Below are 57168 nucleotides of genomic sequence, written 5' to 3' on the forward strand. Positions count from 1 at the left end.
AAACTGGCCCGCTTTGCTCAGCGCGTTGAGCTCCGACTTGGTCGCTGCGATCACCCGGCAATCCACCGCCACGCTCTGGTTTGAACCCAGTCGCTCCAGCGTGCGCTCCTGCAATACCCGCAGCAGTTTGATCTGCAGGTTGATCGGCATGCTTTCCACTTCATCGAGAAACAGCGTACCGTCGTGGGCGTGTTCGATCTTGCCGATGCGGCGTTTGCCGGCGCCGGTGAACGCGTTGGCCTCATGACCGAAGATTTCGCTCTCGAACAGGCTTTCCGGCAGGCCGCCGCAGTTCAGTGCAACGAACTGATGGTCGTGGCGGCGGCTGAAGTCATGGAGGCAACGGGCAACCAGTTCCTTCCCGGTGCCGGTCTCGCCTTCGATCAGCACGTTGGCCGAGGTGTCCGCGACGTTGGCGATCAGTGCGCGCAGGGTTTGCATCGCCTGGGAGCGGCCAATGATCTTGCCTTCCAGAGAATCGCGCTCGGCCAGTTGCCGACGCAATGACCAGACTTCCCGGGCCAGCCCGCGTTGCTCCAGCGCGCGGCGGGCGACCTCGACCAGCCGCTCGGGGGAGAAGGGCTTTTCCATGAAGTCGTAGGCGCCATCGCGCATCGCACCGACGGCCATCGACACGTCGCCGTGACCGGTGATCAGCACCACGGGCAGGGTTCGATCGCGCTCTTTCAGGCGCTTGAGCAGCTCAAGCCCGTCGATGCCCGGCAGTCGAATGTCACTGATGACGATGCCGGCGAAATTCTCACTGATCAACGCCAGCGCTTCTTCGGCGCTGCCCACGCCCTGGCTGTGAATGTCTTCCAGCGCCAGCGCCTGTTGGCAGCCGAGCAGGACATGCGGGTCGTCTTCGACAATGAGGACCGTCAGATCAGTGTTCATGGTGTATTCCAGTGCTGGCCCGCGAAGCGGTGTGTCAGGTTTTCGAACAGGGTCACTGCCCCGGTGCTTTCGCGAGCCGACTCGCTTTCATCAAACATCACCACACCGCTGAATCTTCAGCGGCTGGGATGCCGTCTTCGTGAGCAAGCTCACTCCCACATGAACTGTCACACCGAGACTGGGGATGCACTGATCTCTCATACACCCGCCGCCCCGGGGTCAACCAGCGGCAACACCAGCACAAACATCGTGCCGCCCTCGGCCGGGTGCTCAGCGTTAAGCGTGCCGCCTGCCGCCGTGGCAAGGCTGGCGGACAGCGTCAAACCCAACCCGAGGCCCTGCTCACCAGGCTTGGTGGTAAAGAAGGGTTCGAACAAATGCTTGCGCGCTTCGGCGTCGATGCCGTGGCCGTTGTCCCGCACACGCAACCGATAGCGGCCCTCGAACACGTCACCGTCCAGCCATAGAGCCGGCAGCGGCTGCGCTTGCATGGCGTCCAGCGCGTTGCCGATCAGGTTGACCAGAATCTGCTCAAGCCGGGTCTGATCAATCGCCAGTTCGACATCGTCGATCTGCTGATGCAGCGCCAGTGACGCATTGTCCAGACGCGCCGCGAGCAATTGCAATGCAGCCTCGACTGCCTTGCCCAGGGACGCCTGACCTTTATCTTCCCCGCGCCGGGCGAAGGCGCGCAGGCTGGCGGTGATACGGCCCATGCGGTCCACCAGATCGTTGATGGTGCGCAGGTTCGCACTCGCCGTGTCCAGCGCGCCCCGTTCGAGGAACCGAACGGTGTTGCCCGACAACGTGCGCAGCGCCGCCAGTGGCTGATTCAGTTCATGGGCGATGCTGGTGGACATCTGGCCGATGGCCGCGAGTTTGCCGGCCTGGATCAATTCATCCTGGGCCTGGCGCAGGGTCTCTTCGGCCTGGCGACGTTCACGGATCTGGCCCTTGAGGCGTTCGTTGCTGGCGCGCAGGTCAGCGGTGCGGTCGGTAATGCGCCGTTCCAGCTCGTTGTTCGCCTGCTCCAGCGCTTCTCGGGCGGCGAGGCGGGTGGAAATCACCTTGCGCCGCTCGTTCCAGGCAATCAGCAGAAACGCCACCAGCGCGCAGGCGACGGCGACCAGCATTCCCTGATTGGCGGCTTCCCGGCGCAAGTCTTCCAGTGGTGTCAGCAGGGTCAGGTGCCAAGGCGTGTCAGCCAGTTCGCGGGTCTGCGCCAGATAACTCACCACCGTGTGCTCATGATCGACGCTGGTGTTGGCGGGAAAGGTCAGCTTCTCGACGCCGTCGGCAATCGATTCACGTTCCAGCGGCACCAGCTCGTTGAGCGGCCACCAGTAATATTGCAGGCTGCGCGCCAGCCGCTCCTTGATCTCGGCGGTCAGCGGGCGGACTGATTTCAGCCGTCGCGCCGGATCGCTGGAGAGGATGATGATGCCGTTCTCGTCGCTGACAAACGCTTCCAGGCGCGCGCGCTGCCAGCGCTCTTCCAGCGCTTCAAGCCGGACCTTGATCACCGCGACGCCGATGATTTTGCCTTTCTCTTCCAGCCCGTGGGCCAGGTAATAACCGGGCTCGCCGGTGGTGCTGCCGATGCCGTAGAAGCGCCCCGGCAAACCGCGAATCGCGTCCTGATAATAGGCGCGGAAAGACAAGTCCTCGCCGAGGTAACTGTCGGCGTCGCGCCAGTTGCTGGTCGCCAGCACCCGGCCGGTGGTGTCCAGCACATAGATGGCCCGACTGCGGCTGCGCCGGTTCAGGCCTTCGAGGTAATCGTTGACCTTGGAACGCAACTCCGCAGACGGATGGTTGAGCAGGTCGGAAACATTGGATTCCAGCTCCAGCACGCTGGGCAGGTAATTGTACTTGTTGATCTCGCTCTCGACGGTGCGCGCGTGCAGCTCCAGCTGACGCTGACCGTTTTCACCCAGCGCCTTGATGGCGTTCTTCTCGCTGTACAAATACGTGACGTAACCCAGCGCAATCATCAGCAGGATGATCAGCGGTGGCACGAACAGATGGCGAATCAGTCGGGGTTTCACGGCGAGTGATGGCGGCGCGGCGCGGTAGAGAGGGGGGTCGCATTTCATCACAGTCGTCCTGGACCGGCCAGCCGCCCGTTTCATCAGGGATGAACGGGCGGCCGGCGGTTTTTACGCCCTCGAAGGGCTAATGCTTTTTAGTGCTGCAGGATTTTGTTGAGGAATTGCTGAGCCCGCTCGGAGCGCGCGTTGACGTCGCCGAAGAACTCTTCCTTCTCGCAGTCTTCGACGATCTGGCCCTTGTCCATGAAGATCACCCGATCCGCCACTTTGCGGGCGAAGCCCATTTCGTGGGTCACGCACATCATGGTCATGCCTTCATGGGCCAGTTGCACCATCACGTCGAGCACTTCGTTGACCATCTCCGGGTCGAGCGCGGAGGTCGGTTCGTCGAACAGCATCACCACCGGGTCCATGGCCAGCGCGCGGGCAATTGCCACACGTTGTTGCTGGCCGCCCGACAGTTGCCCCGGATGTTTGTGGGCATGGTCCGACAGGCCGACACGTTCGAGCAGTTGCAGGCCTTTTTTGGTGGCCTCTTCCTTGCTGCGACCCAGCACCTTGATCTGCGCGATGGTCAGGTTTTCGGTGATGGTCAGGTGCGGAAACAGCTCGAAATGCTGGAACACCATGCCGACGCGCGAACGCAGTTTCGGCAGATTGGTTTTCGGGTCGGCGATCGAGGTGCCATCGACCACGATGTCGCCTTTCTGAAACGGCTCCAGCGCATTGACGCATTTGATCAGCGTGGACTTGCCCGAGCCCGACGGGCCGCAGACCACAATCACTTCACCTTTTTTGACCTCCGTGCTGCAATCGGTCAGCACCTGGAAGTCCCCATACCACTTGTTGATATTTTTGATGGAAATCATACGGCTAACCTTTTTTGCATGAACTTGACCAGGCGCGACGCGGCGAAGCTGATCGTGAAGTACACCAGACCGGCGACAATCAGGAACTCGTTGGAGCGCCCGATGATGTCGCCGCTGGAGCGTGCCGAGTTGAGGAAGTCGACCAGGCCGACCGTGTAGACCAGCGAGGTGTCCTGAAACAGGATGATGCTCTGCTGCAACAGCAGCGGGGTCATCTTGCGGAACGCCTGGGGCAGGATGATCAGGCGCATCATCTGGCCGTAGGTCATGCCCAGCGCCTGAGCGGCGCCCATCTGGCCGCGGGAAATCGACTGCACGCCGGCCCGCACGATTTCACAGAAGTAGGCCGCCTCGAACATCATGAATGCCACGACGCAGGAGGTGAACGCGCCGATCGGCGTGTCTTCGCCGGTGATCCAGCGCAGCACGAACGGCACCGCCAGGTAGAACCAGGTGATGACCAGCAGCAGTGGGATCGAGCGGAAGTAGTTGACGTAGGCGCCGGCAAGACGTGACGCCAGCTTGTTCGACGACAACCGCATCAGCGCCAGAATCGTGCCGATGATGATGCCGCCCACGATGCCCATGACCATCAACTGCAAGGTCATGAGCATGCCGTTCCACATGCCCGGAATCGCAGGAATCACTCCAGAGAAGTCCATTATTTACCTCCCACGGAGATCAGGCCTGGCACCGCCACTTTCTTCTCGACCAGGCGCATGAGCAGCATCAGGCTCATGTTCAGGGTGAAGTAGATCAGCGTCGCCAGGGTGAAGGCTTCGAACAGGTTCGCGGAAAACTCGGCGGTCTGTTTGGTCTGCGCGAGCAACTCCATCAGGCCGATCAGCGACGCCACGGACGAGTTCTTGAACACGTTGAGGAATTCGGAGGTGAGCGGCGGAATGATGATCCGGTACGCCTGAGGCAGCAGCACGTTCCAGTAGATCTGCGGCAGCTTGAAACCCATAGCGCGCGCAGCGGATTCCTGCCCCACCGGCAGCGCCTGAATACCGGTGCGCACTTGCTCGCACACACGTGCAGCGGTGAACAGGCCCAGGCACACGACAACACTCAGGAACGCTGAAGTCGTCGGGTTAAGGTCTTGCTTGTACCACTCCTGCAGGTTCTCAGGCAGCAGATCCGGCACCAGGAAGTACCAGATGAACAGCTGCACCAGCAGTGGCACGTTACGGAAGATTTCCACGTAAATCGCGGCAATTGAAGAAACGATGCGGTTGGGCACCGTGCGCATCACCCCGAGCACCGAGCCCAGCAGCAACGCAATGATCCAGGCAGCAACGGCAATGGCGATGGTCCAGCCCAGCCCGGTGATGTACCAGTCCAGATAGGTCTCGCTGCCGACGCCCGTGGACTTGAAGAACACGCCCCAGTCCCAGTTGTAGTTCATCAGGGTCTCCCCTCTTATCGATCGTTATGCACGCACGCGCCAGGTAGCGGCTTCCGGAAACGCAGGGCGTCTCCGGAAGTCAGGCTTTTCACGTTGTCAGAATGGCGGAGCGAAGGACTCAGGCCTTCTTGTCCGGCGCCGGCTTGTCGTTCGGGTTGGCGATCAGCGCTTTGAGCTGTTCGCTCATCGGGAACATCAGGTTCAGGTCTTTTGGCGGAATCGGCTGGGTGAACCACTTGTCGTAGATCTTGTTGATCTCGCCCGATTTGTAGGTCGCAACGATGGCGTCGTCGACGGCTTTCTTGAACGCAGGGTCTTCCTTGCGAACCATGCAACCGTAGATTTCGTAGGACTGAGGGGTGCCGGTAACGGCCCAGTCGGTCGGCTTCTTGGCCTTGGCCATTTCGCCTGCGAGCAGGGCGTCGTCCATCATGAAGGCAACGGCGCGGCCCGATTCCAGCATCTGGAACGACTCGCCGTGGTCCTTGGCCGAAATCACGTTCATGCCCATCTGTTTGTCGGCGTTCATCGCCTTGAGGAGGCGCTCGGACGTGGTGCCCGCCGTGGTCACGACGTTCTTGCCCTTGAGGTCATCGAAGTCTTTGTAGGACGAGTCAGCTTTGCTCAGCAGACGCGTGCCGATTTCGAAAATGCCGACGGAGAAGTCGACTTGCTGGGCGCGCTCGGCGTTGTTGGTGGTGGAACCACATTCGACGTCGACGGTGCCGTTCTGGACCAGCGGGATGCGGGTCTGGGAAGTGACCAGGTTGTACTTGACCTTCAGATCAGGCATGTCCAGGTCTTTCTTGATCGCTTCGACGATCTTCAGCTGGATGTCAGCGGAGTAACCCACTGGCACGCCGGAAGCATCAGCGATATAGGAAAAAGGAATGGAGGAGTCGCGGTGACCGAGGGTGATGGTGCCGGACTCTTTGATTTTTTTAAGCGTGCCGGTGAGTTCGGCGGCGAAAACGGGGGTGGTGATCAGAGCGGCAGCAATGGCTGCGCCCAGGAGTTGGGGAACGATGCGCATCTGTTTTTCCTCGACATTGTTTTTTTTATTGGGCCGGTGTTGGACGGCCCTATCGTTTCAGAGCGCTTCAACGGCGGCCCAGTCAGGCGACACGCTACATCGAAGCAATCGTGCAAGAGTGTAGAGCATGAGTCATGCCAGAGAGGTGACCGAAGCTAAGGGTATGAAAGTGTTGGCTATTTATGGAGGAGGGAAGTGGGCGAGGCGGATCGGCCGTCCGGGAATCCGAATCGGGTGGGGCGAGATGTTCGGGAATCCGAATGATAGCGGCGGGGTGGGGCGTGTTGAGGCAGATGGTTTTGCGGTGTGCTGTCTGACGCTTTCCCGGCTAAAGCCGGTCCTACAGGATTGCGGTGATTCCGCTGTACCGGTTCAAGCCGGCCCGCAGGATCGCGGTGCTTCCGCTGGACCGGCTCTAGCCGATCCCCGGGGTCGCGGTGCTTCCGCTGGACCGGCTCTAGCCGATCCCCGGGATCGCGGTGCTTCCGTGGGACCGGCTTCAGCCGGGAATTGGATCTGGCAGATTATGCGTGAATCTTTGGCGCCGACACGGGCCATTCAATACGCTCAACGGCCCCGTTGCTGCGTGCCGCGCTGTCCAGGTACGCCTGAACCTTCTGATGCTCTTCGTCGGTGGTGAACAGACCCAGCTTGGTCCGGCGCCACAGAATGTCCTGGGCCTTGGTCGCCCATTCCTCACTGCACAGGTAGTCCACTTCGCGGCTGTACAGACCGCCGCCCAAGTGTTCGCCCATTTCGCCCAGCGTCTGAACGCCCTCCACGATGCGCCAGCTGCGTGAGCCATAGGTAATGGCCCAGCGCTTGGCGATTTCGGCCGGCAGCCATGCACAACGCTGCTGCAGCTCGGCGGCCAGTGCCTGAGGCGTGGTCATGCTCTCACCGCCCGGGAGGCTGGCTTTCGCGGTCCAGCTTGGCTTCATCTGCGGGAAGAACGGCGCCAGTTGCTGCATCGCCGACTCCGCCAGTTTGCGGTAGGTCGTCAGCTTGCCGCCGAACACGGACAGGATCGGCGCCTCTTGGGCGCTGCCCGACAGCGACAACGTGTAGTCACGGGTGATCGCCGACGGGTTGTCCGACTCGTCATTGCACAGCGGCCGCACGCCTGACCACGTGCTCAGAATGTCGGCGCGGCTGAGTTGCTTCTTGAAGTGATCATTCACGATCTTCAGCAGGTAATCGGTCTCGCCTTCGGTGATCGCTACTTTGCCCGGGTCGTCAGAATATTCGCGGTCGGTCGTACCGATGATGGTGAAGCGTTCCAGGTAAGGAATGGCGAACACGATGCGCTGATCTTCGTTCTGCAGAATGAAGGCGTTTTCACCTTCGTACAGTTTCGGCACGATCAAGTGGCTGCCCTGAATCAGGCGAATGCCGTACTGCGATTCGAGCTTGAGATCTTCACGAATGAACTTGGCAACCCATGGACCCGCCGCATTCACCAAGGCTTTGGCGCGAATGGAAAACTGACTGCCATCCGCACGCTCCATGTTCATGTGCCACACGCCGCCGCTGCGATGGGCGCCCAGGCAGCAGGTCTGGGTATGGATGTGCGCGCCTTTTTCACGGGCGGCCATGGCGTTGAGGACGACCAGACGTGCATCGTCAACCCAGCAATCTGAGTATTCGAAGCCTTTGGTAATCGAGCTGTTCAACGGGCTGTTGGCGCCAAAGCGAATGCTTTTCGAGCCTGCCAGCTTCTCGCGTTTGCCAAGGTGGTCATACAGGAACAGCCCGGCGCGGATCATCCACGCGGGGCGCAGGTGCGGACGGTGGGGCAATACGAAGCGCATCGGCTTGACGATGTGCGGTGCTTTTTCCAGGAGCACTTCACGTTCGGCCAGCGCTTCGCGAACCAGACGGAATTCGTAATGCTCAAGGTAACGTAGGCCACCGTGGATCAGCTTGCTGCTGGCCGAAGAGGTGTGGCTGGCGAGGTCGTCCTTCTCGCAGAGAAAGACTGAAAGGCCCCGGCCCGATGCGTCTGCCGCGATGCCGACACCATTGATGCCACCACCGATCACGGCAACGTCGTAGACCTCGGAAAGGGGTGGGGTCGGCAAGCTGGACTGGGCCATCGGGGCCTCCTGAGTGTTCAATCGCGTTCGAATGTTGCGCTACTGGGAAGGCGAATTCGAACATTTATGTTCATTTCCGAAAATAGTAGCGCAATAAGGTGAACACAGCCACTCAGTATTCATTGAAAATACTGATCAGAGAAAAGGGAAAGGAACAAAAGCGAACATCGGAGGTGGGGCGAGCGCCGGAATCGCGCTCGCTCATGGATCGGGGTTAAACCACTTCCAGCCGAATCTTGTTCTGGGTCAGCAGTTGCGACAGCGCTGGCACGGGCGTCTGGTCCGTCACCAGGCAGTCGATCAACGTGATCGGTCCCAGTCGAACCATCGCGTTGCGGCCGAACTTGCTGGAGTCCGCAGCCAGAATCACCTGACGCGCGTTGGCGATGATCGCCTGGGAAACGCGCACTTCCTGATAATCGAAATCCAGCAGGCTGCCGTCCTCGTCGATTCCGCTGATGCCCACCAGGGCGAAATCGACCTTGAACTGGGTGATGAAGTCCACGCTCGCTTGACCGACCACGCCGCCATCGCGGCGCACATTGCCGCCGGCCAGCAGCACTTCGAAGTCGTCCTTGCCGCTGAGAATCGACGCCACGTGCAGGTTGTTGGTGATGATCTTCAGGTGGTTATGGTTGAGCAGCGCGCGGGCAATGGATTCGGTGGTGGTGCCGATGTTGATGAACAGCGACGCGTGATCCGGGATCTGTGCGGCGATGGCCTCGGCGATGCGCTGCTTCTCATCGCGCATCTGATCGGCACGCATGGCGTAAGCAGTGTTTTCGATGCTGGAATCGTAGGCCGCGCCGCCGTGGTAGCGACGCAGGAGATTCATTTCCGCGAGCTGATTGATGTCGCGGCGGATGGTTTGCGGGGTCACGACGAACAGCTGCGCCATTTCCTCAATGCTGACGTAGCCGCGCTCACGGACCAGCTCGAGGATCTGCTGTTGACGGGGTGGCAGATTCATTTTTTATCCTTCGGGCACGGGCGCCCATGATGCCGCAGGCAGCCATTACCTGTCAGCCGGAAAAAATGCCCCTGACGCCCCGTCCGGGATCGCGCTTATTCGACCTCTTCGTGGGGTTCCCAGTCGCGCGTGCGGTCCACCGCCTTGCGCCAGCCGGCGTAGAGTTTTTCCTTCTCGGCGTCATCGCATTGCGGCTCGAACTTGCGCTCGATGACCGCTTTGCCCCTCAGCTCGTCGAGCCCGCTCCAGAACCCGATCGCGAGACCTGCCAGATAGGCCGCGCCCAACGCGGTGGTTTCGCGCATTTTCGGGCGCTCTACCGGCGTGCCGAGAATGTCGGCCTGGAACTGCATGAGGAAGTTGTTCGCCACTGCGCCGCCGTCAACGCGAAGGGCCTTGAGCGGCTCGCCGGCATCCTGTTGCATGGCGTCGAGCACATCGCGGGTCTGGTAGGCGATGGACTCCAGCGCGGCCCGAATGATGTGATCGACCTTCACGCCACGGGTCAGGCCGAACAAGGCGCCCCGTGCATACGGGTCCCAGTAGGGCGCGCCCAGACCGGTGAACGCAGGCACCAGATAGACGCCATTGCTGTTCTTCACTTTGGTGGCGAAGTATTCGGTGTCCATGGAGTCGTTGACGATTTTCAGCTCGTCGCGCAGCCACTGCACGGTGGAGCCGCCGTTGAACACCGCGCCCTCCAGTGCGTACGCCACTTCACCGCGCGGACCGCAGCCGATGGTGGTCAACAGACCGTGATTGGATTTGACGGCTTTCTTGCCCGTGTTCATCAGCAGGAAGCAGCCGGTGCCGTAGGTGTTCTTCGCCTGACCCGGCTCGACGCACATCTGGCCGAACAACGCCGATTGCTGATCCCCGGCGATCCCGGCGATGGGGATGCCGCTTTTGCTGTGGCCATAGACTTCGGATGACGACTTGACCTCCGGCAACATTTCCCGGGGCACGTCGAGCACGTCGAGCATGCGCTGATCCCATTCCAGCGTATGGATGTTGAACATCATCGTGCGCGAGGCGTTGGTGTAGTCAGTGACGTGCACCTTGCCGCCGGTAAATTTCCAGATCAGCCAGCTGTCGACGGTGCCGAACAGCAACTCGCCACGGCGGGCGCGCTCACGGCTGCCCTCAACGTGATCGAGAATCCACTTCAGTTTGCTGCCGGAAAAGTAGGGATCGATGACCAGACCGGTGGTGTCGCGGATGTAGTCTTCCAGACCGTCACGCTTGAGTTGCTGGCAGATCTCGGTGCTGCGGCGGCATTGCCAGACCACGGCGTTGTAGATCGGCCGGCCGGTGTCCTTTTCCCAGACCACCGTGGTTTCGCGCTGGTTGGTGATACCGATCGCGGCGATCTGGTTGTGATGCAGATTCGCCTGGGCCAGGACCTTGGTCATGCACGCGGTCTGGGTCGCGAAGATCTCCATCGGATCGTGCTCGACCCAGCCAGGCTGGGGGTAATGCTGAACGAACTCACTCTGGGCGCTGCTGACCACATTGGCGTCGCGGTCAAAAATGATGGCGCGGGAGCTGGTGGTGCCTTGATCCAGAGCGATGATGTAATTCTTATTTTCGGTGTCGGTCATGGTGAATGCCTGGTGATGTAGCGAGTTTCCGGAAACGGCCGTCCGTTGTGTTGCCAGTGCTCAGTGCCTTTGCGCACTGAATACCGGGATGGCGTCAAGGAAGCAAGCGAGATATTCGTATTCGAAAAAATATAGACGTAAACGAACCTTGTCAAAGGTCGAAAGCGAACCTTATCGATGAATGTTCCAAGACGCCGATATTAGTGGATAAGTCCTTCTCGAATGCAGGCATTTCGATAACCAATGGCCTAAAGTATCGGCAGCAAACAACAAAGTGTCTGGTTGTCTGGAGCACTGCATGACCCCTGCATTGGATTTACTGAAAAAGGTTCGCGCCGAACATCGCGTCCACAGTTACGAGCATGATCCCAAGGCCGCATCGTATGGCCTGGAAGCGGCAGAAAAGCTCGATCTGGCCCCCGTTCAGGTGTTCAAGACGCTGCTGGCCAGCACCGAAAAAGGAGAGCTGCTGGTGGCGGTCGTTCCGGTGGTGGGCTCGCTGGACCTGAAGGCCCTGGCCCATGCCGCCGGCGCCAAGAAGGCCGAAATGGCTGACCCGGCCGCCGCCCAGCGTGCCACCGGCTATCTACTGGGTGGGATCAGCCCGCTGGGGCAGAAGAAAAGGCTGCGCACCTTCATTGATGAGTCCGCTCAACCGTTCGCGACGATTTTTGTCAGCGCCGGTCGACGAGGGCTCGAAGTCGAACTGCCCGCCGCCGTACTTGCACAACACACCGGTGCGACCTTTGCCCGTATTGGCCGGGAATGACTCTTCGGGTTTGTCAGAAATGCCAGACTCTTTCATGCGGTGACACTGACCGCAGACCCGCAGCGCCCGGAACGGGTTGCCGCGTTTCTTTACTCGGGGATGCCTTCCATGAAGCTTGAATTCCATCAGGTCGACGCCTTCACCGACCGCCCGTTCTCAGGCAACCCGGCAATGGTCTACCGCCTGGACGCCTGGCTTTCCGATCAATTGATGCAGCAGATTGCCTCAGAGCACAATCTGTCGGAGACCGCGTTTTTGGTCCGTGAAGCACCGGGCTGGCACATACGCTGGTTCACCCCGACCCATGAAGTGCCGTTGTGCGGACATGCGACCCTGGCCAGCGCCTTCGTGCTGTTCGAGAAATACGGCGAGAAGGCCGAGGTGATCCACTTCACTGGCAAATCCGGCGAGTTGAGCGTGAGCCGCGAGGGCAATCGGCTGGTCCTGGACTTTCCGTCCATGCCGCCCGCCGAGCAGGGTGTGACGGTGGAAATCGAACGCGCCCTTGGGGTTGCCGTCGTCGACGTGCTGAGCGCTGCGGAATTGCTGGTGGTGCTGGAGTCCGAGCAGGCCGTTCGCGATTGCAAGCCTGACTTCGCCGCCCTCGCGCGTTTGCCGTGGCCCGGGGTGATCGTGACCGCAAAAGGTGACGGCGAGCGCTACGATTTTGTGTCGCGCTACTTTGCGCCGGGCATCGGCATCAATGAAGACCCGGTCACGGGCTCGACGCACTGCAGCCTGATTCCCTACTGGTCGGCCCGGCTGAACAAGTTCAGCCTGACGGGCTATCAGGCGTCGACGCGGGGAGGGGAGCTGTTCTGCCGGCTTGAGGGGGAGCGCGTGAAAATCGGCGGGCACGCGACGCTGGTCGCCAGCGGCGCGTTGATACTGAGTTAGTCGATATCGGGCTGAAAGTGCCTGGTCGAGAACGACAGGCCCTCAGACCACCACGTCCCGATGCACCGGAACGCTCCGATGCACCGGCACGCTGCCCGAGGCCGGAAACAGCACCAGATGCTCGGCTGACACCGTGAAGCCGACCTGATCACCGGCGCGCAGATCCACATGGCTGGGGAACAACGCCTCCAGTTGCGTGCCGGTCGGCAACTGCAGGCGGTACAGGGTCGCCGCGCCCTGAAAATTCAGGCTCGCGACTCGGGCCTTTATCGGGCCGTCGGGCGCGTAAACAATGTCATCAGGGCGCAGCAGGACATCCATCGGAGTGCCTGGCGCGCCGGCATAGGCGCGATTGCCGCGCAGCACACCCAACTCGGTCTGCACCGATTCGGCATCGATCAGTTGCCCGCGAATGAAATAACCCTGACCGACGAAACTGGCGACATAAGGCGTCGCCGGCTCGTGATAGAGGTTGTAGGGCGTGTCCCACTGCTCCAGCCGACCGTCCTTGAACACGCCGACGTGATCGCTCACGGCAAAGGCTTCTTCCTGGTCGTGGGTCACCAGAATCGCGCTGGTGCCCCGGGCCTTGAGAATGTCGCGCACCTCATGGCTCAGGCGCCGCCGCAACTCGCCATCCAGGTTTGAGAACGGTTCATCGAGCAGCAGCAACTGCGGCTCAGGGGCAAGTGCGCGGGCCAACGCCACACGCTGCTGCTGTCCACCGGAAAGCTCATGGGGATGACGTGTTCCCAGCGCGCCGAGATTGACCAGCTCCAGCATTTCCTGAACCACCTGCTTCTGGCGCGGATGATTGCGGATGCCGAAGGCGATGTTGTCGGCCACGGTGAGGTGGGGGAACAGGGCATAGTCCTGAAACACCATGCCGATCCGGCGCTTCTCCGGGGCCAGGGTAAACCCGGGTCGGGAAATGACGTTACCCGCCAGGGTGATCTCGCCCTTGTGCAACGGTTCGAAACCGGCGATGGCGCGCAAGGTAGTGGTCTTGCCGCAGCCGGAGGAACCCAACAGGCAACCGATGTCGCCGGCGTTCAGGTGCAGATTGAGGTGCTGCACCACGCGTTGGTCCTGATAACCGCAGGCGAGGTCATGCAGCGTCAGCAGCAGGGGCTGACTCATGGGGCAGCGAAGGCAGGAGCGACGAGGAATTCCAGCAGGGCTTTTTGCGCATGCAGCCGGTTCTCCGCTTGATCCCACGCCACCGAGCGCGGGTCATCCAGCAGGTCCTCGCTGATCTCTTCACCACGGTGCGCCGGCAGGCAGTGCATGAAAATCACATCGTCAGCAGCGCGGTCGAGCATCTCGCGAGTGACCTGGAAAGGTTTGAACAGGGCCAGACGCTTGGCGGCTTCTTCTTCCTGGCCCATGGACGTCCACACATCGGTTGAGACCAGGTGCGCGCCTTTCACCGCTTCGTGGGGATCGCGGATCAACGTCACGCGATCGCCCGCCAGAGCCAGGTAATGCGCGCTGGGTTCGTAGCCTTCCGGACACGCAACACGCAACTGAAAGTCGAACTGAATCGCGGCTTCTATATAGCTGTTGCACATGTTGTTGCCATCGCCGATCCACGCCACGGTCTTGCCCTGAATGGAGCCGCGGTGTTCGAGGAACGTTTGCATGTCGGCCAGCAACTGGCAGGGGTGAAGGTCATCGGACAGGCCGTTGATCACCGGTACGCGGGAATGGGCGGCGAATTCGGTGAGGTTGCTGTGGGCGAAGGTGCGGATCATCACCGCATCGACCATCCGCGACATGACCCGTGCGCCATCGGCAATCGGCTCGCCACGGCCCAGCTGGGTGTCCCGAGGGGAGAGGAAGATGGCCTGGCCGCCCAGCTGGATCATCCCGGCTTCGAACGAGACACGGGTCCGGGTCGAGGATTTTTCGAAGATCATTGCCAGGATGCGGCCCTTCAATGGCTCGAAGAGCACGCCTCGATTTCGCAGGTCCTTCAGCTCAACGCCGCGACGAATCACCCCGACCAGCTCAGCGGGGGTGTAGTCCATCATCGAGAGAAAGTGCCTTGCGCTCATCATTAACTACCTTGTCTGCAACAGACCGCAGATCCTCAAAGCCGGGTTTTTCGGAAAAACGGGCGAGACCTGCGGCGAAAGCCGCACGGGGCGACGAATAGGGAAGGCGCGAGGGTATAAGAAAATGTCGCCTGATGCCAAGGCCCGCCGTGACGGAAAATCGTCGTCGGACGTTCGGTAGCCTGAAAGCGGCGTTAGCAGGACGCTTTTCATGTAACGAAGTGCTACAGTCATGTTTCTGCGCAGGCCATTCGCCATCGCATTAGTCCTGATCAGACAGCTCGCTTGTAACGCTCTTTGGCGTCGCCGCGATTACTGCCTGATTCGTAACAGTCGCAAACCACTGTGCAGCCTTATGCGACATGCTTCACGCCGCGGAGACCCGGACGTTTCCTAAACCATCGGCGTGGGTTATAAAGGCGGCTTATGTCCTCCAAAAGAGGTGGGGAATGGATTCAAAAGAGCAACAACTGACGGAACTACTCGGGCTTACGGCTCGGACCCTTACGCACCTCACGGCGTCCATGACGTCGATGTCGTTCGAACTGATGCGCAGCGAAGACGAAGTGACCCGTTCTGCGGGGCGCCGGATGATCGATCGCATGGCAACCATCAGCGCCGGACTCGACGAACACTGGCGGCTGATCGGCGAACTCACCGGCATCCAGGTGTCTCAGGAACAGATCGAAACGGTTCATGAGGTGCAGATGCAGCGCAAGGTGGTTACACCTATCGGTGGCTCTGCTTCCTGAGTGACACTTCTTTCATCGGGTGAGCTATCGGCTCGCCTGATGCTGCCCGATTCACGGCGCTGACATTTCTGGCGCATCGCCCGGACAGGTCCCATAGTTTTGTATCCGCGATCGGCTGATCGCCCTATAAAAACTCGAGACTGGCGATGACCAAGACTCTCCACCACCGTGCCTGTCACCTGTGCGAGGCGATTTGCGGCCTCACCCTCGAAACCACCCTTCAGGACGATGCCACCACCCTGATTACCTCGATCAAGGGCGATGCGCAGGACACCTTCAGTCGCGGGCATATCTGCCCCAAAGCCGTCGCGCTGCAAGACATCCAGAATGACCCCGATCGGCTCCGGCAGCCCATGCAGCGTATCGGCAACGACTGGCAGCCGATCGAGTGGCAGGCCGCGTTTGATCTGATCGCCGAGCGCCTGGCCGGCATTCAGGCGCGTCATGGGCAAAACGCGGTGGCGGTCTATCAGGGCAACCCCAGCGTGCATAACTATGGGCTGATGACCCACAGCAATTATTTTCTCGGACTGCTGAAAACCCGTAACCGCTACTCCGCAACCTCTGTGGACCAGTTGCCACACCACCTGACCAGTCATTTGATGTACGGCCACGGCCTGCTGCTGCCCATCGCCGACATTGACCACACCGATTTCATGCTCATCCTCGGCGGTAATCCGCTGGCGTCCAACGGCAGCATCATGACTGTGCCCGACGTCGAGAAGCGTCTGAAGGCGATCCAGGCCCGCGGCGGCAAAGTCGTTGTGGTCGATCCGCGCCGCAGCGAAACCGCAGCAATAGCCGACCAGCACCTGTTCATTCGCCCGGGCGGGGATGCGGCGTTTCTGTTCGGCTTGTTGCACACCTTGTTTGCCGAAGGCCTGACCCGCGACAGCCATCTTGCCGTGGATGGCCTGGAGGACGTCCGCGCGGCCGTCAGCGAGATGACCGCCGACGCCATGAGCCCTCGATGCGGCGTGCCTGCCGAGCAGATCAGGCGGCTCGCACGGGACTTCGCCGCCGCCGAACGCGGCGTGTGCTACGGGCGCATGGGCATTTCCACCCAGGCGTTCGGCACGCTGTGCCACTGGCTGGTGCAACTGATCAACCTGGTCACCGGCAATCTCGATCGGCCAGGCGGTGCGCTGTGCACCGAGCCGGCGCTGGACTTGGTGGCATCGACCTCCGGCGGCAGCTTCAATCGCTGGCAGAGCCGCGTCTCGCGACTGCCGGAATACGGTGGCGAGCTGCCGGTTTCTGCGCTGGCCGAGGAAATGCTGACCCCGGGGGAGGGCCAGATCAAGGCGCTGATTACCGTGGCGGGCAACCCGGTGTTGTCGACACCGAACGGCCGTCAGCTTGACACCGCCCTTGAAGGGCTGCAGTTCATGGTCAGCGTCGATTTGTACATCAACGAAACCACACGGCACGCGGACCTCATCCTGCCGTCGACGTCTGCGCTGGAAAATGACCACTACGACACCACGTTCAACATGTTCGCCGTGCGCAACGTCACCCGGTTCAACCGTGCGATTCTTGCCAAGCCCGAGGGAGCGCTGCACGACTGGGAAATCTTCGTCGGCCTCGCCCAGGCGTTCGCACTGAAAACCGGGCGCGAATTGAAACCGACGATGCCGCCTGCGCAGATGGTCGATCGCGGTCTGCGGGCCGGGCTGTATGGTGATGCTTCGCCGCTCAAATTGTCGCTGGAGACACTCGCGCAGTACCCCCACGGCCTGGACCTGGGGCCGCTCAAGCCCAACCTCGCCAAGCGTCTTAAAACCGTCAACCAGCGGGTACAGGCCGCCCCGCCCGTGATTCTCGCTGACCTGGCCCGTTTTGCCGGGGAGCCTGCGCCCCAGGCCGGTGGCCTGATGCTCATCGGTCGGCGCCACGTCCGCAGCAATAATTCATGGATGCACAACTTCCATCGTCTGGTGAAAGGCAAACCGCGGCATCAGTTGTTGATGCACCCCGACGACTTGCTCAGCCGAGGGTTGATGGACGGACAGCGGGTCAGGGTCAGTTCGCGGGTCGGCGTCATTGAGGTAGAAGTGATGGGCAGCATCGAGATGATGCCCGGCGTCGTAAGCCTGCCCCACGGCTGGGGCCACGGTCGTCCGGGCGTGAGAATGGACATCGCGACGGCTCAGCCAGGTGAGAGCGCCAATGATCTGACTGACGAGCGGGCACTGGACGGGATTTCCGGGAACGCCGTGCTCAACGGAGTGCCAGTGACCGTGGCAGCGGCATGACGGCCATCATTTCCCGAGAAGCCGCCATGGCCAAGACCAAGCGTTATGCTCGGGAATCGTTTAGAATGCGCCACCGTGTCGACACATACAGTCGTAAAGTTTAGCCGAGGTGCTCCATGGATATTATCGAAACGATCAAAGACCAGATTGCCAGCAACACCGTTCTGCTCTACATGAAAGGTGCTCCGAATGCCCCGCAGTGTGGCTTTTCGGCCAAGGCTTCTCAGGCACTGATGGCGTGTGGCGAAAAGTTCGCGTACGTCGATATCCTGCAGAACCCGGAAATCCGCGCCAACCTGCCAAAGTACGCCAACTGGCCAACCTTCCCACAGCTGTGGGTCGGTGGTGAGCTGGTCGGCGGTAGCGACATCATCACTGAGATGCAGGCTGACGGTTCGCTGCAGAAACTGGTGAAAGATGCTGTTGCGAAAAACGCCACTGCCTGATTTTCGGCAGTCGTAAAAAAGCCCCGCTCTCTGCCGAGACGCGGGGCTTTTTATTGGGCGGTCTTGTTGGGAGGCAGGGACGAGAATCAGTCCTCTTCGCCCATTTGAGACTGCAGGTAGTTCTCGATGCCGACCTTGTCGATCAGGCCCAGCTGGGTTTCCAGCCAGTCGATGTGTTCTTCTTCCGATTCCAGAATGTCTTCCAGCATCTCGCGGCTGCCGAAGTCACCGACGGTTTCGCAGTGGGCGATGGCGGCTTTCAGATCGGCGTGGCCCTTGCGCTCGATACGCAGGTCACACTCCAGCATTTCCTTGGTGTGTTCGCCGATCAGGATCTTGCCCAGGTCTTGCAGGTTCGGGAGGCCTTCCAGAAACAGGATGCGCTTGATCAGTTTGTCAGCGTGTTTCATCTCGTCGATGGATTCGTGGTACTCGTGTTTGCCCAACTTGTTCAGGCCCCAGTCTTCGTACATGCGCGCATGCAGGAAGTACTGATTGATCGCGACCAGCTCGTTACCGAGGATCTTGTTGAGATGCTGGATGACTGTGATGTCGCCTTTCATGATCGGGTCCTGTCGAAGGTATAGGTAATACAGGCGGCAAGTCTGAGCCCCCTCTATAACTCTGTCAAACCTAAGTTATTGAATAATAAGTGAAAATAAATAGGAATAAGAATGTTTGTGTTCCGCATCTTGTCGCTAAGCGATTGAATTAAAGGCATAAAAAAACCGGACAGTGTCCGGTTTTGTTTGAATGCGATTATTCAGGCAGCTGAAAATTCTGCAGGATAGGCGAGGGCGGCGTGGCTGGTTTGCAGCTCGGTCAGGGTTTCACGCACCACTTCCTTGGCCAGGCAGGCACATTTCCCACACTTGCTGGCGACACCGAGGGTCTCGCGGACGTCACGATAGCTGCAGCATCCTTCCATGATTGCTTCACGGATTTGTCCGTCGGTAACACCTTGGCAGAGGCAGACATACATATAAGAAACCGTCGCTGAGTGATTGGCTCAATGCGATGGATACTAATGTTAATGAGAATGCTTGTCAAAACTACTCAGGCTTGTTCGCGTGGCTACCGATGAGTGGTCAGCTGCTGCGATAGGCATGATCGCTTGCGAGGGTTGTGTGTGTATCCATTATCGGTGGTGGTGCTGATTAAGGTTCCGCCCTTACGGCGGGTCACTTTTTCCAACAGCCGAAAAAGTAACCAAAAAGGCCGTGCTCCTGGTTGGGCCCTTCCTTCGTCAGGGTTCCTTCACTCCGGTCTCGCTCCGTGGGCGCGCGCCGAACGGACATCCATGTCCTGACGGCGCTCTCGCGGCATCCATGCCGCTCGGCCCACTCCGCGAAACCTGCGTTCAGCCTGCACCCAAGTCGCGTTCTGCGGTGTCTGGGCTTTTTGCGTATGAAGATCAAAAGCGGATCAAGAGCAGATCAAGAGCTTCCCGACTGAAGCCGATCCCACGGGTTGTACGCGATGTGCTTTTTAGTGGGACCGGCTTTAGCCGGGAAGGGGCCTGACATCGAGGGGACTGATTTATTTACAACGCTTCACCGTAAATTAATCTGTCCCCGGCTATCCACAGCGCAATCACCAGCCGGAAATCCCACCCCAAAAAAAACCGGCCACTTGGGCCGGTTCATTCATTCATTGCGCAGCAACATCGACTCAGTTGTCGAAGTCGTGCCAGCCGCCCATTTCTTTCCAGCGGTTGACGATGCCGCAGAACAGCTCGGCAGTCTTCTCGGTGTCGTAACGGGCCGAGTGGGCCTCGCGACCGTCGAAATCGATGTCCGCCGACTGGCAGGCTTTGGCCAGGACAGTCTGGCCGTACGCCAGGCCCGCCAGCGTCGCGGTGTCGAAGCTGGAGAACGGGTGAAACGGATTGCGCTTCATGTCCAGCCGCGCAACCGCTGCGTTGAGAAAGCCCAGGTCGAAGCTGGCGTTGTGACCGACCAGGATCGCACGCTTGCAGCCGTTGGCTTTCAGCGCCTTGCGGATGCCGCGGAAGATGTCCGTCAGCGCGGTTTCTTCACTCACGGCCATGCGCAGCGGGTGATCCAGCTTGATGCCGGTGAACTCCAGCGCCGCGGCTTCCACGTTGGCGCCCTCGAACGGTTCGACACGGAAGAAATAGGTGTGGTCCGGGAAGACAAAGCCTTTCTCGTCCATGCCGATGGTGGTGGCGGCGATCTCCAGCAACGCATCAGTGGCGCAATTGAACCCGCCAGTTTCTACGTCAACGACAACGGGCAGGTAACCGCGAAAACGGGCAGCCATCGGGTGCCGGGAGCCAGTGCCGCCGCCGGAGCCTTCTTGCTCGTCTTCGTAATGATCTTCAGTCACGCGTGTTCCTCCAGCAGGCGCCAGCGCAGTTTTTCACCGGCGCGCAGCGGGATAACAGAAAGCTCGCCAAACGGCAGGCTGGCGGGGGCCGTCCACTCGTCACGAACCAGGGTAATGGTGTCGGTGTTGGTCGGCAGACCATAGAACGCCGGGCCGTGCAAACTGGCGAAGCCTTCCAGCTTGTCCAGCGCGTTGCGTGATTCGAACGCCTCGGCGTAAAGCTCGATGGCGGCGAATGCGGTGTAGCAGCCGGCACAACCGCACGCCGCTTCTTTCGCGTGCTGCGCGTGGGGCGCGGAGTCCGTACCGAGGAAGAACTTGCTGCTGCCGCTGGTGGCGGCATCAAGCAGGGCAACCTGGTGGGTGTTGCGCTTGAGAATCGGCAGGCAATAGAAGTGAGGGCGAATGCCGCCGACCAGCATATGGTTGCGGTTGTACAGCAAATGGTGGGCAGTGATGGTCGCGCCCACATTGGCCGAAGCTTCATTGACGAACTGCACGGCGTCGGCGGTGGTGATGTGTTCGAACACCACTTTCAGCGTCGGAAAACGCTCGACGACACGTCGCATGTGCTCGTCGATGAAAATCTTTTCACGGTCGAACACGTCGATGTCGCCGCGGGTCACTTCGCCGTGGATGAGCAGCGGCAAGCCCACCTCAGCCATCGCCTCGAGCACCGGGAAGATCTTGTCGACGCTGGTGACACCGGAATCGGAATTGGTCGTCGCGCCTGCCGGGTACAACTTGGCGGCATACACGAAGCCACTGGCCTTCGCGGCGCGAATCTCTTCGGGCTGCGTCAGGTCAGTGAGGTAAAGCACCATGAGCGGCTCGAAGCGGCTGCCTTGTGGACGTGCAGCGAGGATGCGCTGACGATAGGCGTCCGCTTGCTCCGCGTTGCGTACCGGGGGCACGAGGTTCGGCATGATGATCGCGCGGCCAAAGGTGCGCGCTACGTCGGCGACGGTGTGGGGCAAAACAGCGCCATCTCGAAGATGGATATGCCAGTCGTCGGGGCGCAGGAGGGTCAGGCGTTCGGACATTGGGGATTCCAGGCGGGTCAAACTCGCTGGGAATGCTACCGGAAAAGACTCCTCCAGGCACTCGCTATCAAGTTTTGCGGGAAGTTACCGATAGCCACGTGTAAGTCATAAATCTTGTTACACGTGAATTTAGTGGAGCCTCCCGTGCGCCAGCGATATCTAGCCCTGCTCAGCGCGTTTGCCAGCCTGCCGGCCGTGGCGCTCACCTTCCAGACGCGTCTGGAGAATATTGAGTGGAAGGTGGAAGGCGACCAGTTCGAGTGCCGACTGACTCAACCGATCGCCGATTTCGGTGCGGGCGAGTTCGTGCGACGCGCGGGCGAGCAACCGACGTTTCGGTTGAAGGCAAATGGCTACAGCCTTTCGTCCGGCTCGGCCACGTTGATTGCCGCGGCGGCGCCGTGGCAGCCGGGTCGCGGAGATCTCAATCTTGGCGCAGTGAAAGTCGGCAACGGCGAGATTCCTTTCAATACCAACCAGGCCCAGGCCACGCGGCTGATCGCGGGTTTGATGGAAGGTCGCAGCCCGATGATTCGTCACACCCTGCGAGATGGCGGCGGCGCGATGGAAGTCAGGCTGTTGCCGGTCAAATTCAGCAAAGCCTATGGTGACTTCCAGGTCTGTACCGCGAAGCTGTTGCCGATGAATTTCGAGCAAGTGCGGCAGTCCGAGATCGGTTTTCCGGGTGGCGGCATCGAGCTGGACGCTACGGCCAGGCGCAAGCTGGACACTGTGCTGGCTTATATGAAGGCTGATCCGACGGTCAATCACGTCGAACTGGACGGCCACTCCGATAACAGCGGCAACCGGTTGACCAACCGCGATCTGTCGCGGCGTCGAGCGCTGTCCGTCATGGACTACCTCAAGGCCCAGGGCATTCCGGAAGAACAGATCACCCTGCGCTTCCACGGCGAGCAGTACCCGCTGGCGCCCAACACCAACAACGCCAACCGCGCGCGCAACCGTCGGGTGAACATTCACCTGGAGCGAGTGGCGCAGCAGACCCCGGCCGTGCCGCCATCCGCTGCACCTGCACCGACGCCGGCCACACTGCCTGCACCTGCCGCCACGCCAACCCCAGGCGCTGCGCCCGCCACAGCGGCAAGTGCGGCCCCCGCCAAGGCCTCTTGACGATGGGCAGCGAAGTCGTCTGACTGACAGAATCTGTCGCTTTGTCGTCAGAAGCTGTCGCGACACTGTAAATTCCCGCGCGTGAACGGTAAACTCGTCGGTTTTCCGTACAACGCGTTGGAGTGATGGCATGGCGGACGTAAACAAGGTAGTTCTCGCGTATTCCGGTGGCCTGGATACTTCGGTAATCCTCAAGTGGCTGCAAGATACGTACAACTGCGAGGTGGTGACCTTCACCGCTGACCTGGGTCAGGGCGAAGAAGTCGAGCCAGCACGCGCCAAGGCGCAAGCCATGGGCGTCAAAGAAATCTACATCGATGACCTGCGCGAAGAGTTCGTGCGTGATTTCGTGTTCCCGATGTTTCGCGCCAATACCGTCTATGAAGGCGAGTACCTGTTGGGTACTTCCATCGCACGTCCCCTGATCGCCAAACGACTCATCGAAATCGCCAACGAAACCGGCGCTGACGCCATTTCACACGGCGCTACCGGCAAGGGCAATGACCAGGTTCGTTTCGAATTGGGCGCCTATGCGCTCAAGCCTGGCGTGAAAGTGATCGCGCCATGGCGTGAGTGGGACCTGCTGTCCCGCGAGAAGCTCATGGACTACGCCGAGAAGCACGCGATCCCGATCGAGCGCCACGGCAAGAAAAAATCCCCGTACTCGATGGACGCCAACCTGCTGCACATCTCCTATGAAGGCGGCGTGCTGGAAGACACCTGGACCGAACACGAAGAAGACATGTGGCGGTGGACAGTGTCGCCGGAAAACGCGCCGGACAAGCCGCAGTATCTGGAGCTGACCTATCGCAACGGCGACATCGTGGCGCTGGACGGTGTTGAAATGACCCCGGCCACCGTCCTTGCCACCTTGAACCGCATCGGCGGCGAGCACGGCATTGGTCGTCTGGACATCGTCGAGAACCGCTACGTCGGCATGAAGTCCCGCGGCTGCTACGAGACCCCGGGCGGCACCATCATGCTGCGTGGTCACCGTGCGATCGAGTCGATCACCCTGGACCGCGAAGTCGCTCACCTCAAAGACGAGCTGATGCCCAAGTACGCCAGCCTGATTTACACCGGCTACTGGTGGAGCCCTGAGCGTCTTATGCTGCAACAGATGATCGATGCGTCGCAGGCCCACGTGAATGGTGTCGTGCGCCTGAAGCTTTATAAGGGCAACGTGATCGTGACCGGTCGCAAGTCCGACGAGTCGCTGTTCGATGCGAACATCGCGACGTTTGAAGAAGACGGCGGCGCGTACAACCAGGCAGATGCGGCGGGCTTCATCAAGCTCAACGCATTGCGCATGCGCATTGCAGCGAACAAGGGCCGCAAGTTGTTCTGATCGCTGTCGTGATTGATGTGCAGCCCTGCTCAGGGCTGCACTCATTACATCTGTCCTCCCTGTGCTGCTGGCCATTCATTCGACACTCTTTGCGCCCCCACGCTGGCCGGTTATTGCCTCGTTTTACAGGCGCTAAAAGACATGCTCTCGCTGTGCGTTATCTCATTCGTCATGTTGGCAAATCTGTCTCCTCGCCAGCGGTTTTCTCAGCCGTATCCCCCTGCGAAGTTGTTCGAAACTCAAAACGATAGGCTTTGCCAATGTCCCGGATATCGCGTACCCCGACGCCCAGTAGTTGAGCGATTTCAGGAACGGTGTAGCCCAGCGCCGAGTAATGCATGGCGTGTCCGGCAATGGCGTCGTCCAGGGTTACCGGCTCTCTTTGCCGGGACGTGCGTGATCGGCGAACAGGCTGGCAATAGCGGATCTTCAGACCGTTCTCGCTGGCCAGGCGCTTAATGTCCTTCTGGTTCATGCGCAGCGAGTATTGCAGCGCCGCGACCCCAGCTCCTTTGGCCACTAGCCCCTTGAGCAGATCGACCTTGGTGCACAGCTCCGCTTCCGGATCGGCGTCCCGGGTTTGCCGGGACGATTCGGTCTCCCGCGACTCTCCTTCTGCAATGACGTTAATAACGCCGCCTTGGGAAACGTAGCGCTCTACCGCTTCCGCCAGCTTGAGAGGGTCGCTGCTTGCGCCAATGGGGTATTTAATTTTCTTGGTCATGGTAGGTTCCTTTGAACATATCAACTAAACAGCCTGCACTGTCGGGACGTTCACGCTTAAGAACGTTTAAACACTGAATGCTTTATTCATGCCGAAGAGTGGCCTGCGCACGGACCGCTGGCAAAAGAAGCCCCCGCCTTTATATGCGCAATAATCTTGTATTGTGATAAGAGCCACTAACTAACAGTGGGTTGAACCATTCGCTCATCAAAAAGTAACGACTGGTAATAGGTTTGGCAAGTAAAAAGCCAAAAAATGGGCGGTTTGTTTTTTAACGCCATTGGGTGAAGTTCTTGGCGGTAATAATAGTCCGTTAGTTATGTAGTATTTTTCTGGAATGACGTGAGGGTGCTGGATGTTATGTGTCGAATAGTATTACGTGGAAGGCGGGCGAGCCCCTTTTTTTAAAAGCGGGTGATGTGATCCAGTCGTTATTGAATTGAGTCGCAGGGTTTGGAGGTGGTTAAGCGCTGTAACTTTCCAGGCTGCTCCGTGCCCACGTCCCGGGTAAGAATAGTTGAAAGTTGATTCGGGCTGTTCAGACATTTCTGAACCCGTTGTAGGCTCTTTCGAGTATTTATATGTAATGAAACTCGTCGAACCCGCGTGTGTAAGTTAACCAAGTGTGTGCGGTCGCCGACGCCTCGCCGGGCCTGCAATATTTTATGATTTTTGTTTGCTGGCGGCCCGGTAAGATGGGCATATGCTGAAGTCATAACACTCGTGGTGAACGGGCTGTCACCCGGTGGCCAGAAGCCGTGTTTTAAAGAGGAATCTCATTTTTCCGGGCGTCACGGATGGCCCTGGCTTTCCGCACATCCAAACTGGTCGGCGGAGCAACCAAATCGTGGATCAACCTTAGGACAAACCGAGCTATCAACCTGCAGTCATATAGGCAGAAATGCTTAGGGAGTTCAGGATTCAAAAATTACCACTTGCGGTCTTCGGAATTATGCGGTCACGTACTGAGACGGGATTGAACATCGTAAAAAATAGAGCGGATAGGGCAGGTTTTGTAGGATTTTTCTGTTGGTTGAGTGAGAAAGGTCTTTGCCTGCTGGTCTGCAGGGAGGAGCGCCATGCAAAGCACTAAACGACTAAGCTATTGTGCGGGCTCTGAAAATTCGAACAGCGAAGAATGGACTGCTCATGAATAAAGTGTTGATCGTGGATGATCACCCTGTCATTAGGCTCGCCGTACGCATGTTGATGGAACGTCATGGCTACGAAGTCATTGCCGAGACGGATAACGGGGTGGATGCGTTACAACTGGCGCGCGAGCACTTGCCGGACATTGTCATTCTGGACATCGGTATCCCCAAGCTGGATGGTCTGGAGGTCATCGCCCGATTGTCGGCGATGACGCTGGCCTTCAAAGTGCTGATCCTGACCTCCCAGGCGCCCGGGCATTTTTCAATGCGCTGCATGCAGGCGGGGGCGGCGGGGTATGTCTGCAAACAGCAGGATTTGACCGAATTGCTCAGCGCCATCAAGGCGGTGTTGTCCGGTTACAGTTACTTCCCCAATCAGGCGCTGCACACGGTGCGCTCCAGTCTCGGCAATGCCAGTGAGGCGGAGATGGTGGATCGACTGTCGGGTAGGGAAATGATGGTGTTGCAGCAGTTGGCCCGCGGCAAGACCAACAAGGAAATAGCTGACGGCATGTTCCTGAGCAACAAGACTGTCAGCACGTACAAGACGCGTCTGTTGCTCAAACTCAATGCGCACTCGCTGGTTGACCTTATCGAGCTCGCCCAACGTAACGGCCTCGTTTGATGGCCGAGGAACAACGGTGCTTCAAGGCGGCGTTTTCAGACCCTGTATTCTGCCCAAGCCTCTCGAAGGAGAGGCCTTCAGGCAGAGCGTTTCAAGGAGCGATCAGAAATCGAAATCGTAGTCTGCAAGCTGCCGTTGCAGACGACGCTCTTCCAGCAGGTTATCGATGGTGCGGCGCTTGCTGAGGTTGGTCTTGGCGGTCTCTACCGGTACGGGCAGGACTTCTTCCGGCTCTTCGATGACGAAGTCGTCGTCCACTTCGATGGTGTCTTTTTCATCGCTCATGATTCAGCCTCAGGCGTGAACAGTCGTTGGCGCTCCTTATAGCGACAAACCCCGCGCGGGTAAAAAAGATTTTTTTAATCGATCAAAGCCTTGGGACGCTATCGTTCAATCGTCAGAGGTCTTTGCCTTGTACTCGCACAAGTCCTCGATCCGGCAGCTGCCACACCGAGGCTTGCGCGCAATGCACACGTAACGGCCGTGAAGGATCAGCCAGTGGTGCGCATCCATGAGGTAACCCCTGGGCACGAACTTCATCAGCTTGTTTTCAACTTCCACGACATTCTTCCCGGGTGCGATGCCGGTACGGTTGCTGACGCGGAAGATGTGCGTATCGACCGCCATTGCCAACTGGCGGAACGCAGTATTCAGGACCACGTTCGCGGTCTTGCGGCCAACGCCGGGGAGGGCTTCGAGGGCCTCTCGGGTTTGCGGCACCTCCCCTCCGTGCAGTTCAACCAGCAGGCGACACGTCTCGATCACGTTTCGCGCCTTGCTGTTGTACAGGCCGATGGTCCTGATATAGGCAGACAAACCCTCGACGCCCAACGCGTAAATCGCCTCAGGCGTATTGGCCACGGGATATAGACGCGCCGTGGCCTTGTTGACGCTGACATCGGTCGCCTGTGCCGAGAGAATCACGGCGATCAGGAGCTCGAACGGTGTGGAGTAGGCCAGTTCCGTTTTAGGATCGGGGTTGTCTTCGTGCAAACGACGGAAGATCTCAAGGCGTTTGGCGGCGTTCATGGGGTAGGCGTTTCCTGAGAAGACGGTGCCGAGGGCGTCGGGTCCTGCAATTGGGCGAGCGCGTGCTCTGCCTCGTCGAGGCCGCGCTGCAACTGCACGAGTTGTGCGGCTTGTTCGGCAATGGGCGGGTGACCAAAGGCTTTCAGCGACTTCAGCAATTGTGCTCTGCTCATCGCGACCTGGGCGCGTGCCTGTTTCAACGCCGCATCGCCACCCGCTGAAGGTCTTGAGCGAATTCGGGCCAGCGCGGCTTGCGCCGGGTCTGGCTGGGGAACGGCAGCTGTGACAGTCCGCGGCTGGCGAGCCTGGCGTTCGGCCTGCCGTCGCTGCTCATCGCGCTGCAGGCGAGCGGAGCGCGCATCAAAGCGTTGCCGTGCGCGACTGCGTTTGACGGCCCTGACCGACCGCTGGGCGTCGTCCATTGCACAATCGCCAATGAAAGGAATCGCGGTCATCGGCAGCGGCAGCATGTCGATGCAGTCGACCGGGCAGGGGGCAACGCACAGGTCACAGCCGGTGCATTCCTCAACGATGACGGTGTGCATCAGCTTGGCAGCGCCGACGATCGCGTCCACCGGGCAGGCCTGAATGCATTTGGTGCAGCCGATGCACTCGGCCTCGCGAATAAACGCAACCTGCGCCGGCGCGCTACCGCGTTCGATGTCCAGTTGCAGGACTGGCACGTTCAGCAGTCGAGCCAGTGCCGCGATGGTCTCGTCGCCACCGGGTGGACATTTATTGATGGCTTCGCCGGCCGCAATGCCTTCAGCGTAGGGCTGGCAGCCCGGATGGCCGCATTTCCCACACTGGGTTTGTGGCAGCAAGGCGTCGATGCGCTGAATCAGGCTCATGCTTGGACCCGAACGACGACCCGAGCGGGCCGTCGATAATGTGCAGAATGTGGCGGTTCAGGGCGGGTTACTTGATGCGCTGACCGGGCTTGGCGCCGCTGTCAGGGCTCAGCAGGTAAATCTCTTCACCGCCAGGACCCGCTGCCATCACCATCCCTTCGGAGATACCGAAGCGCATTTTCCGAGGCTTCAGGTTGGCGATCATCATGGTCAACCGACCCTCCAGCTCTGCCGGGTTCGGGTAAGCGCTCTTGATGCCGGAGAAGACGTTGCGCTTCTCGTCGCCGATATCCAGCGTCAGGCGCAGCAGCTTGTCTGCGCCTTCGACGTGCTCGGCTTTTTCGATCAGCGCGACCCGCAGGTCAATCGCCGCGAACGCATCAAAGTCGATCTCCGGGGAGAGCGGGTCTTTCGTCAGTTCGCCATTGCCCTGTGGTGCCGCACCAGTGTCAGTGGCGCTGGCGGCCAGGTCTTCTTTCGATGCGTCGGTCATGGCTTCCACTTTTACAGGGTCGATGCGGGTCATCAGGGGCTGGAACGGGTTGAGCTGATGATTGCTCAACAGCGTCTGGTGGTCATCCCAGGTCAGTGGCGCAACGTTGAGGAACTGCTCGGCGTCTGCGGCCAGATTCGGCAATACAGGCTTGAGGAAGATCACCAACTGACGGAACAGATTGATGCCCAATGCGCAGATCGCCTGGACCTCGTCCTGCTTGCCTTCCTGCTTGGCCAGCGACCAGGGCGCCTTGTCTGCAATCCAGGCGTTGGCGCGGTCGGCCAGGGCCATGATTTCGCGCATTGCACGGGCAAAGTCACGTGCCTCGTAGGCATCGGCAATGCTTGGCGCTGCGGCATGAAAAGCGTCGGTCAGCTCGGGCTCTGCGTTGCCCGCCACCAGCAAACCTGCGTTGCCTTTCTGAATGAAGCCCGCGCAACGACTGGCGATGTTAACCACCTTGCCGATCAGGTCAGAGTTGACCTTCTGCACGAAGTCCTCAAGGTTCAGGTCAAGATCGTCGACGCCACGGCCCAGCTTGGCGGCGTAGTAGTAACGCAGGTACTCCGGCGACAGGTGCTCAAGGTACGTACGCGCCTTGATGAAAGTGCCGCGGGATTTCGACATCTTCTGGCCGTTGACGGTCAGGTAGCCGTGCACGTTGATGCCGGTAGGCTTGCGGAATCCCGAACCTTCGAGCATCGCTGGCCAGAACAGCGCATGGAAGTTGACGATGTCTTTGCCAATGAAGTGGTAAAGCTCGGTCGTCGAATCCTTGCGCCAGAAGGCATCGAAGTCCAGTTCCGGGCGACGCGCGCAGAGGTTCTTGAAGCTTGCCATGTAGCCGATGGGAGCATCCAGCCACACGTAGAAATACTTGCCCGGCTCGTCGGGGATCTCGAAGCCGAAATACGGCGCATCGCGGGAGATGTCCCACTGCTGCAGGCCGGAATCGAGCCATTCGGCGATCTTGTTGGCGACGGCGTCCTGCAACGTCCCGCTTCGCGTCCAGCTCTTGAGCATGGCGTCGAATGCCGGCAGGTCGAAGAAAAAGTGCTTGGAGTCCCGGAGCACCGGGGTTGCACCGGAAATCGCCGACTTCGGATCTTTCAGGTCAGTCGGGGCGTAGGTGGCGCCGCACTTTTCACAGTTGTCGCCGTACTGGTCTTCAGTGCCGCATTTCGGGCAGGTGCCTTTAATGAAGCGGTCGGCCAGGAACATTTTCTTTTCCGGGTCGAAATATTGCGTCACGGAGCGCGTGGCGATGTGGCCGGCGTCGCGAAGGCGTTTGTAGATCTCGCTCGACAGCTCACGGTTTTCATCAGCGTGGGTGGAGTGGAAGTTGTCGAAATCCACCAGGAAGTCAGCGAAGTCGGCGCTGTGCTCGGCCTGCACGTTGGCGATCAACTGCTCGGGCGTAATGCCTTCTTTCTCGGCGCGCAGCATGATGGCCGAACCATGGGCGTCGTCCGCACACACGTAAATGCACTGGTTGCCACGGTGCTTTTGAAAGCGCACCCACATGTCGGTCTGGATGTACTCGAGCATGTGGCCAAGGTGAATGGAACCATTGGCATAGGGCAGGGCGCTGGTGACGAGAATCTTGCGTGGCTCGGACATTGGGCTCGGCTACTTGAAGTGAAACGGAGGTCGGCCACTATAAAGGCCTGAGCGTTTTTTTTCATCCCGCGCTGCATGTCGGAATCTGCCGATGCGCTTGAAAGGAAACGTCGTTGCGTTCTTTATCGGGCATACAAGGTAGGATGGCCGCCTGTTTTAGTCAGTCTTTATAGGGAGTCACCCATGAGCGCTCTCAATCGCGCAACGGTGGAAGCCGTCCTTCGCCAGTACACCGATCCTTACTTGAATCAGGACCCGGTCAGCGCCGGGTGTGTCCGCGCCATCGAGATCGAAGGCGACCGCGTGAGTGTCCAGCTGGAACTGGGTTACGCCGCCGCGCTGTTCCAGAACGGCTGGGCACAGATGCTGCAGATGGCGATTGAAGGGCTGGATGGGGTCGCCTCGGCCAGTGTCCGGATCGCCTCGGTCATTCATCCCCACAAAGCCCTCGGCCAGATCCCCGGCCTGGCCAATGTGAAGAACATTGTGGCCGTTGCGTCCGGCAAAGGCGGCGTCGGTAAATCCACGACGGCGGCGAATCTGGCGTTGGCGCTGTCCCGAGAAGGCGCGCGCGTCGGCATTCTTGACGCCGATATCTACGGCCCGAGCCAGGGGGTCATGTTCGGCATCGCCGAAGGCACCCGTCCCAGGATCAAGGATCAGAAGTGGTTCGTGCCGATCGAGGCCCATGGCATCGAAGTGATGTCCATGGCGTTTCTGACCGACGACAACACGCCGATGGTCTGGCGAGGGCCGATGGTGTCGGGGGCACTGCTGCAGCTGGTGACTCAGACCGCCTGGAATGATCTGGATTACCTGGTCATCGATATGCCGCCTGGCACCGGTGATATCCAGCTGACCCTCGCGCAGAAAGTGCCGGTCGCGGGCGCAGTGATCGTCACGACCCCGCAGGACCTTGCATTGCTGGACGCGAAGAAAGGCGTGGAGATGTTCCGCAAGGTCAATATCCCGGTGCTGGGTGTCGTCGAGAACATGGCCGTGCATATCTGCTCGAACTGCGGCCATGCCGAGCATCTCTTTGGCGAAGGCGGAGGGGAAAAGCTGGCGACGCAATATGGCGTCGAGCTGCTGGCCTCGCTGCCGCTGTCCATGTTGATTCGAGAGCAGGCCGATGGCGGCAAGCCGACGGCGATTGCCGAGCCGGAGAGCCAGATTGCGATGGTGTACCAGGAGCTGGCGCGTCATGTCGGCGCGCGTATTGTGTTGCAGGAAGCTGCGAGTGCGCAGATGCCGAACATCTCTGTGAGCGACGACTGATCCGCTGAAGCTGAAAGCTGGAGGCGCGATGTGCCGGACGATCGGCATGTCGCGTTAGCAAGAGGCGAGGTAGGGGGCAGCGGGGATGTGCAGCAGTAGCCTTTATGCAGGCGTAAAAAAACCCCGCTTTTGAGGGCGGGGTCTTTTAAGCGAATCAGTACAAGTTAGATAACTTGAACTTCTTCAGCTTGCATGCCTTTCTGACCGCGGGTAGCGATGAAAGAGACCTGTTGGCCTTCTTTCAGGCTTTTGAAGCCGTCAGATTGGATAGCTTTGAAGTGAACGAACAGGTCGTCACCGGATTGTGGAGTGATGAAGCCGAAGCCTTTTTCATCGTTGAACCACTTAACGGTACCAGTTTGGCGATTAGACATGGTGTATCTCCTTGGACAAAGTTAACTGCGACTCAGGAAATGCCCTGGCCGAGACTGAGTGCAAAGAGCAGGAAAAATTCTTGGAGATGGTTGGATCGAAATTCAACATCGTGTAGATATTCTCAGTGACACAAGCAACACAGTGGGGCCACCTTACCCCTTTTTCCGGAATGTGCAAAGGGTCTGTCCGAGATTTTTTCTTGAGGTGGCTCAACGACCTTAATGCGCACGGCGCGCAATCTTTGAACCCGGGGCGTTCGACCGGTAAGATGCCGGACATCTTTTTCACCTCGCTATTCAGGACACCGCCATGAGCATCAAATCGGACAAGTGGATTCGCCGCATGGCGCAGGAACACGGCATGATCGAGCCGTTCGTGGAGCGTCAGGTGCGCGGCGAAGGCGCTGATCGGGTGATCTCTTTCGGTGTCTCCAGCTATGGCTACGACGTGCGTTGCGCCGACGAATTCAAGGTGTTCACCAACATCAATTCGGCCACCGTCGACCCTAAGAATTTCGATGAAAAAAGTTTTGTAGACATCAAAAGCGACGTTTGCATCATCCCGCCGAACTCGTTTGCGCTGGCACGCACCGTCGAATATTTCCGTATTCCTCGCAATGTTCTGACCATTTGCCTCGGCAAGAGCACCTACGCGCGCTGCGGCATCATCGTCAACGTCACGCCCCTCGAGCCGGAATGGGAAGGCCACGTGACCCTGGAATTCTCCAACACCACCACGCTGCCGGCGAAGATCTACGCCAACGAAGGCGTTGCCCAGATGCTGTTCCTGGAGTCCGACGAAGAGTGTGAGGTGTCCTACAAGGACCGTGGTGGCAAGTACCAAGGCCAACGCGGTGTAACGCTGCCCCGCACGTAATCATGCCATTTGTCAGCCCGTTACTGAATTTGTCTCGGAATTCGCACTCTATTGACTGAACTGTTCCCATCCGCACCATGCGGGTGGGGCCAACGCTCAGGAGTGCCCTATGAAGAGACACATCAACACCAGCAGCAATGAAACCGACCCGAGTCCCAATCAGGTTGGGTTGCTGGCTTGGTCGCTGTTAGCGCATCCACACCTCAATAACATGGTCGCCGGGGGTATTCCCGGGCAGCCGAATCCTGACACCCCGGACTTTGAGCAACCCTTAGAGCCGGGCGTGCCGACCATTCCGGACGAGCCACCGCCTGCACCGGTCGCTTGATTCAGCTCCCGCCGTTGCCTGGGCATCGGCGGGAACCTCCTGTCTTCTGCCAACTCAGTCGCGCCCACTTGGTTCGACCCGGTAAGTCACCAGAGCGTGCCTCGTCGATTGTTCGGCTTGGTGTTCAAACCGCCTCCCATACCGCCCCATCCCCCACCACGTAAACCCTGCTGTTTTCCGCCCGCTCGATGTTCATGCCGCCTGTAAACGCGCCAAACGCCGGCAGCAGACTCACGCGTGGCAATACGTAGAAACACGGCAGCCGCAAGCGCTGTCGTCCTCGTCCGTACAGCCGGTAGGCCGGGTGCACATGGCCCGCCAGGACGTGGAAGTCAGGGTGCGGGTCAGGCTCGTGCTGAAGCGCATACGGCCCCATGAACATCGGTTCCTCCTCGATGTCCATGCGCAATTCCGGGGGTGGGTCGCCGGCACGCTTGTCATGGTTACCCCGAATCAGAGTGATCGCCAGACCCTCATGCTTGTCGCGCCATGCCTGAATGGCCGACAGCGTGCCGGCCGCGTGGGATTCTGGGGCGTGCAAAAAGTCCCCCAGAAAGATCAACCGGTCGCAGTCATAGCTCGCCAGAAGTGCATCCAGGCGCTGAAGGTTATCGTCGGTGGTGCCGTGGGGCACTGGCTGACCCAACCGTCGGTAGGCAGCAGCCTTGCCAAAGTGAGCGTCGGCGATCAACAGCGCCCGCTCGGCCGGGTAGTAAATCGCTTTGTCCGCCAGTAACCACAACTCCGCACCTGCCAGCTGAATCGACAGATACGGCCTCACGTCATGACCTCAGGCCCGGCGGCTTTCTCGAGATCGTTGACCATCCGTGCGATACGGTCGGAGAGTTTTTCGGTGCTGAGGCTTTCGCGCATGCGTTCTACCAGCAGCGGGAAGGCCATCGGGGTGGGGCGTTTGATCACGTGCAAATCCAGGGTTCGGTTGTTGATACGGCTCAGGGTTTGTTCGAGACGGGCCACGTCCAGCTCCTGCCGCAACACTTCCTTTTGAGCTTGCGTCAGCAGCAGGTTGCCGGCGTCGTACTGTTTGAATACTTCGAAGAACAATCCGCTCGACGCCTGGAGCTGTCGGTTGCTCTTCGGCGCGCCGGGGTAGCCGGAGAACACCAGCCCGGCGATGCGGGCAATTTCGCGGAAACGGCGCAGCGCCAGTTCGCCGGCGTTCAGGCTGGCAATGATATCGGCCAATAGCTCGTCTTCGGAGAACAGCTGGGTCGTCAGGCGCTCGTTCCAGTCGAGCGGGGTGGCGCTGAGCAGCTCGAAGCCGTAGTCGTTCACGGCGATGGAGAAGGTCAGTGGCGTGTCGCGGCTCAGTCGCCACGCCAGCAGGCTCGCCAGCCCCAGGTGCACATGGCGCCCGGCGAAAGGATAAAGAAACAGATGCCAGCCTTCGCGGGACTTCAAGACTTCCGCCAGCAGTGTGTCCTTGCGTGGCAAGGCTGACCATTGCCGCTGCACTTCCAGCAGCGGGCTGACGATGTGCATCTCGGGGCTGCTGAAATCGCCCCGGGCAGCGGCATCGAATTTTTCGACAACGGCGTCTGCCAGTTCGTTGGAGAGCGGCATCCGTCCGCCATTCCAGCGTGGGACGGCGGCTTTTTTGCCCGTAGCCTTTTTCACGTACGCGGTCATGTTCTCCACGCGCACCAGTTCCAGCAGGCGACCGCTGAACAGAAACCCGTCTCCGGGTTTCAAGCGAGCGATGAAGCCCTCTTCGACGCTGCCGAGGGATCCGCCTCCGCCGCCCTTGCTCCAGTACTTCACGTTGATGCTGGCTTCACTCACGATGGTGCCCACGCTCATGCGGTGGCGGCGGGCCAGGCGGGCATCGGGGACGCGCCAGATGCCGTCTTCGTCAGGCTCGACGCGTCGATAATCAGGGTAGGCCGTCAGTGACAGGCCGCCGTAGCGCACGAAAGCCAAAGCCCACTCCCACTCCTCGTCGGTGAGGTCGCGATAGGCCCAGGCGGTGCGAACTTCGGCCAGTAGCGCGTCGGGCATAAAGCCGCCACCGAGGGCCATGCTCACCAGATGTTGCACGAGGACATCCAGCGGTTTGTAGGGTGATTCCCGGGGTTCTATCAGACGCGCGTTGACGGCGTCGCGGGCAGCGGCGGCTTCTACCAGCTCCAGGCTATGGGTCGGCACCAGCGTGACCCGTGACGGGCGGCCCGGCGCGTGGCCCGAGCGTCCCGCACGCTGCATCAGCCGCGCGACGCCCTTGGCCGAACCGATCTGCAGTACGCGCTCGACTGGCAGAAAATCCACGCCTAAATCGAGACTGGAGGTGCAGACCACAGCTTTCAGGTGGCCTTCTTTCAGCGCGCGTTCAACCCAGTCGCGGACCTCACGGGACAGCGAGCCGTGGTGCAGCGCGATCAACCCGGCCCAGTCCGGGCGGGCTTCCAGCAGCGCTTGATACCAGACTTCCGACTGTGCCCGTGTATTGGTGAACAGCAGGCAACTGGAACTGCTGTCGACCTCGGCCAGCACCTGCGGCAGCATGCGCAGCCCCATATGTCCGGCCCAGGGGAAGCGTTCGATGGAGGGCGGCAGCAACGTGTCGACGATCAATTTTTTGACCACTTTGCCATGGACGGTGGTGCCGTGGTCGCCCACCAGCACCTGTTGCGCGTGGGCTTGATTGCCGAGGGTCGCGGAAAGGCCCCAGATCACCAGTTCAGGATTCCACTGACGCAGCCGGGCCAGCGCCAGTTGCAGCTGAATGCCGCGCTTGTTGCCGATCAGCTCGTGCCATTCATCGACCACGACCATCTTCAGCGTCGACATCGTCGCCTGGGCATCGGCGCGGGTCAGCATCAGCGTCAGGCTCTCCGGCGTGGTGATCAGCGCGGACGGCAGGCGCCGGCCCTGTTTGGCGCGCTCGCTGCTGCTGGTGTCGCCGGTGCGCAGGCCAACACTCCACGGGATCTGCAAATCCTGCAGCGGGCCTTCCAGTGCGCGGGCGGTGTCGGCGGCGAGCGCGCGCATGGGCGTGATCCACAGCACGCTCAGGGGAGCGGCGACGGGCTTGCGCTTGCGCGGCTTCATCTCGGTCGATTCGGGTGCAGGCCGGGCGAACTGGTTGAGGGCGGCGAACCACACCGAGTAGGTCTTGCCCGCGCCGGTGCTGGCGTGCAGCAAACCCGACTCGCCGCGAGCGACGGCGGCCCAGACTTCTTTCTGGAAGGGGAAGGGTTTCCAGCCTCGCTCGGCAAACCAGCGCTTGGCGAAATTGACGGCTTTTGGCATGCGCAGGCTCTGGGAAGGGGTTAAGTCAGAGACCGCTCAGAGCGTGGAATAGTTTGATGGGATGTCCGTTTGGATTGGTTTGAGTGACTCGTTTTTTCCCTTGGACCGCGTTGTCGACTGTGAGGACAAATCCTGTGGGAGCGAGCTTGCTCGCGAATGCGGTGGGTCAGCAGCAAGGAAGCTGACTGACAGAATGCCTTCGCGAGCAAGCTCGCTCCCACAGGTTACGCGTGCGCTGAACCAGAGTGGGGTGTCAGCCCCGTATCTCTACAGCAAGTGACTATTTCAAATTTCCACTCAGAAACTGCTGCAAGCGCTCGCTCTTCGGGCTGCCCAGCACGTCGTCCGGGTGGCCCATTTCCTCGATCTGGCCTTGGTGCAGGAACACCACCTGATTGGCGACCTTGCGGGCGAAGCCCATTTCGTGGGTCACCAGAATCATGGTCCGGCCCTCTTCAGCGAGGCCCTGAATCACTTTCAACACTTCGCCGACCAGCTCAGGGTCGAGGGCTGAAGTCGGCTCGTCGAACAGCATGATTTCCGGTTCCATCGCCAGCGCACGGGCGATGGCCACGCGCTGCTGCTGGCCACCGGACAGGAACGCGGGGTATTGATCGGCGACACGCGCCGGCAACCCGACCTTGTCCAGGTATTTGCGTGCGCGGGCCTCGGCCTCCACCTTCGACACGCCCAGTACCCGCCGCGGGGCCATGGTGATGTTTTCCAGCACCGTCATGTGGCTCCACAGGTTGAAGTGCTGGAACACCATCGCCAGCCTCGTGCGAATCCGCTGCAGCTCGGCCGGGTCGGCGACGCGCATGCCGCCGGTGTCGCTGACCATGCGCACGGGCTGGCCGTCCAGGCTCATGGCGCCGTCATTGGGTTGCTCGAGAAAATTGATGCAGCGCAGGAACGTGCTCTTGCCCGAGCCGCTGGCGCCGATCAGGCAAATCACGTCGCCGACGCTGGCCTTCAGCGACACCCCTTTGAGCACCTCGTGGTCACCGTAGCTTTTATGCAGGCCATCGATGGTCAGTTTGTACATGAAGGGCAGTCCTCAAGGAGAAAGTAAGTAGCCGCTGCGGTAGGCTTCGGTGCCGGCGACATGGGCGATGACCATGCCGGCGGTCGCCATGCGTCGCAATGAGCGGGCGTACATAAGGCCAGCGTTGGCCGTGTGGATCGGGGTCACTGCGTCGCTGATCGGGTCGATGACCTCAGCGATCAATTGCCCCGCCTCGACGTATTCGCCGGGCAGTGTGCAGAACACCAGCAGACCACCGACAGGCGTGGCAACCGGTTCGACGCCCGCCAGCGGGGTCGCCGGGTAAAGCAGTTCAGGTGGCGCAACCGGCTCGCCGGCAATGGCGCCGTGGTGCATCAGGTAGCTGATGATCGCCTGACAGTCGCGGCTGGCGAGGGCGTGATTGACATCGCCCTGGCCGCGCAACTCCAGGGTGACGGAAAAGCTGCCCATTGGAATCGGGAAGCGCTTGGCAAAGCGCTGCTGCAGTTGCCACCAGACCAGCGTGAAGCATTCATCGAACGACTGCCCACCCGAATCCGTCGCCAGCAGGCTTGCCTGTGCGCCGAGATAACGCGACAGCGCTTCGACCTGGGGCCAAGCCTCAGGCGTGGTGTACAAGTGCTCGACGGATTCGAAATCGCAATGCAGGTCCAGCACCACATCAGCGTCACAGGCCAGGCGCTGCAGCGTCAGGCGCTGGGACTCCAGTTGGGTGCTGCCGACGCAGTTATTCAGTGCGCCCAGCAAGGTTTTGCGAATCAGTGCGACGTTGTGCCGGGAATCATCCGTCAGCAGCGCTTCGACTTCATCGCCCACCTGCTGACCGAGGTCGACGAAGCGGCGGTTGAAGTTCTGTCCGCTTTCAAGCTCGTAACGGCCCAGCGGCATGTCCATCAGGACCTGCTCCAGCCCGACGGGGTTGGCCACCGGAACGACCACCACTTCGCCGAGCAACTGGCCGGCGTTTTCAAGCTCGGCCAGCCGTTGCTTCAAGTACCAGGACACCAGCATGCCCGGCAGCTCGTCGGCGTGCAGGGACGACTGGATGTAAACCTTGCAGGCACCGTGTTCCGGGCCGTAGTGAAAGCTATGGATCTGCCGCGCGGTGCCAGGCACCGGGGCCAGCAGATCATGGGTCTGGTGTCGCATGCAGGGTTCCTAGTGAGTCGGGCCGAGGAAGGCCAGCCAGCGGCGTTCAGCCAATCGGAACAGGCCTACCAGAATGAACGTGACCGTGAGGTAGATCAGCGCCGCGATACCGAACGACTGGAACGTCAGGAAGGTGGCCGAGTTGGCGTCCCGCGCGACCTTGAGGATGTCCGGCACGGTGGCGGTGAAAGCCACGGTGGTCGAGTGCAGCATCAGGATCACTTCGTTGCTGTAATAAGGCAGCGAACGGCGCAGTGCCGACGGCATGATGACGTAGGTGTACAGGCGCCAGCCGGTCAGGCCGTAAGCCTTGGCCGCCTCGACTTCGCCGTGGTTCATGCTGCGAATCGCACCAGCGAAGATCTCCGTGGTGTAGGCGCAAGTGTTCAAAGCGAAGGCGAGGATCGTGCAGTTCATCGCGTCACGGAAGAACGCGCCGAGCATGGGCTGCTCCCGCACGGCGGCGATGCTGTAGATGCCGGTGTAGCAAATCAGCAACTGGATATACAGCGGCGTTCCACGGAACAGGTAGGTGTAGAACTGCACGGGCCAGCGCACCAGGGGATTGCGCGACACGCGGGCGATGGACAGCGGAATCGAAACGATGAAGCCAATGGCGATGGAGGCACTGAGCAGCCACATCGTCATGGCGAGGCCGGTGATGTTCTGGCCGTCCGTATAAAGGAAGGCGCGCCAGTATTCTTGCAGCAACTCGATCATCGTTGAGCCTCCCGGCTGCCGGCGGCATAACGCCGTTCGGCCCAGCGCAGGGCGAAGTTGGACACGCTGGTGATGACCAGATAGATCAGTGCGGCGATTACCAGGAAGTAGAACAGCTGATAGGTGCTTTTACCCGCGTCCTGCGCGGCTTTGACCAAGTCGGCCAGACCGATGATCGACACCAGCGCGGTGGCCTTGAGCACCACTTGCCAGTTGTTGCCGATGCCGGGCAGGGCGAAGCGCATCATCTGCGGGAATACCACCATGCGAAACCGTTGCGAACGGCTGAGCCCATAGGCCGTGGCGGCTTCGACCTGACCGCGCGGTACGGCGAGAATCGCGCCGCGGAAGGTCTCGGTGAAGTACGCGCCATAGATGAAGCCCAACGTGATGACGCCGGCAGAGAAAGGGTCGATCTCGATGTAATCCCATTCCATCGCATTGGTGAGCGTGGTCAGCCAGGTTTGCAGGCTGTAGAAGATCAGCAGCATCAGCACCAGGTCCGGTACGCCACGGATCAACGTGGTGTAGATCTGGGCAGGAACGCGCAGCACGGCGGCTTTTGACAGTTTGGCACTGGCGCCCAGCAGGCCGAGCACAATGGCCAGCAGCAGCGACATTACCGATAATTTGACGGTCATCCAGGTGCCTTGCAGCAACAGCGGGCCGAAGCCTTTCAGGCTGAATGCTGACAGTCCCAGGTTTTGCAGGAGAGTTTCGAACATGTGCAACCTATACAGTCAATAAAAACGCCCGTGAACTTCAGCGACGGATTCTGGCTGAAATCAACGGGCGTCTGTTTGCTTATTTACCGCTGTACAGATTCAGATCGCCGAAGTGCTTCTTCTGGATCTCGGCGTACTTGCCGTCGTCGTGTAACGCTTTGATACCCTTGTCCAACAGCGCTTTCAGGTCCTTGTTACCTTTCGAGATGCCGACTGCGGTTTTGGCTGGCAGCAGGGGATCGTCGATAGGCTTGCTGACTTCATAGTCACCGCCTTGTGGCGATTTCAGGAAGCCCAGCTCGGCTTGCAGCATGTCTTGAACCGAGGCATCCAGACGACCCGAAACGAGGTCGGCATAGACCTGATCCTGGTTGGCGTAGGCCTGGGTTTTCACGCCAGCCTTGTCCAGAACGGCCTTGGCGTAGGCTTCCTGGATGGTGCCTTGCTCGTAACCCACGGTTTTGCCTTTGAGCGAGGCCGTGTCAGCACTCAGGCCGGAGCCTTTTTTGTAGACCAGTGAGGTAGGGCCGGAAAACAGTTCGCTGGAGAAGTCGATGACTTTCTCGCGGGCCGGGGTCACGGTCATGGAGGAGATCACGCCGTCGAACTTGTTGGCTTTCAGGCCTGGGATCATGCCGTCGAAGTCGCTTTCGACCCACTTGCACTTGACCTTCAATTCAGCACAAATCGCGTTGCCCAGATCGATATCGAAGCCTACCAGGCTGCCATCGGCGGCTTTGGATTCGAAGGGCGCGTAGGAAGGATCGACGCCGAAACGCAGCTCCTTGTACTCCTTGGCCATTGCGTTACCGGCGGCCAGACAGATGGCGAGAGCGGAAAGGGTCAGCCATGCTTTTTTCATCGTTCAGTCCTTAAAACCAAATTGAGCGTTGGGAACACGCGAAGGCTTGCTACCGGCAAAAGCCAGACCGCAAATAGACAGCAATTTCCGAACCAAAGAAACGAACGCGCGTTTTAAATGTACGGAGTTGTCGCAATGATGACTTAGCGCCATCTTTTGTCTTTTTTTGAGGCCCCGCAGGCATCGGCAGAGTAGCCGTATCCCGTTGAGAGTGGGCGAAAAAGTTGCAGCCTTTGGGGTGTCCAGCGGCGCTTGTTGTGATGGAGGGGAGATTCGAAACGCCTGGCGGGGCTTGTCGCTGAGAGGGTGCGTTTTCCAGCGCGCCCCATTTCAGCGCATTCGACGCGGACCGAAGCCAGGCCCGCGCACCGCTACGGTGCTCAGGCCAGCAGGTCCTGCAGCGTCGCCAGGCTGTCGGCTTCGGCAACGGGCTTGTCCAGGCGCCAGCGCAGCATCCTGGGAAACCTCACCGCGATGCCGCTTTTGTGCCGTTTCGACAGGGCGATGCCTTCGAAGCCCAGCTCGAACACCAGGGTCGGGGTAACACTTCGCACCGGGCCGAATTTGTCGACGGTGGTCTTGCGGATGATTGCATCGACTTTGCGCATCTCTTCGTCGGTCAGCCCCGAATACGCTTTGGCGAAGGGCACCAGCGTCCGTTCGCTGGATTCCGGCGGGCCGTCCCAGACCGCAAAGGTGTAGTCGCTGTAAAGGCTGGCGCGGCGGCCGTGACCGCGTTGGGCGTAGATCAGCACCGCGTCGACGCTGAACGGGTCCATCTTCCATTTCCACCAGACGCCCATGTCCTTGGTGCGCCCGACGCCGTACATCGAGTCCCGTGCCTTGAGCATCATGCCTTCCACGCCGAGACTGCGGGACGCCTCGCGCTGCCGGCCAAGGTCGAGCCAGTCAGTGCCGGTCAGCAAGGGGGACGGCATCAATACCGGGCTCTGGGCGCTGGCGATGACTTTTTCCATCTGCGTGCGGCGCTCATGTTGCGGGCGACTGCGCCAGTCGTGGCCTTCCCATTCCAGCAGGTCGTAAGCCAGCACGACGACCGGCACGTCTTCCAGAATCTTCTTGCCCAGGGTTTTGCGGCCGATCCGCTGCTGCAGCAGGGCGAAGGGTTGTACCGACGGCGTCGCTTCGCCAGGTGTGCCGGGCGTAGGGGTGTCCAGCGCGAACTCGCCGCTCTCCGGATTCTCCGGCGTCGCGGCTTTCCAGACGACAATCTCGCCATCGATGACGGTGCCGTCGGGCAGGCACTGAGCCAGGGTGTGCAGTTCAGGGAAGCGATCCGTGACCAGTTCTTCACCCCGCGACCAGATCCACAGCCGACCTTCGCGCTTGACCACCTGGGCGCGAATGCCGTCCCACTTCCATTCCACCTGCCAGTTTTCCGCGGCGCCCAGCAGATTCTCGAACTGATCGACCGGCTGCTGCAGCGCGTGGGCGAGGAAGAACGGGTAGGGCTGGCCACCGCGTTGCGCGTGTTCGTCGGCCGATTCTTCGGCGATGAGTTTTAGATAGCCCTCGGCGCTGGGGCGATGGGAAAGATCGGTGTAGCCGACAAGTCGCTGGGCCACGCGCTTGCTGTCGATATCAGCCAAGGCCGCGAGCGCCCGTGTCACCAGCAGCTTCGAAACACCGACGCGGAAACTGCCGGTGATCAGCTTCAGGCAGACCATCAGGCTTTGCGAGTCCAGTTGCGACCAGAACGTCGGCAAACGCTCGATCAACTCTTCCGGAGGCAGACCACGCAGGGGCAGCAGATGGTTTTCCATCCAGCTGGCCAGGCCTTCTTCGGAGCTGTGCTCGGCTTTGGGTAGCAGCAGCGACAGGGTTTCCGCCAAATCGCCGACCGCCTGATAGCTCTCCTCGAACAGCCATTCCGGCAAGCCGGACAATAACAGTGCCTGCTCACGCAACATGCGCGTCGGCACCAGTTGCCGTGGGCGTCCGCCGGCCAGGAAGTACACCGCCCACGCGGCGTCTTCGGGGGCGGCGTTGCTGAAGTAGGCCTGCATGGCCGCCAGCTTGGCGTTACTGGAGGTGGTAGCGTCGAGGTCCGAATAGAGTTCGGCGAAGGCCTTCATGAGGAGGCCTCGCCTGTCGATTCGGGGCCGGGTGCAGATTCGGTCTTGGCCGCTGCGTCGTCTTCTTCGTCGCCGTATTCGGTGCTGAAGCCTTGGGCGTCGAGGCCCAGTTCGCGCAGATAGCGCACCAGCACGGCCACTGAACCGTGGGTGACCATCACTCGTTCAGCGCCGGTGTTTTCGATGGCCCAAAGCAAGCCCGGCCAGTCGGCGTGGTCGGAGAGGGCAAAGCCTCGGTCGACGCCGCGCCGACGTCGGGTGCCGCGCAGCATCATCCAGCCGCTGGCGAAGGCGTCGCTGAATTCGCCAAAGCGGCGCATCCAGGTGCTGCCGCCGGCGGAGGGTGGCGCGACGATCAGGGCGCTGCGCAACGCGGGGTCGGTTTTTTTGAAGTCGCCGGCGTAGTGGGTTTCGGGGATGCGCACGCCGGCTTCGCGGTAGACGCGGTTCAGCGGTTCGACGGCGCCGTGGACGAGGATCGGGCCGATGCTGGGGTCGATGCCGTGGAGGATGCGTTGGGCTTTGCCAAATGAGTACGCGAACAGGACGCTGGCTTTGCCGGCGGCGGCATTGGCGCGCCACCATTCGTTGACCCCTGCGAAGATTTCCGCCTGGGGTTGCCAGCGGTAGATCGGCAGGCCGAAGGTGGATTCGGTGATGAAGGTGTGGCAGCGCACGGGTTCGAAGGGTTCGCAGGTGCCGTCGGGTTCGACTTTGTAGTCCCCTGAGGCCACCCAGACTTCGCCTTGGTATTCGAGGCGGACCTGGGCGGAACCGAGGACGTGGCCGGCCGGGTGGAGGCTGAGTTTGACGCCGTGGTGGGTGATGCTTTCGCCGTAGGCGAGGGTCTGGAGGTTGATGTCGTGGCCCAGTCGGGAGCGCAATATGCCTTCGCCGGGCGCGGCGGCGAGGTAGTGTTCGTTGCCGGTGCGGGCGTGGTCGCCGTGGGCGTGGGTGATGACGGAGCGTTCGACCGGGCGCCATGGATCGATGTAGAAATCACCGGGCGGGCAGTAGAGGCCTTCGGGGCGGGCAATGACGAGATCCATGGTTTAACCGGGTTTGGGGACTTGTCAGGTAGAGCGGTGGCGGGGCGCAGAAGTTCGGGGTTTTGACGCTAGATCAAGATCAAGATCAAGAGCGTCGGCCTAACGGCTCGACTGTTTCGCCTTCGGCGAGTTACTTGGAAAAGCACCCCCCTCTCTGTTCTAAAGAGCAGCCAAGGGTGCTTGCTCCTGGTTTGGCCCTTCCTTCGTCGGGTTCCTTCACTCCGGTCTCGCTCCGTGGGCCCGCTGCCATCCGCCATCCATGGCGGGGGGCGGCTCTCGCGGCATCCATGCCGCTCGGCCCACGGAGCGAGACCTGCGTTCAGCCTGCACCCAAGTCGCGTTTGGCGGCGTCTGGGCTATTTGAGTTTGAAGATCAAAAGCGGATCAAAAGCAGATGCAGATCAACGGCTTCCCGGCTGAAGCCGGTCCTACGGGGCGCCGCCGGTCCCACTGACGGTACGCGGTGTGCTTTTTAGTGGGACCGGCTTCAGCCGGGAAGAGGCCGGGTTGAGCGACGTCTATTTTGGCGCCTTGACACTGATCGTTCCCACGCTCTGCGTGGGAATGCATCCCGGGACGCTCCGCGTCATCCCAGATTGCTGGGCCATTTACTTCCCGGGCGTCAGCGTCAGGCGTTGCTTGCCGTAGGCTTTTTCGAAGTTTTCCGGTTGCATCGGCACTGACATGTAGAGGCCTTTCATCCAGGGGTCGATGCCGTTGGCGTTGTACGGGCTCGCGGGGTTGCCGGATTGGCCCGCGGCGTTTTGCGCCATCATCGGTTCTTGCTGGGCGAAGTCGACGATGATGCGCATGGTCGGGACGACGGCGGCGTTGAAGTCCTGGCCCCAGTGGAAGCCCGACGCGTTCAGGGTGGTGTGGTCGCCGCCCGTGGCGATTGGGCCTTTGATCACGTTTGCCTTGTTGCCCCCCAGCGCCGCGCTGAGTTGGGCGCTTTGGGCGGTCCAAGTGATCTGGTGCAACTTGCCCCACTGCCAGGCTTTGTGATCGGCGCCGAGTTGAGCTTCGCCGACGGTGATCGCAGCGGCCAGGCTGCGGGCGAGGATGGCGGGTTTGTCTTCTTTTTGCGGCGTTTTCACGTCGTCCCAATACGGACTGTCTTCGCGGCCCAATAGGTGATCGGCCTGGGGCGAGTAGGACAGGCCCGCGCTTTGCACCAGCGCTTTCCAGGCAGGGCTGGTTTCCGGGCCGAGTTCGTCGAGGAAAGTCTGGCGGGCACTCTCTTGCAGGAACAATTCGTAAATCGCCGCATCCGCCGAACCCGGCGACAGTCGGCCGTCGAACGCCATCAGGCGGGTCAACGCATCACGGGCTTTGTCGCGCTCTGGCGCGGGCAGGGCGTCAATGGCCTGTTTCAGCGGTACTGACATGCCCGGCGCGGAGAACATTTTCTTCAGTTTGGCGGCGAAGGTCGTGGTCTGGTCGTATTGCATGGCGACGGTGCTGCGGGTGTCCTGCTTGCCGGCACTGGCCAGTTCGGCGATGCGTTCGGCGCGCTCCGGATAATCCCAGGAATTGGAGAGCTGCATGCCATAGCCTTTCGGCACCGTGCGTTGATTGGCGGTGGCGATCCAGCCCTGTTGCGAATCCTGATCGTACGGGTGCAGCATCGCGTCAGCATAGCCGTCCCAGTCGAACCGGCCGTCCCAGCCCGGCGAAGGAATCAGGCCGAGCCCGTCGCGCCGATTCGGGTATTTGCCGGTGACCTGCCAGCCGGTGTTCGACGCATCGGCGAACACCATGTTCAGGGTGATGGCGCGGATTTCCCGGGTGGTGTCGAAGGCCCGCTGCACGTTCGGCGCACGGGTCAGGTCGAAGAGGGCATCGAGGGTTTTGTCGTCCTTGGCATCAGGCGTCTGCAGGGCGATGCCAAGGCCGCTGGCCAACTGCGCAGAACTTGCGTTGAGCAGCGGGCCGTGGCGTGTTTCGTAGGCTGGCTCGCGTACCGGGCTCTGGCCTTTGACGAAGTAGGTTTCCTCATGGGCGCCTGCCGCGACCCATTTGCCGTCGGCCATCACCATCAGGCGGTTGTTTTCACGCTTGAGCTTCTCCAGGAACAGGTCCTGATTGTCGCCCATTGCCGGGCCCATGCTCCAGGCCAGTTTGCCGTTGAAACCGGACAAGACCAGCGGCAACCCCGCAACGGTGGCGCCGGCGGCCTGGTATTTCGGCGAGCGGATCTGTACGAAATTCCACATCGACGGCACAGTCGGCGCCAGTTGACTGTCAGTGGCCAGCAGACTTTTGCCAGCGCGCGCGCGTTGCGGTGAGATCACCCAGTTATTCGACGCCGAAACCCCCAGCAGGTTGAGGTCGGAAAGCTGCAGCGCCGCTTTGTCCAGATTGCTCAGGCCCGCCAGCTGGCTGCCCAGATTCAGGACCTTGAGCTTGTCGGCTTCAGCAAAGGGCAACTCCTCGTCGGGATAGGTTGGCAGCAGCCAGGCCAGCTTGTCTGGCCCGACTTTCTGCGCCAGCACCAGGGAGGAAATCTCCTCCTGCAGGTTCACCGACAGGCTGAAGTTGAGCAGGCTGAAAATCAGCGCCGAGTCTTCCGGCTTCCAGTATTCAGGCTTGTAACCCGAATCGGCGAGGTCAGCCGGCAGCTTGTCGCGATAGCGGAACAAGTAGGCGTTGACGCCCCGCGCGTACACCTCGAAGAAGCGTTTCAGGCGCGGCGAGGAGGCCGCATACAGCTGGCCAGCGGTCTGCTTGAGGTTGGCGGCGCGCATCATGCGGTCGAGATCGAGGGCGCCCGGCCCTGCGATTTCCGACAGCCGGCCCTGAGCGAGCAAGCGCATTTGCATCATCTGGGTGATGCGGTCGGTCGCGTGAACGTAACCGAGGGTGAACAGCGCGTCATGGAACGTGCTGCTTTCTATCAGCGGCATGCCCAGGTTGTTGCGGCGAATCGAGACGTTCTGTGCCAGCCCTTTAATGGCAAACACCCCGCTGGCAGGCGGCAGGCTGTCGCGGTCTTCACCCCCCAGCTGGCAACCGGCCAGGCTCAGGAGTCCGATCATGGCAGCGGCCGCGCTCATGCGCGTTTTCAGAGTTGAAAGGGCTGGCGAGGCCATGATGAAGCTCCTGCGGGGGTGTGCGTAGAAAAGGCGCTACGTTAGAGAGCAGGCGAGCGCCACGCAAGCCGGGGGAGGGAGTTTATTTTCGCGATTTTCGCTCCACGGTGAAGGCGGCGTCTGTCCGTTTATGGCTTCGGCGGATTGATCTTGTCGGCCAGCGCATAGGCCCGCTTCACTGCATCGCGATTGGCGACCGTCTCGAACCAACGCTTCAGGTGCGGGAAGTCATCCAGGTTCTGCTCCTGAAACGTGTAGGGCACGATCCACGGATAGATCGCCATGTCCGCGATGCCGTAGTCCTCGCCCGCCACAAAGCTGCGATCGGCCAGACGCTCGTTCAACACGCCATACAAGCGCGCGGTTTCGTCGACGTAACGCTTGATCGCTTAGGGAATCTTCTCTTTGGCAAACCGGTTGAAATGGTGATTCTGACCGGCCATCGGGCCCAGGCCACCCATTTGCCAGAACAGCCACTGCAGGGTTTCCTCGCGGCCGCGCAGGTCCGTTGCAATGAACCGGCCGGTCTTCTCGGCCAGGTACAGCAGGATCGCGCCGGACTCGAACAGGCTCAGCGGTTCGCCGCCGTCAGCAGGTTCGTGGTCGACGATGGCCGGGATCTTGTTGTTGGGGGAAATCTTCAGAAAATCGGCTTCGAACTGCTCGTTCGCGCCGATGTTGACCGGGAAAATTTTGTACGGCAGGCCCGCTTCTTCGAGGAAAATCGAGACTTTGTGGCCGTTGGGGGTGGTCCAGTAGTGCAGATCGATCATTGCGCGCTCCAGGTGAAGTCATCACGACTGCCATTAAGGCTTGAGCTCTTTTACCCCTTCGGGCGTCGATCACACAAATAAAAACGGCCTGAAGATTCAGGCCGTGGAAGCATCCGAGAGCGTTAGGCGCCGTGGCACTTCTTGAATTTTTTCTCGCTGCCGCAAGGGCAAGGGTCGTTGCGGCCGACGTCCTTGAGCGTGTTGCGGACCGGCTCTTGAGGCGCGTGGCCGCAATGCGGGCCGTGCACGTGGCCGTGGTCATGGTGGTGATCGTGATGGTCGTGATCGTGGTCACAATCGGGACCGTGCACGTGGGCTTGCTGGTTCATGGGGTTACTCCGGAATCAAATCGCCGGGGATTATGTCGCCATTGCGCCCGATGCGCACGCTGTGTCCGAATAAAAATCCGGTCTTGAGCTTGCCTTCCAACCGGTAATGCACCGGCTGATTGGCTTTGCCGAGCACCTTGGAGATGTCCTTGAGGTGTTCCCACAGATTGGTGCGGATCGGCACGGAAAAGTTTTTGTGGCTGTTGGCTTTGACGATGAACCAGTCGCTGTAGACGCCTTCGCTGAGCAACATGTCGTTGAGCAGGATTTTGTAGCGCAGACCGCGGACCAACAGGCTGGAGTCATTGGGGTTGTCGACCCGAAAGCGCAGCTTGAAGTCCTGACGCAGCAACTTGGCCTTGACCACTTCCACCTTCAGCAGCTTGACGTCGGGGTCTTCGAAGCCGCCGGTTATCCAGGTCGAGCAGCCCGACAGCGCCAGGAGCGCGAAGAGGCCTGCGATTCTGAGGACGTGTGCTGCAAACATCATGGGTCGCTCCCTTTTATGCCCGGTCTGACCGCCACTTCACGTGACTCGCCGTTCTCTACAGCCTGCGCCATACTCGCGCCATGTGTCGAAGGAGTATTGACCATGCAGCACTACGAAATCGTATTTTCCGGCCAACTGGTGCCCGGCGCGCAGCCGGATCTGGTCAAGGCCAACCTGGCAAAGCTGTTCCAGGCGGACGCTCAGCGCATCGCGTTGCTGTTCTCCGGCCGTCGGCTGGTGCTGAAAAACAACCTCGATGAGGCCGCCGCCGAAAAGTACCGCTCGACCCTCGAACGCGCCGGGGCCATGGCCCAGGTTGTGTCGATGGTGCCGGTCGTTGAGGCGCCGGGTCTGGTCGAGGTGGAAGAAGTTGAACTGGCGCCGCCGCCGGACGAGCCGACCTGGACGCGCAAGGCGTCAAGCCTGACGCCGCCCAACGACGCCACCCCGCCGCGCAAAGCCAGCGTCAAGCCGCGCGATGTGTACATGGCTGCATTTGTGGACGTCGAGGCGCCGGACTTCACGCTCTCCGAACCGGGCCAGGACGTGCAGGATCCGAAGATGCCGGCGCGTGCGCCGCAGCTTGACCTGTCCGGCTTGAGCCTGGCACCGGCCGGCGCTGATCTGGGTCAGGACAAGCCGGTTGAGCACGCGCTGGTGCCGGACGTTTCCCACATCAGGCTGGCCTGAGGACTGCGTGTCTCTGAGTGGTGACTGGCGTCGCTGAAAGGTCAGGTGAGATAAGCCGAACAGCACTTCTTGAATTTCTGCTGACTGCCGCAAGGGCAGGCGTCGTTACGACCGGCTTTGATCGACACTGTCGGGTCGATGAAATACCAGCGTCTGTCATGCTGCACGAACGCCGAGCGCTCGCGGTGACAATGCTCGCCGTCGGCATCGTGCCAGCGGGCGGTGAAGGTCACGAATGCATGTTCAGGCTGACCGCCGATCAACTCCGCACCCTCGACTTCCAGACCCAGCCAGGTGCTCCGGGCGCTCCACTGGCTGATCGCGTCACGGTCCAGCCCGGCCTGTTGCGCCGGCAATGTGGTGTCCAGCAAATAATCCACCAACCCCAGCACATAAGCGCTGTAGCGCGAACGCATCAGCGCTTCGGCGCACGGCGCGGGCTGACCGGCGTGATAGCGACCGCAGCAACCGTCGAGAAGATTGCCGCTGCCGCAAGGGCATATTGCGCTGCTCATGATGCGTTTCTCACCACCAGTACTTGCCGTAATTCTCCGGATTGGCCCAGAACTTCGCGTTCAGCCAGTCCGGCACCTGTTTGTATTCGCGCAGATCGTAGGTGAACAGCGTCAGCACTTGTTCATCCCGGGAAAACCGTTCACTGGCCTGCAGTGCCAGCGAGTAGAAATCCGTGGACTGCCAACCGCAGGCATCAAGATCCGCCAGCACGGCAATGCGGCTGGCATTGAGGTTGCGGATGCCGCCCAACAACTCCAGGCCCGTACGTTTGGGCATGTGTTCAAGGCAGTCCACCACCAGCGCCAGATCGAAGCGCTGTCCGGCCAGGTCGGCGGGTAAGAGACCTGGCCCCGCGTGGGCCAGCTCGGTCTGCGGATGCGCTTCTTGAAAGGCCTGCAACGCCGGAAAAGTCTCGGCGCCAACCAGCAGCAAACGATTCGGCGCATAGAGGTCGAGCAGGGCGGCCAAGGCCTGTTGCGGCGTGCGGCTGGAGAAGCGGTCGGTCATTGGAGATCCTCGTTCAGGCGGGCAAGGTTAGCGTGCTGAACTTCAATGGCCTAGTGCTTGCAGGCTTTCATTTCGCATTACAACGACGCGTACGGAGTGAAGGCGGAAGGCTGTTCTCCACAGAAGAGCCCGAGTTGTGCGGTGAAATCCGGTAAAACCCCCGTCATCCGGGTGGCGAACGGCCCCACACGCGTCTTTACTGCATTTCAGTCGGTTTTAGCCGATACCAAAGGAGAAGAAACGTATGAGCATGATTCGGACAGCGTTACCTCTGATTCTGGTGACCAGTGTATTGACGGGATGCGCGGGGTTGCAAAAGACCGACTGGCCTCTGTGTGCGGCCGGGGGCGCGCTGAGTGGCGCTGCGATCGGCGCCTTCCAGAGCGCGTCGGTGGCGGCAGGCTTCGGTGCTGCAGTGGGAGTCATGGCAGGCGCATATTGCTGGACCCACGGGGACGGCGATGATGACGGCGACGGCGTCCTCAACAGCATGGACAAATGCCCGAACACACCGAAAGGCACCCCGGTCGATGCCACCGGTTGCCCGATCGTGACACCGGCCCCTGAACCGATGGCCGCGCCGGTGGTGCTGCCGAAAGAAGAAATCATCACCATCCGTGACGTGCACTTCGAGTTCAACAAAGCCACCCTGACACCGGGTGACAAACAGCAACTGGACATGGTTGCGACCAAACTCAAAACCGAAGCGCCGAACGTGCAACTCCACGTCAGCGGCCACACCGACAGCGTGGGCAGCGACGCCTACAACCAGAAACTGTCGCAAAAACGCGCGCAATCGGTGACCGACTACCTCGTCAGTGCCGGCATCCCGCGTGCCTCGTTCGTGTCCGTCGAAGGTGACGGCGAAGCCCGCCCAGTGGCCGACAACAAAACCGCCGACGGCCGAGCGCTCAACCGCCGCGTCGAGATCAAAATCAACCGTTGAGACAAGGTTGACGCCATAAAGAAAGCCCCGGTCTGCAAGCCGGGGCTTTTCTATTGGCGGGATTTGAATTCATGTTCAAAAAAATCAGCGCTCAAACCGGCCCCTTCCCGGCTAAAGCCGGTCCTACATGGGACGACATCGGTCCCACGGACTGCACGCGCTGCTTTTCGTAGGACCGGCTTCAGCCGGGAAGCCTTTGCCTTTGCCGTTGCCGTTGCTTTGATCTTCATACACAAAAAGCCCAAACACCGCCAAACGCGACTTGGGTGCAGGCTGAACGCAGACGACGCGGAGTGGGCCGAGCGGCATGGATGCCGCGAGAGCGCCGTCAGGACATGGATGTCCGTTCGGCGCGGGCCCACGGAGCGAGACCGGAGTGAGGGTACTCCGACGAAGGAGGAGCCCAACCAGGAGCACAAGCCCTTGGTTACTTGGGGTGCTTTTCCAAGTAACTCGCCGAAGGCGAAACGATCTGCCGTTAGGCAGAGCTTTTTCTTGGCCGCAGCCAACTTTTGAAACCTGCCTCTGGCATAGTCCCGCGCCTCCCCGTACTGTGCGCAAACCGTTTTCACCGCACAAAACCAAAAACAGCAGAGGCACCACATGAGTGTGATTTGGGGAACAGGGAAAGTACTGACAACAGCATTCTGGCTACTGATAATCACCAGCCTGACCATCGCCATGCCACACCCCTTCGACCTGTTGTTCAAACTGGCCGGCGGCCTCTTGCTGCTCGTCCACCTCATCGAACTGATCAGCTACAACGCCAGCCTGCGCGGCCGCCCCCATCCCTGGCGCGATCGCCTCAAGATTCTGCTCTTCGGCCTATTCCACCTGAACACATTCAAACGCCCACTGGCGGAGGTACACCATGCGTAACGCGATGCTGATGACGGCAGGCCTGCTGTCCGCCCTGAGCAGCCCCTGGATCATGGCCCAGACCATCTCCGTCGAAACCCACTCGCTCATTCGCCTGCCCTCCAAAACCAGCGTATTGCAACTGGATCGACTGGAAGTCGCCGACTACGGCACCCTGCTGATCCCGGCCGGCCTCACCGAAGTCAAAGTCGGCCAACTTGTCATGGGCCACGAATCACGCATCGCCATCGTCCCGAGCGCCGAGCCGTTCAGCCTGCAAGTCAAACAGGGCGACCTCGGCGGCGGCGCGGAAATCACCGCGCGGGGCGCTCCGGGCACCTTCGAAAAACCGCCGACCCCAGGCCGCAACCTCAACCTGCGGATCGAACAACTCAACGCCGACCAACTCTACATCGACGCCCGCGGCGGCGCAGGCTCGCCCGGTTACATCGGCCTCGATGGCGGCAACGGCATCGATCCGGGCTGCACGTGGGGTTCCGCCAGTCGCGGGATCGACGGCGACAATGGCGGCAACGGCCGTGACGGCGCGCCGGGTGCGCTCGTTCGTCTAGAGCTGCCAGCGACCTTCGGCAATGAGCGCATCAAGGTCAACGTACAAGGCGGTGCCGGTGGCATCGGCGGCGACGGCGGTCGCGGCGGCAAAGGCGGCGCGTCCAAAGGCTGCGTGGTCTATCGCGCTGACGGCGCCAAGTCCGGCAAGAACGGCGACAAGGGTCAGTCCGGTGCAGCAGGGCCGGCGGGCGCTATCGTGGTTCGCAACTTATAAGCGCGATTTTCCGCCCTCCATACGGTTCATATGGGAGTGAGCTTGCTCACGAAGACGGTCTCTAAACCGCCCGATATCAAGCGGTTGAAGCGCCTTTTCGCGAGCAGCTCTTCCCCACCTCTCAGAACGTTGGCCTGATGGCAGCGATCGCCACAACGGCCGCCCCTATCATCAGATTGATCCCCACCAGACGTCGAATTCCCCCCATCGCAGCGGCGCCATCCGCCCATTGTTCGGCGAGCACAGCCTTGCGCAACTGCGGCAGGTTCAGCGTCGAAACGCGCAGAAACAACGCCACCATCACCACATACAGGCCCATCATCACCTGCACATAGCGGGGCGCAGTCTGAAAGCCGCTGAAATTCATATTGATCATGCCAATGCCGGTCACCGGCAGCATGATCACCGCGCACCATACCCACACGAAGAAACGTGGCAACACCTGCAGCCACAGCTTTAGCCGGGCCGGGCCTTCAAGGGCGGCGATGACCGCCGGTCGAAGAATCATCCAGGCGAAAAACATTCCTCCTACCCACACAATCGCCGCCAGCACATGCAAGGCGTAGACAAAGGCTACAGGTGACATCGAGAACTCCGATCTGCGCAGAAAGAATTAGCGCGGTATGATAGCCGCCCGCTGCGACTACTGAAGATATATCCAGCGGTTTTCGTGTTTTCATTCAGCACCCGTGACGCCGAGCCAACGACCCAGCCCATGATCAGCACCGAACTCAAATCCCAGATTCAGGGCGCCTACTCGCGTTTCCTCGAAGCCAAGAGCCTCAAGCCTCGTTACGGCCAGCGCCTGATGATCGCTGAAGTGGCGAAGGTGCTGGGCGACGTCGACACCGACGAAGAAGGCCGCCGTTCGGGTGATCCCGCCGTGGTGGCGGTCGAGGCGGGGACCGGCACCGGCAAAACCGTTGCCTACGCCATCGCAGCCATTCCAACTGCCAAGGCTGCCGGCAAGCGCCTGGTCATTGCCACCGCGACTGTCGCCCTGCAGGAGCAGATCGTCTACAAAGACCTGCCCGACCTGATGCGCAACAGCGGCTTGAACTTCACGTTCGCGCTGGCCAAGGGCCGTGGCCGCTACATGTGCCTGTCCAAGCTCGACATGCTGCTGCAGGAAGGCGACGCCCAGAGCGCGACCGCACAGCTGTTCGAAGAAGAAGGCTTCAAGATCGAAGTGGATGAAGCCAGCCAGAAGCTCTTCACCACCATGATCGAAAAACTCGCCGGCAACAAATGGGACGGCGATCGCGACAGCTGGCCCCAGGAACTGGCCGACCAGGACTGGGCGCGGCTGACCACCGATCACAGTCAGTGCACCAACCGCCATTGCCCGAACTTCCAGCAGTGCGCCTTTTACAAAGCCCGCGAGGGCATGGGCAAAGTCGACGTCATCGTCACCAACCACGACATGGTCCTCGCTGACCTGGCGCTGGGCGGCGGTGCAGTCCTGCCCGATCCTCGCGACACCCTGTACGTGTTCGACGAAGGCCATCACCTGCCAGACAAGGCGATCGGTCACTTCGCTCATTTCAGTCGCCTGCGCTCCACCGCCGACTGGCTGGAGCAAACCGCCAAGAACCTCACCAAATTGCTGGCCCAGCACCCGCTGCCGGGCGACCTGGGCAAGCTGATCGAGCAGGTGCCCGAGCTGGCGCGGGAGATCAAGACCCAGCAGCAGTTCATGTTCACGGCCTGCGAGCAGCTTGCCGACTTCAAGCAAGGCGAAGACATGGAAGGCCGCGAGCGTCCGCGGCATCGCTTCGTCGGCGGCGTGGTCCCCGAACACATGCGCGAGATGGGCATCGAGCTGAAAAAAGGCTTCGCCCGGCTCGACGACCTGTTCACGCGCCTGACCGAGCTGCTTAAAGAAGGCATGGACGGCGAGGTCAACATCGGCATCGCCAGCCATCAGGCGGAAGAGTGGTACCCGCTGTTCGGCAGCTTGTTGGCCCGCGCCCACGGCAACTGGGAATTGTGGACCGCCTTCACCGCTGAAGATCCGGAAAACAGCCCGCCCATGGCGCGCTGGCTGACCCTCGCCGACAGCGGCTCGCTGTTCGACATCGAGGTCAACGCAAGCCCGATCCTGGCGGCCGAAATGTTGCGCCGCAACCTGTGGAACGTTGCCTACGGCGCGCTGGTGACCTCGGCCACCCTGACCGCGCTGGGCAAGTTCGACCGTTTTCGCATGCGTGCCGGGCTGCCGAAGGACGCCGTCACCGCGGTGGTGCCGAGCCCCTTCCACCATGCCGACGCAGGCGTGCTGCGCGTGCCAGACCTCAAAGCCGACCCTCGCAACGCGGCCGAACATACGGCCGCCATCATCCGCGAACTGCCGAATCTGGTCGAAGGCTCCAAAGGCACGCTGGTGCTGTTCTCATCGCGCAAACAGATGCAGGAAGTGTTCGACGGGCTGGAGCGGGACTGGCGCAAGCGGGTGTTCATCCAGGGCAATCTGTCCAAACAGGAAACCCTCAACAAGCACAAGGCGCGGGTCGACGGTGGCGATGAAAGCGTCCTGTTCGGTCTGGCCAGCTTCGCTGAAGGGGTCGACCTCCCGGGCGCCTACTGCGAGCACGTAGTGATCGCCAAGATTCCCTTCGCCGTGCCGGATGATCCGGTCGAAGCTGCGCTCGCCGAATGGATCGAAGCCCGGGGTGGCAATCCGTTCATGGAGATCGCCGTTCCCGATGCCTCGTTGCGCCTGATCCAGGCCTGCGGTCGTCTGCTGCGCACCGAACAGGATCGCGGCATCATCACGCTGCTGGATCGCCGGGTCGTGACCCAGCGCTACGGCAAAGCCATCCTCAACGCACTGCCGCCATTCCGGCGCGAAATTTCCTGAACCCGTGTTGCAAATGAAACACGGATGACCGGGTCTTAGATTCGGTCCGCCCTGATGCGCGCAACCCCTTGTGCTCCGGGCCTCAGATGATCAAGGAGCTTCAGATCACATGATTCGCCGTTCACTGTCCGCCATCCTTGCCACGCTGTGCGCGGGTATGGCCCACGCCGCGCCTGACGTTCAGCAAACGCTGTTCAATTTCGTCCGGCCCGCCGACGTGGTGAAGGTCACCACCCAGGATGCCGGGTTTCCCCAGGCCAACGCCGAACAGACGGCCGAAGGCGAAGTGCTGCGCCGAGTCGTTTTCAATCCGGTCGCCAAACCCAGTCTGCGACTGACCCCGCAGACCGGCGTCTGGGACTGGAGCCACGACAGCGCCATGACCTTGCGCCTGCAGAGCGCGATGGACTGGGCATTGACGGTGTACGTGCAGATCGAAAGCCGCGACGGCAAAGTCCTCACCAGCCGCATCGACCTGCCTGCCGGCCCGGCGCAAACCCTGGTGCTGCCGCTCAAGGCCAGTTCGCCGCTGACCCAGGGCATGCGCGCCGGTCCACCGATGCCGTGGGTTTACGAGGGACAGCGCGTGTTGCTGGCGAGCACCGAAGGTGACCTGAACAGCGCTGAGGTTTCATCGGTCACCGTGTCGTTGTCTCAGCCCAACGTTGCCCAGTCCGTCTTGATCGAGAAGTTCGGCGTGCAAGAGGGCGATGCCTTGCTAACCGCTGCCTACGGCAACCTGGTTGACGGTTACGGTCAGTTCACCCGAGGCAAGTGGCCGGAGAAGGTCACCAGCGACGAGCAGCTCAAGACACTGGCGGGCAAGGAACAGCAACAGTTGCAAAGCTGGCTGAAAGACCGGCCCGCTCACGACAAATACGGCGGCTTGCTCAACGGACCGGCGTTCGAAGCGAAGGGCTTTTTCCGCACCGAGAAGCGCGACGAGCGCTGGTATCTGGTGACGCCAGAGGGCCATCCTTTCTACTCCCTGGGCGTGAATGCCATCTCCGCTGACGACAGCCAGACCTACGTCGAGGGTCGGGAAACCATGTTCACCGGCCTGCCCGGCAGCGACGATCCACTCGCCGCGTTCTACG

52 protein-coding genes and 2 pseudogenes (2 of these 54 running past the window's edge) are annotated in these 57168 nt (G+C 60.6%); 17 read left to right on the forward strand and 37 right to left on the reverse strand.

Annotation, left to right across the window (positions count from 1 at the left end; all coding sequences use genetic code 11):
• The 9 genes from BBI10_RS24460 to glpK all read right to left on the reverse strand — a co-directional run.
• Window positions 1-897: the 5' portion of a sigma-54-dependent transcriptional regulator gene (locus tag BBI10_RS24460; protein ID WP_065992527.1), read on the reverse strand. It extends 429 nt beyond the left edge of the window; the window shows 897 of its 1326 coding nt (coding positions 1-897); it begins with the start codon at window positions 895-897; the stop codon falls past the left edge of the window.
• Window positions 898-1094: 197 nt separating this feature from the next.
• A complete protein-coding gene (locus BBI10_RS24465) occupies window positions 1095-2993 on the reverse strand; it encodes a sensor histidine kinase (protein ID WP_065992529.1) in 1899 nt (632 codons plus the stop codon).
• Window positions 2994-3082: 89 nt separating this feature from the next.
• Window positions 3083-3817, reverse strand: a complete 735-nt coding sequence (locus BBI10_RS24470; protein ID WP_065992531.1) for an amino acid ABC transporter ATP-binding protein — start codon at window positions 3815-3817, stop codon at window positions 3083-3085.
• A complete protein-coding gene (locus tag BBI10_RS24475) occupies window positions 3814-4482 on the reverse strand; it encodes an amino acid ABC transporter permease (protein WP_192135289.1) in 669 nt (222 codons plus the stop codon). The genes BBI10_RS24470 and BBI10_RS24475 overlap by 4 nt, the downstream gene beginning before the upstream one ends.
• The gene (locus tag BBI10_RS24480) at window positions 4479-5225 is read right to left on the reverse strand and encodes an amino acid ABC transporter permease (protein WP_065992535.1); all 747 of its coding nucleotides are present in this window, start codon (window positions 5223-5225) and stop codon (window positions 4479-4481) included. Before BBI10_RS24480 ends, BBI10_RS24475 begins: the two co-directional genes overlap by 4 nt.
• A 118-nt stretch (window positions 5226-5343) precedes the next feature.
• The gene (locus BBI10_RS24485; RefSeq protein ID WP_065992537.1) at window positions 5344-6258 is read right to left on the reverse strand and encodes a glutamate/aspartate ABC transporter substrate-binding protein; all 915 of its coding nucleotides are present in this window, start codon (window positions 6256-6258) and stop codon (window positions 5344-5346) included.
• 524 nt (window positions 6259-6782) lie between these two features.
• Window positions 6783-8354: a glycerol-3-phosphate dehydrogenase gene (glpD, locus tag BBI10_RS24490; RefSeq protein ID WP_065992539.1), complete on the reverse strand. Its 1572-nt coding sequence runs from the start codon at window positions 8352-8354 to the stop codon at window positions 6783-6785.
• Window positions 8355-8568: 214 nt separating this feature from the next.
• Window positions 8569-9324 (reverse strand): DeoR/GlpR family transcriptional regulator, encoded by a 756-nt coding sequence (locus tag BBI10_RS24495; RefSeq protein ID WP_065992540.1) that lies wholly within the window; start codon window positions 9322-9324, stop codon window positions 8569-8571.
• Window positions 9325-9419: 95 nt separating this feature from the next.
• A complete protein-coding gene (gene glpK / locus BBI10_RS24500) occupies window positions 9420-10925 on the reverse strand; it encodes a glycerol kinase GlpK (RefSeq protein ID WP_065992541.1) in 1506 nt (501 codons plus the stop codon).
• A gap of 298 nt (window positions 10926-11223) precedes the next feature.
• Between glpK and ybaK the strand changes: the two genes are divergently transcribed.
• Together ybaK and BBI10_RS24510 are read left to right on the forward strand one after the other, a co-directional pair.
• The gene (gene ybaK, locus BBI10_RS24505) at window positions 11224-11694 is read left to right on the forward strand and encodes a Cys-tRNA(Pro) deacylase (protein ID WP_065992542.1); all 471 of its coding nucleotides are present in this window, start codon (window positions 11224-11226) and stop codon (window positions 11692-11694) included.
• Between the two features lie 108 nt (window positions 11695-11802).
• Window positions 11803-12591, forward strand: coding sequence for a PhzF family phenazine biosynthesis protein (locus BBI10_RS24510; RefSeq protein ID WP_065992544.1), 789 nt, complete (start codon window positions 11803-11805; stop codon window positions 12589-12591).
• Between the two features lie 42 nt (window positions 12592-12633).
• Here the strand turns inward: BBI10_RS24510 and BBI10_RS24515 are convergent, their stop codons facing one another.
• Both BBI10_RS24515 and argF read right to left on the reverse strand, forming a co-directional pair.
• Window positions 12634-13731 carry an ABC transporter ATP-binding protein gene (locus BBI10_RS24515; protein ID WP_065992545.1) on the reverse strand — a complete coding sequence of 366 codons (1098 nt, stop codon included), beginning with the start codon at window positions 13729-13731 and terminating at the stop codon, window positions 12634-12636.
• Window positions 13728-14648: an ornithine carbamoyltransferase gene (gene argF / locus BBI10_RS24520; protein WP_065992546.1), complete on the reverse strand. Its 921-nt coding sequence runs from the start codon at window positions 14646-14648 to the stop codon at window positions 13728-13730. The genes BBI10_RS24515 and argF overlap by 4 nt, the downstream gene beginning before the upstream one ends.
• 449 nt (window positions 14649-15097) lie before the next feature.
• On the opposite strand from argF, the gene BBI10_RS24525 reads away from it, so the two are divergent.
• The 3 genes from BBI10_RS24525 (at window position 15098) to grxD (ending at window position 18101) form a co-directional block, all read left to right on the forward strand.
• A complete protein-coding gene (locus tag BBI10_RS24525) occupies window positions 15098-15400 on the forward strand; it encodes a hypothetical protein (RefSeq protein ID WP_065992547.1) in 303 nt (100 codons plus the stop codon).
• A gap of 146 nt (window positions 15401-15546) precedes the next feature.
• A complete protein-coding gene (locus BBI10_RS24530; protein WP_065992548.1) occupies window positions 15547-17655 on the forward strand; it encodes a molybdopterin oxidoreductase family protein in 2109 nt (702 codons plus the stop codon).
• 116 nt (window positions 17656-17771) lie between these two features.
• On the forward strand, window positions 17772-18101 hold the full coding sequence (gene grxD / locus BBI10_RS24535) for a Grx4 family monothiol glutaredoxin (RefSeq protein WP_065992552.1): 330 nt from the start codon (window positions 17772-17774) through the stop codon (window positions 18099-18101).
• Window positions 18102-18187: 86 nt separating this feature from the next.
• On the opposite strand, the gene bfr is transcribed toward grxD, so the two are convergent.
• The 4 genes from bfr to pyrC all read right to left on the reverse strand — a co-directional run bounded on the left by bfr (window position 18188) and on the right by pyrC (window position 21493).
• Window positions 18188-18664: a bacterioferritin gene (bfr, locus tag BBI10_RS24540; RefSeq protein ID WP_065992554.1), complete on the reverse strand. Its 477-nt coding sequence runs from the start codon at window positions 18662-18664 to the stop codon at window positions 18188-18190.
• A 200-nt stretch (window positions 18665-18864) separates the two neighbouring features.
• Window positions 18865-19083: a bacterioferritin-associated ferredoxin gene (locus BBI10_RS24545; protein ID WP_065992556.1), complete on the reverse strand. Its 219-nt coding sequence runs from the start codon at window positions 19081-19083 to the stop codon at window positions 18865-18867.
• 689 nt (window positions 19084-19772) lie between these two features.
• Window positions 19773-20450: a ribonuclease T gene (rnt, locus tag BBI10_RS24550; protein WP_065992557.1), complete on the reverse strand. Its 678-nt coding sequence runs from the start codon at window positions 20448-20450 to the stop codon at window positions 19773-19775.
• Window positions 20447-21493 (reverse strand): dihydroorotase, encoded by a 1047-nt coding sequence (gene pyrC, locus BBI10_RS24555; protein WP_065992558.1) that lies wholly within the window; start codon window positions 21491-21493, stop codon window positions 20447-20449. Before pyrC ends, rnt begins: the two co-directional genes overlap by 4 nt.
• A 144-nt stretch (window positions 21494-21637) precedes the next feature.
• Here pyrC and BBI10_RS24560 point away from each other — a divergent pair, with 144 nt between their 5' ends.
• A complete protein-coding gene (locus tag BBI10_RS24560; protein WP_065992559.1) occupies window positions 21638-22624 on the forward strand; it encodes a flagellar protein MotY in 987 nt (328 codons plus the stop codon).
• A gap of 130 nt (window positions 22625-22754) precedes the next feature.
• The gene (locus BBI10_RS24565; RefSeq protein ID WP_065992560.1) at window positions 22755-23972 is read left to right on the forward strand and encodes an argininosuccinate synthase; all 1218 of its coding nucleotides are present in this window, start codon (window positions 22755-22757) and stop codon (window positions 23970-23972) included.
• A 169-nt stretch (window positions 23973-24141) separates the two neighbouring features.
• On the opposite strand, the gene BBI10_RS24570 is transcribed toward BBI10_RS24565, so the two are convergent.
• Window positions 24142-24696, reverse strand: coding sequence for a hypothetical protein (locus BBI10_RS24570; protein WP_065992562.1), 555 nt, complete (start codon window positions 24694-24696; stop codon window positions 24142-24144).
• Between the two features lie 1149 nt (window positions 24697-25845).
• On the opposite strand from BBI10_RS24570, the gene BBI10_RS24575 reads away from it, so the two are divergent.
• Window positions 25846-26472 (forward strand): response regulator transcription factor, encoded by a 627-nt coding sequence (locus BBI10_RS24575; RefSeq protein ID WP_037012286.1) that lies wholly within the window; start codon window positions 25846-25848, stop codon window positions 26470-26472.
• Window positions 26473-26574: 102 nt separating this feature from the next.
• Here the strand turns inward: BBI10_RS24575 and BBI10_RS24580 are convergent, their stop codons facing one another.
• The 4 genes and pseudogenes from BBI10_RS24580 to metG form a co-directional block, all read right to left on the reverse strand.
• Window positions 26575-26757: a PA3496 family putative envelope integrity protein gene (locus tag BBI10_RS24580; protein WP_065992563.1), complete on the reverse strand. Its 183-nt coding sequence runs from the start codon at window positions 26755-26757 to the stop codon at window positions 26575-26577.
• A 105-nt stretch (window positions 26758-26862) separates the two neighbouring features.
• A complete protein-coding gene (gene nth / locus BBI10_RS24585) occupies window positions 26863-27501 on the reverse strand; it encodes an endonuclease III (protein ID WP_065992564.1) in 639 nt (212 codons plus the stop codon).
• A gap of 20 nt (window positions 27502-27521) precedes the next feature.
• Window positions 27522-28352, reverse strand: a pseudogene (gene rsxB / locus BBI10_RS24590) (electron transport complex subunit RsxB); the annotation flags it as partial.
• Window positions 28353-28419: 67 nt separating this feature from the next.
• Window positions 28420-30468 carry a methionine--tRNA ligase gene (gene metG, locus BBI10_RS24595; protein ID WP_065992565.1) on the reverse strand — a complete coding sequence of 683 codons (2049 nt, stop codon included), beginning with the start codon at window positions 30466-30468 and terminating at the stop codon, window positions 28420-28422.
• Between the two features lie 183 nt (window positions 30469-30651).
• Between metG and apbC the strand changes: the two genes are divergently transcribed.
• Window positions 30652-31746: an iron-sulfur cluster carrier protein ApbC gene (gene apbC, locus BBI10_RS24600; protein ID WP_065992571.1), complete on the forward strand. Its 1095-nt coding sequence runs from the start codon at window positions 30652-30654 to the stop codon at window positions 31744-31746.
• Between the two features lie 164 nt (window positions 31747-31910).
• On the opposite strand, the gene BBI10_RS24605 is transcribed toward apbC, so the two are convergent.
• On the reverse strand, window positions 31911-32120 hold the full coding sequence (locus BBI10_RS24605; RefSeq protein ID WP_002554837.1) for a cold-shock protein: 210 nt from the start codon (window positions 32118-32120) through the stop codon (window positions 31911-31913).
• A gap of 310 nt (window positions 32121-32430) precedes the next feature.
• Between BBI10_RS24605 and dcd the strand changes: the two genes are divergently transcribed.
• Together dcd and BBI10_RS24615 are read left to right on the forward strand one after the other, a co-directional pair.
• A complete protein-coding gene (gene dcd / locus BBI10_RS24610; protein ID WP_002554836.1) occupies window positions 32431-32997 on the forward strand; it encodes a dCTP deaminase in 567 nt (188 codons plus the stop codon).
• Between the two features lie 109 nt (window positions 32998-33106).
• Window positions 33107-33325 carry a hypothetical protein gene (locus tag BBI10_RS24615; RefSeq protein ID WP_065992572.1) on the forward strand — a complete coding sequence of 73 codons (219 nt, stop codon included), beginning with the start codon at window positions 33107-33109 and terminating at the stop codon, window positions 33323-33325.
• Window positions 33326-33449: 124 nt separating this feature from the next.
• On the opposite strand, the gene pdeM is transcribed toward BBI10_RS24615, so the two are convergent.
• The 13 genes and pseudogenes from pdeM to BBI10_RS24680 all read right to left on the reverse strand — a co-directional run bounded on the left by pdeM (window position 33450) and on the right by BBI10_RS24680 (window position 48907).
• Complete coding sequence (gene pdeM, locus BBI10_RS24620; protein WP_065992573.1) at window positions 33450-34106, reverse strand: ligase-associated DNA damage response endonuclease PdeM; 657 nt, start codon at window positions 34104-34106, stop codon at window positions 33450-33452.
• Window positions 34103-36595, reverse strand: a complete 2493-nt coding sequence (locus tag BBI10_RS24625; RefSeq protein ID WP_065992574.1) for a ligase-associated DNA damage response DEXH box helicase — start codon at window positions 36593-36595, stop codon at window positions 34103-34105. Before BBI10_RS24625 ends, pdeM begins: the two co-directional genes overlap by 4 nt.
• Window positions 36596-36875: 280 nt before the next feature.
• Entirely contained in the window at window positions 36876-37640 is a 765-nt protein-coding gene (locus tag BBI10_RS24630) for an ABC transporter ATP-binding protein (RefSeq protein ID WP_065992575.1), read from the reverse strand.
• A gap of 12 nt (window positions 37641-37652) precedes the next feature.
• Complete coding sequence (locus tag BBI10_RS24635; protein ID WP_065992576.1) at window positions 37653-38771, reverse strand: succinylglutamate desuccinylase/aspartoacylase family protein; 1119 nt, start codon at window positions 38769-38771, stop codon at window positions 37653-37655.
• A 9-nt stretch (window positions 38772-38780) separates the two neighbouring features.
• Window positions 38781-39491, reverse strand: coding sequence for an ABC transporter permease (locus tag BBI10_RS24640; RefSeq protein ID WP_065992577.1), 711 nt, complete (start codon window positions 39489-39491; stop codon window positions 38781-38783).
• A complete protein-coding gene (locus BBI10_RS24645) occupies window positions 39488-40216 on the reverse strand; it encodes an ABC transporter permease (RefSeq protein ID WP_065992578.1) in 729 nt (242 codons plus the stop codon). Before BBI10_RS24645 ends, BBI10_RS24640 begins: the two co-directional genes overlap by 4 nt.
• 79 nt (window positions 40217-40295) lie before the next feature.
• Window positions 40296-41078 carry a transporter substrate-binding domain-containing protein gene (locus tag BBI10_RS24650; RefSeq protein WP_065992580.1) on the reverse strand — a complete coding sequence of 261 codons (783 nt, stop codon included), beginning with the start codon at window positions 41076-41078 and terminating at the stop codon, window positions 40296-40298.
• A 380-nt stretch (window positions 41079-41458) separates the two neighbouring features.
• A complete protein-coding gene (locus BBI10_RS24655) occupies window positions 41459-43174 on the reverse strand; it encodes an ATP-dependent DNA ligase (protein WP_065992582.1) in 1716 nt (571 codons plus the stop codon).
• Window positions 43171-44223 carry a ligase-associated DNA damage response exonuclease gene (locus BBI10_RS24660; RefSeq protein ID WP_065992583.1) on the reverse strand — a complete coding sequence of 351 codons (1053 nt, stop codon included), beginning with the start codon at window positions 44221-44223 and terminating at the stop codon, window positions 43171-43173. The genes BBI10_RS24655 and BBI10_RS24660 overlap by 4 nt, the downstream gene beginning before the upstream one ends.
• A gap of 608 nt (window positions 44224-44831) precedes the next feature.
• Window positions 44832-47315: a penicillin acylase family protein gene (locus BBI10_RS24665; RefSeq protein ID WP_065992585.1), complete on the reverse strand. Its 2484-nt coding sequence runs from the start codon at window positions 47313-47315 to the stop codon at window positions 44832-44834.
• A gap of 128 nt (window positions 47316-47443) precedes the next feature.
• A pseudogene (locus BBI10_RS24670) lies at window positions 47444-48088 on the reverse strand (glutathione binding-like protein).
• Between the two features lie 122 nt (window positions 48089-48210).
• Complete coding sequence (locus tag BBI10_RS24675; RefSeq protein WP_065992586.1) at window positions 48211-48417, reverse strand: SEC-C metal-binding domain-containing protein; 207 nt, start codon at window positions 48415-48417, stop codon at window positions 48211-48213.
• Window positions 48418-48421: 4 nt separating this feature from the next.
• Entirely contained in the window at window positions 48422-48907 is a 486-nt protein-coding gene (locus BBI10_RS24680) for an LEA type 2 family protein (protein WP_065992587.1), read from the reverse strand.
• 102 nt (window positions 48908-49009) lie between these two features.
• Between BBI10_RS24680 and BBI10_RS24685 the strand changes: the two genes are divergently transcribed.
• Window positions 49010-49597 (forward strand): hypothetical protein, encoded by a 588-nt coding sequence (locus tag BBI10_RS24685; protein WP_065992589.1) that lies wholly within the window; start codon window positions 49010-49012, stop codon window positions 49595-49597.
• Window positions 49598-49638: 41 nt separating this feature from the next.
• On the opposite strand, the gene BBI10_RS24690 is transcribed toward BBI10_RS24685, so the two are convergent.
• Both BBI10_RS24690 and BBI10_RS24695 read right to left on the reverse strand, forming a co-directional pair.
• Window positions 49639-50112, reverse strand: a complete 474-nt coding sequence (locus tag BBI10_RS24690; RefSeq protein ID WP_065992592.1) for a YchJ family protein — start codon at window positions 50110-50112, stop codon at window positions 49639-49641.
• 10 nt (window positions 50113-50122) lie between these two features.
• Window positions 50123-50620 (reverse strand): DUF6231 family protein, encoded by a 498-nt coding sequence (locus BBI10_RS24695; RefSeq protein ID WP_065992593.1) that lies wholly within the window; start codon window positions 50618-50620, stop codon window positions 50123-50125.
• A gap of 244 nt (window positions 50621-50864) precedes the next feature.
• On the opposite strand from BBI10_RS24695, the gene BBI10_RS24700 reads away from it, so the two are divergent.
• The 3 genes from BBI10_RS24700 (at window position 50865) to BBI10_RS24710 (ending at window position 53211) form a co-directional block, all read left to right on the forward strand.
• Window positions 50865-51566, forward strand: a complete 702-nt coding sequence (locus BBI10_RS24700; protein ID WP_065992595.1) for an OmpA family protein — start codon at window positions 50865-50867, stop codon at window positions 51564-51566.
• Between the two features lie 603 nt (window positions 51567-52169).
• Window positions 52170-52445: a DUF1145 domain-containing protein gene (locus BBI10_RS24705; protein WP_065992598.1), complete on the forward strand. Its 276-nt coding sequence runs from the start codon at window positions 52170-52172 to the stop codon at window positions 52443-52445.
• Window positions 52438-53211, forward strand: coding sequence for a collagen-like protein (locus BBI10_RS24710; RefSeq protein WP_141695265.1), 774 nt, complete (start codon window positions 52438-52440; stop codon window positions 53209-53211). Before BBI10_RS24705 ends, BBI10_RS24710 begins: the two co-directional genes overlap by 8 nt.
• Before the next feature lie 121 nt (window positions 53212-53332).
• Here BBI10_RS24710 and BBI10_RS24715 read toward each other — a convergent pair whose 3' ends face one another.
• Window positions 53333-53797, reverse strand: coding sequence for a CopD family protein (locus BBI10_RS24715; protein ID WP_065992601.1), 465 nt, complete (start codon window positions 53795-53797; stop codon window positions 53333-53335).
• A 129-nt stretch (window positions 53798-53926) separates the two neighbouring features.
• Here BBI10_RS24715 and dinG point away from each other — a divergent pair, with 129 nt between their 5' ends.
• Together dinG and BBI10_RS24725 are read left to right on the forward strand one after the other, a co-directional pair.
• Window positions 53927-56071 (forward strand): ATP-dependent DNA helicase DinG, encoded by a 2145-nt coding sequence (gene dinG, locus BBI10_RS24720; protein ID WP_065992603.1) that lies wholly within the window; start codon window positions 53927-53929, stop codon window positions 56069-56071.
• Window positions 56072-56180: 109 nt separating this feature from the next.
• On the forward strand, window positions 56181-57168 hold the 5' portion of the coding sequence (locus tag BBI10_RS24725; RefSeq protein ID WP_065992605.1) for a beta-galactosidase. The gene runs 1391 nt beyond the window's last position; the window shows 988 of its 2379 coding nt (coding positions 1-988); it begins with the start codon at window positions 56181-56183; the stop codon falls past the right edge of the window.

Source organism: Pseudomonas graminis, assembly GCF_001705435.1.
Taxonomy (GTDB): Bacteria; Pseudomonadota; Gammaproteobacteria; order Pseudomonadales; family Pseudomonadaceae; genus Aquipseudomonas; species Aquipseudomonas graminis_B.

Coding starts and splice junctions, on each gene's coding strand:
- BBI10_RS24465 (WP_065992529.1), bottom strand. CDS start 2,993: ATGAAATGCGACCCCCCTCTCTACCGCGCCGCGCCGCCATCACTCGCC.
- BBI10_RS24470 (WP_065992531.1), bottom strand. CDS start 3,817: ATGATTTCCATCAAAAATATCAACAAGTGGTATGGGGACTTCCAGGTG.
- BBI10_RS24480 (WP_065992535.1), bottom strand. CDS start 5,225: ATGAACTACAACTGGGACTGGGGCGTGTTCTTCAAGTCCACGGGCGTC.
- BBI10_RS24485 (WP_065992537.1), bottom strand. CDS start 6,258: ATGCGCATCGTTCCCCAACTCCTGGGCGCAGCCATTGCTGCCGCTCTG.
- glpD (WP_065992539.1), bottom strand. CDS start 8,354: ATGGCCCAGTCCAGCTTGCCGACCCCACCCCTTTCCGAGGTCTACGAC.
- BBI10_RS24495 (WP_065992540.1), bottom strand. CDS start 9,324: ATGAATCTGCCACCCCGTCAACAGCAGATCCTCGAGCTGGTCCGTGAG.
- glpK (WP_065992541.1), bottom strand. CDS start 10,925: ATGACCGACACCGAAAATAAGAATTACATCATCGCTCTGGATCAAGGC.
- ybaK (WP_065992542.1), top strand. CDS start 11,224: ATGACCCCTGCATTGGATTTACTGAAAAAGGTTCGCGCCGAACATCGC.
- BBI10_RS24510 (WP_065992544.1), top strand. CDS start 11,803: ATGAAGCTTGAATTCCATCAGGTCGACGCCTTCACCGACCGCCCGTTC.
- BBI10_RS24515 (WP_065992545.1), bottom strand. CDS start 13,731: ATGAGTCAGCCCCTGCTGCTGACGCTGCATGACCTCGCCTGCGGTTAT.
- argF (WP_065992546.1), bottom strand. CDS start 14,648: ATGAGCGCAAGGCACTTTCTCTCGATGATGGACTACACCCCCGCTGAG.
- BBI10_RS24525 (WP_065992547.1), top strand. CDS start 15,098: ATGGATTCAAAAGAGCAACAACTGACGGAACTACTCGGGCTTACGGCT.
- BBI10_RS24530 (WP_065992548.1), top strand. CDS start 15,547: ATGACCAAGACTCTCCACCACCGTGCCTGTCACCTGTGCGAGGCGATT.
- grxD (WP_065992552.1), top strand. CDS start 17,772: ATGGATATTATCGAAACGATCAAAGACCAGATTGCCAGCAACACCGTT.
- bfr (WP_065992554.1), bottom strand. CDS start 18,664: ATGAAAGGCGACATCACAGTCATCCAGCATCTCAACAAGATCCTCGGT.
- BBI10_RS24545 (WP_065992556.1), bottom strand. CDS start 19,083: ATGTATGTCTGCCTCTGCCAAGGTGTTACCGACGGACAAATCCGTGAA.
- pyrC (WP_065992558.1), bottom strand. CDS start 21,493: ATGTCCGAACGCCTGACCCTCCTGCGCCCCGACGACTGGCATATCCAT.
- BBI10_RS24565 (WP_065992560.1), top strand. CDS start 22,755: ATGGCGGACGTAAACAAGGTAGTTCTCGCGTATTCCGGTGGCCTGGAT.
- BBI10_RS24570 (WP_065992562.1), bottom strand. CDS start 24,696: ATGACCAAGAAAATTAAATACCCCATTGGCGCAAGCAGCGACCCTCTC.
- BBI10_RS24575 (WP_037012286.1), top strand. CDS start 25,846: ATGAATAAAGTGTTGATCGTGGATGATCACCCTGTCATTAGGCTCGCC.
- BBI10_RS24580 (WP_065992563.1), bottom strand. CDS start 26,757: ATGAGCGATGAAAAAGACACCATCGAAGTGGACGACGACTTCGTCATC.
- nth (WP_065992564.1), bottom strand. CDS start 27,501: ATGAACGCCGCCAAACGCCTTGAGATCTTCCGTCGTTTGCACGAAGAC.
- metG (WP_065992565.1), bottom strand. CDS start 30,468: ATGTCCGAGCCACGCAAGATTCTCGTCACCAGCGCCCTGCCCTATGCC.
- apbC (WP_065992571.1), top strand. CDS start 30,652: ATGAGCGCTCTCAATCGCGCAACGGTGGAAGCCGTCCTTCGCCAGTAC.
- BBI10_RS24605 (WP_002554837.1), bottom strand. CDS start 32,120: ATGTCTAATCGCCAAACTGGTACCGTTAAGTGGTTCAACGATGAAAAA.
- dcd (WP_002554836.1), top strand. CDS start 32,431: ATGAGCATCAAATCGGACAAGTGGATTCGCCGCATGGCGCAGGAACAC.
- BBI10_RS24615 (WP_065992572.1), top strand. CDS start 33,107: ATGAAGAGACACATCAACACCAGCAGCAATGAAACCGACCCGAGTCCC.
- BBI10_RS24625 (WP_065992574.1), bottom strand. CDS start 36,595: ATGCCAAAAGCCGTCAATTTCGCCAAGCGCTGGTTTGCCGAGCGAGGC.
- BBI10_RS24630 (WP_065992575.1), bottom strand. CDS start 37,640: ATGTACAAACTGACCATCGATGGCCTGCATAAAAGCTACGGTGACCAC.
- BBI10_RS24635 (WP_065992576.1), bottom strand. CDS start 38,771: ATGCGACACCAGACCCATGATCTGCTGGCCCCGGTGCCTGGCACCGCG.
- BBI10_RS24640 (WP_065992577.1), bottom strand. CDS start 39,491: ATGATCGAGTTGCTGCAAGAATACTGGCGCGCCTTCCTTTATACGGAC.
- BBI10_RS24645 (WP_065992578.1), bottom strand. CDS start 40,216: ATGTTCGAAACTCTCCTGCAAAACCTGGGACTGTCAGCATTCAGCCTG.
- BBI10_RS24650 (WP_065992580.1), bottom strand. CDS start 41,078: ATGAAAAAAGCATGGCTGACCCTTTCCGCTCTCGCCATCTGTCTGGCC.
- BBI10_RS24655 (WP_065992582.1), bottom strand. CDS start 43,174: ATGAAGGCCTTCGCCGAACTCTATTCGGACCTCGACGCTACCACCTCC.
- BBI10_RS24660 (WP_065992583.1), bottom strand. CDS start 44,223: ATGGATCTCGTCATTGCCCGCCCCGAAGGCCTCTACTGCCCGCCCGGT.
- BBI10_RS24665 (WP_065992585.1), bottom strand. CDS start 47,315: ATGGCCTCGCCAGCCCTTTCAACTCTGAAAACGCGCATGAGCGCGGCC.
- BBI10_RS24675 (WP_065992586.1), bottom strand. CDS start 48,417: ATGAACCAGCAAGCCCACGTGCACGGTCCCGATTGTGACCACGATCAC.
- BBI10_RS24680 (WP_065992587.1), bottom strand. CDS start 48,907: ATGATGTTTGCAGCACACGTCCTCAGAATCGCAGGCCTCTTCGCGCTC.
- BBI10_RS24685 (WP_065992589.1), top strand. CDS start 49,010: ATGCAGCACTACGAAATCGTATTTTCCGGCCAACTGGTGCCCGGCGCG.
- BBI10_RS24690 (WP_065992592.1), bottom strand. CDS start 50,112: ATGAGCAGCGCAATATGCCCTTGCGGCAGCGGCAATCTTCTCGACGGT.
- BBI10_RS24695 (WP_065992593.1), bottom strand. CDS start 50,620: ATGACCGACCGCTTCTCCAGCCGCACGCCGCAACAGGCCTTGGCCGCC.
- BBI10_RS24700 (WP_065992595.1), top strand. CDS start 50,865: ATGAGCATGATTCGGACAGCGTTACCTCTGATTCTGGTGACCAGTGTA.
- BBI10_RS24705 (WP_065992598.1), top strand. CDS start 52,170: ATGAGTGTGATTTGGGGAACAGGGAAAGTACTGACAACAGCATTCTGG.
- BBI10_RS24710 (WP_141695265.1), top strand. CDS start 52,438: ATGCGTAACGCGATGCTGATGACGGCAGGCCTGCTGTCCGCCCTGAGC.
- BBI10_RS24715 (WP_065992601.1), bottom strand. CDS start 53,797: ATGTCACCTGTAGCCTTTGTCTACGCCTTGCATGTGCTGGCGGCGATT.
- dinG (WP_065992603.1), top strand. CDS start 53,927: ATGATCAGCACCGAACTCAAATCCCAGATTCAGGGCGCCTACTCGCGT.